At 69.9% G+C, this 40672-nt stretch carries 39 protein-coding genes and 1 pseudogene (1 of these 40 cut by a window edge); 15 read left to right on the top strand and 25 right to left on the bottom strand.

Annotated elements, in window-relative coordinates; all coding sequences use genetic code 11:
* Positions 1–231 carry the 3' end of a GntR family transcriptional regulator gene (locus tag ASG30_RS20870; protein ID WP_235579860.1) on the top strand. Its footprint begins 516 nt before the window's first position, so only the last 231 of its 747 coding nucleotides appear in the window; its start codon lies off the left edge, out of view; it ends in the stop codon at positions 229–231.
* Positions 228–1373 (top strand): mandelate racemase/muconate lactonizing enzyme family protein, encoded by a 1146-nt coding sequence (locus tag ASG30_RS20875; protein WP_055901647.1) that lies wholly within the window; start codon positions 228–230, stop codon positions 1371–1373. The genes ASG30_RS20870 and ASG30_RS20875 overlap by 4 nt, the downstream gene beginning before the upstream one ends.
* A 27-nt stretch (positions 1374–1400) precedes the next feature.
* Here the strand turns inward: ASG30_RS20875 and ASG30_RS22725 are convergent, their stop codons facing one another.
* Positions 1401–1550, bottom strand: coding sequence for a hypothetical protein (locus tag ASG30_RS22725; RefSeq protein ID WP_156385643.1), 150 nt, complete (start codon positions 1548–1550; stop codon positions 1401–1403).
* A gap of 229 nt (positions 1551–1779) precedes the next feature.
* Between ASG30_RS22725 and ASG30_RS20880 the strand changes: the two genes are divergently transcribed.
* From ASG30_RS20880 to ASG30_RS20900, 5 genes are all read left to right on the top strand, one after another.
* Positions 1780–2166, top strand: a complete 387-nt coding sequence (locus tag ASG30_RS20880; RefSeq protein WP_055901651.1) for a hypothetical protein — start codon at positions 1780–1782, stop codon at positions 2164–2166.
* An 82-nt stretch (positions 2167–2248) separates the two neighbouring features.
* Positions 2249–4873 (top strand): ATP-binding protein, encoded by a 2625-nt coding sequence (locus ASG30_RS20885; RefSeq protein ID WP_055901654.1) that lies wholly within the window; start codon positions 2249–2251, stop codon positions 4871–4873.
* Between the two features lie 78 nt (positions 4874–4951).
* Entirely contained in the window at positions 4952–5728 is a 777-nt protein-coding gene (locus ASG30_RS20890) for a response regulator (protein WP_055901658.1), read from the top strand.
* 50 nt (positions 5729–5778) lie between these two features.
* Entirely contained in the window at positions 5779–6084 is a 306-nt protein-coding gene (locus ASG30_RS20895) for an acylphosphatase (protein WP_055901661.1), read from the top strand.
* A gap of 53 nt (positions 6085–6137) precedes the next feature.
* Positions 6138–6464 carry a GYD domain-containing protein gene (locus tag ASG30_RS20900; RefSeq protein WP_055901664.1) on the top strand — a complete coding sequence of 109 codons (327 nt, stop codon included), beginning with the start codon at positions 6138–6140 and terminating at the stop codon, positions 6462–6464.
* A 60-nt stretch (positions 6465–6524) separates the two neighbouring features.
* Here ASG30_RS20900 and ASG30_RS22285 read toward each other — a convergent pair.
* From ASG30_RS22285 to ASG30_RS20935, 9 genes and pseudogenes are all read right to left on the bottom strand, one after another.
* Positions 6525–6710: pseudogene (locus tag ASG30_RS22285) on the bottom strand (IS5-like element ISCARN85 family transposase); the annotation flags it as partial.
* A 70-nt stretch (positions 6711–6780) separates the two neighbouring features.
* Complete coding sequence (locus ASG30_RS22830; protein WP_162243758.1) at positions 6781–7221, bottom strand: hypothetical protein; 441 nt, start codon at positions 7219–7221, stop codon at positions 6781–6783.
* Between the two features lie 10 nt (positions 7222–7231).
* The gene (locus ASG30_RS20905; RefSeq protein WP_055901667.1) at positions 7232–11851 is read right to left on the bottom strand and encodes an RHS repeat-associated core domain-containing protein; all 4620 of its coding nucleotides are present in this window, start codon (positions 11849–11851) and stop codon (positions 7232–7234) included.
* 65 nt (positions 11852–11916) lie between these two features.
* Positions 11917–12720 carry an alpha/beta fold hydrolase gene (locus tag ASG30_RS20910; RefSeq protein ID WP_055901668.1) on the bottom strand — a complete coding sequence of 268 codons (804 nt, stop codon included), beginning with the start codon at positions 12718–12720 and terminating at the stop codon, positions 11917–11919.
* A 2-nt stretch (positions 12721–12722) separates the two neighbouring features.
* Positions 12723–13529 carry an alpha/beta hydrolase family protein gene (locus ASG30_RS20915; protein WP_055901671.1) on the bottom strand — a complete coding sequence of 269 codons (807 nt, stop codon included), beginning with the start codon at positions 13527–13529 and terminating at the stop codon, positions 12723–12725.
* Complete coding sequence (locus tag ASG30_RS20920; RefSeq protein WP_055901673.1) at positions 13513–14664, bottom strand: DUF3182 family protein; 1152 nt, start codon at positions 14662–14664, stop codon at positions 13513–13515. Before ASG30_RS20920 ends, ASG30_RS20915 begins: the two co-directional genes overlap by 17 nt.
* Positions 14665–14774: 110 nt before the next feature.
* Entirely contained in the window at positions 14775–15593 is an 819-nt protein-coding gene (locus ASG30_RS20925; protein WP_055901676.1) for a crotonase/enoyl-CoA hydratase family protein, read from the bottom strand.
* A gap of 22 nt (positions 15594–15615) precedes the next feature.
* Positions 15616–17412 (bottom strand): feruloyl-CoA synthase, encoded by a 1797-nt coding sequence (locus tag ASG30_RS20930; RefSeq protein WP_055901678.1) that lies wholly within the window; start codon positions 17410–17412, stop codon positions 15616–15618.
* Positions 17413–17482: 70 nt separating this feature from the next.
* Positions 17483–17929 carry a hypothetical protein gene (locus ASG30_RS20935; RefSeq protein ID WP_055901684.1) on the bottom strand — a complete coding sequence of 149 codons (447 nt, stop codon included), beginning with the start codon at positions 17927–17929 and terminating at the stop codon, positions 17483–17485.
* A gap of 100 nt (positions 17930–18029) precedes the next feature.
* Between ASG30_RS20935 and ASG30_RS20940 the strand changes: the two genes are divergently transcribed.
* A complete protein-coding gene (locus ASG30_RS20940) occupies positions 18030–18230 on the top strand; it encodes a hypothetical protein (protein WP_055901686.1) in 201 nt (66 codons plus the stop codon).
* Between the two features lie 92 nt (positions 18231–18322).
* Complete coding sequence (locus ASG30_RS20945; RefSeq protein ID WP_055901688.1) at positions 18323–18874, top strand: hypothetical protein; 552 nt, start codon at positions 18323–18325, stop codon at positions 18872–18874.
* Between the two features lie 24 nt (positions 18875–18898).
* On the opposite strand, the gene ASG30_RS20950 is transcribed toward ASG30_RS20945, so the two are convergent.
* The 11 genes from ASG30_RS20950 to ASG30_RS21000 all read right to left on the bottom strand — a co-directional run bounded on the left by ASG30_RS20950 (position 18899) and on the right by ASG30_RS21000 (position 30411).
* The gene (locus ASG30_RS20950) at positions 18899–19162 is read right to left on the bottom strand and encodes a hypothetical protein (RefSeq protein ID WP_055901696.1); all 264 of its coding nucleotides are present in this window, start codon (positions 19160–19162) and stop codon (positions 18899–18901) included.
* An 89-nt stretch (positions 19163–19251) separates the two neighbouring features.
* Positions 19252–20649 (bottom strand): dihydrolipoyl dehydrogenase, encoded by a 1398-nt coding sequence (gene lpdA, locus ASG30_RS20955; protein WP_055901699.1) that lies wholly within the window; start codon positions 20647–20649, stop codon positions 19252–19254.
* A 7-nt stretch (positions 20650–20656) separates the two neighbouring features.
* Positions 20657–22108, bottom strand: coding sequence for a dihydrolipoamide acetyltransferase family protein (locus tag ASG30_RS20960; protein ID WP_055901702.1), 1452 nt, complete (start codon positions 22106–22108; stop codon positions 20657–20659).
* Between the two features lie 3 nt (positions 22109–22111).
* Positions 22112–23173: an alpha-ketoacid dehydrogenase subunit beta gene (locus ASG30_RS20965; RefSeq protein WP_235579861.1), complete on the bottom strand. Its 1062-nt coding sequence runs from the start codon at positions 23171–23173 to the stop codon at positions 22112–22114.
* Between the two features lie 2 nt (positions 23174–23175).
* Positions 23176–24411: a 3-methyl-2-oxobutanoate dehydrogenase (2-methylpropanoyl-transferring) subunit alpha gene (locus ASG30_RS20970; protein ID WP_055901705.1), complete on the bottom strand. Its 1236-nt coding sequence runs from the start codon at positions 24409–24411 to the stop codon at positions 23176–23178.
* Between the two features lie 285 nt (positions 24412–24696).
* The gene (locus ASG30_RS20975; RefSeq protein WP_055901706.1) at positions 24697–25263 is read right to left on the bottom strand and encodes a restriction endonuclease; all 567 of its coding nucleotides are present in this window, start codon (positions 25261–25263) and stop codon (positions 24697–24699) included.
* 16 nt (positions 25264–25279) lie between these two features.
* The gene (locus tag ASG30_RS20980) at positions 25280–25756 is read right to left on the bottom strand and encodes an FKBP-type peptidyl-prolyl cis-trans isomerase (RefSeq protein WP_055901715.1); all 477 of its coding nucleotides are present in this window, start codon (positions 25754–25756) and stop codon (positions 25280–25282) included.
* Between the two features lie 109 nt (positions 25757–25865).
* Complete coding sequence (locus ASG30_RS20985) at positions 25866–27320, bottom strand: NHL repeat-containing protein (protein ID WP_156385644.1); 1455 nt, start codon at positions 27318–27320, stop codon at positions 25866–25868.
* Between the two features lie 350 nt (positions 27321–27670).
* Complete coding sequence (locus ASG30_RS20990; RefSeq protein WP_055901719.1) at positions 27671–28660, bottom strand: Bug family tripartite tricarboxylate transporter substrate binding protein; 990 nt, start codon at positions 28658–28660, stop codon at positions 27671–27673.
* The gene (locus tag ASG30_RS20995; RefSeq protein WP_055901722.1) at positions 28657–29631 is read right to left on the bottom strand and encodes a TauD/TfdA dioxygenase family protein; all 975 of its coding nucleotides are present in this window, start codon (positions 29629–29631) and stop codon (positions 28657–28659) included. The genes ASG30_RS20990 and ASG30_RS20995 overlap by 4 nt, the downstream gene beginning before the upstream one ends.
* An 18-nt stretch (positions 29632–29649) precedes the next feature.
* The gene (locus ASG30_RS21000; RefSeq protein WP_055901725.1) at positions 29650–30411 is read right to left on the bottom strand and encodes a class II aldolase/adducin family protein; all 762 of its coding nucleotides are present in this window, start codon (positions 30409–30411) and stop codon (positions 29650–29652) included.
* Between the two features lie 90 nt (positions 30412–30501).
* Here ASG30_RS21000 and ASG30_RS21005 point away from each other — a divergent pair, with 90 nt between their 5' ends.
* The 3 genes from ASG30_RS21005 to ASG30_RS21015 all read left to right on the top strand — a co-directional run bounded on the left by ASG30_RS21005 (position 30502) and on the right by ASG30_RS21015 (position 34025).
* Complete coding sequence (locus ASG30_RS21005) at positions 30502–31017, top strand: MarR family winged helix-turn-helix transcriptional regulator (protein WP_055901727.1); 516 nt, start codon at positions 30502–30504, stop codon at positions 31015–31017.
* Positions 31018–31104: 87 nt separating this feature from the next.
* The gene (gene glgC / locus ASG30_RS21010; protein ID WP_082522239.1) at positions 31105–32433 is read left to right on the top strand and encodes a glucose-1-phosphate adenylyltransferase; all 1329 of its coding nucleotides are present in this window, start codon (positions 31105–31107) and stop codon (positions 32431–32433) included.
* A 62-nt stretch (positions 32434–32495) separates the two neighbouring features.
* A complete protein-coding gene (locus ASG30_RS21015) occupies positions 32496–34025 on the top strand; it encodes a class I adenylate-forming enzyme family protein (protein WP_055901729.1) in 1530 nt (509 codons plus the stop codon).
* A gap of 96 nt (positions 34026–34121) precedes the next feature.
* On the opposite strand, the gene ASG30_RS21020 is transcribed toward ASG30_RS21015, so the two are convergent.
* On the bottom strand, positions 34122–35567 hold the full coding sequence (locus ASG30_RS21020) for a cytochrome P450 (RefSeq protein ID WP_055901731.1): 1446 nt from the start codon (positions 35565–35567) through the stop codon (positions 34122–34124).
* A 432-nt stretch (positions 35568–35999) separates the two neighbouring features.
* On the opposite strand from ASG30_RS21020, the gene ASG30_RS21025 reads away from it, so the two are divergent.
* Together ASG30_RS21025 and ASG30_RS21030 are read left to right on the top strand one after the other, a co-directional pair.
* The gene (locus tag ASG30_RS21025; RefSeq protein WP_055901735.1) at positions 36000–36518 is read left to right on the top strand and encodes a MarR family winged helix-turn-helix transcriptional regulator; all 519 of its coding nucleotides are present in this window, start codon (positions 36000–36002) and stop codon (positions 36516–36518) included.
* A 94-nt stretch (positions 36519–36612) separates the two neighbouring features.
* Positions 36613–37218, top strand: a complete 606-nt coding sequence (locus ASG30_RS21030) for an ATP-dependent Clp protease proteolytic subunit (protein WP_055901740.1) — start codon at positions 36613–36615, stop codon at positions 37216–37218.
* 22 nt (positions 37219–37240) lie between these two features.
* On the opposite strand, the gene ASG30_RS21035 is transcribed toward ASG30_RS21030, so the two are convergent.
* On the bottom strand, positions 37241–37687 hold the full coding sequence (locus tag ASG30_RS21035; protein ID WP_055901742.1) for a YciI family protein: 447 nt from the start codon (positions 37685–37687) through the stop codon (positions 37241–37243).
* Positions 37688–37835: 148 nt separating this feature from the next.
* Positions 37836–38276 (bottom strand): hypothetical protein, encoded by a 441-nt coding sequence (locus ASG30_RS21040; RefSeq protein ID WP_055901745.1) that lies wholly within the window; start codon positions 38274–38276, stop codon positions 37836–37838.
* Positions 38277–38744: 468 nt separating this feature from the next.
* Here ASG30_RS21040 and ASG30_RS21045 point away from each other — a divergent pair, with 468 nt between their 5' ends.
* Positions 38745–40157, top strand: coding sequence for a glycosyl hydrolase family 8 (locus tag ASG30_RS21045; protein ID WP_055901748.1), 1413 nt, complete (start codon positions 38745–38747; stop codon positions 40155–40157).
* Between the two features lie 164 nt (positions 40158–40321).
* On the opposite strand, the gene ASG30_RS23070 is transcribed toward ASG30_RS21045, so the two are convergent.
* Positions 40322–40672: hypothetical protein (locus ASG30_RS23070; protein ID WP_235579862.1), on the bottom strand; the 351-nt coding region annotated here is incomplete at its 5' end.

The raw sequence follows: 40672 nt of genomic DNA on the forward strand, positions 1-40672 counted from the left end.
GTGATCCCCATCCTGACGTCCATGCCCGGCGTGGACATCCACATCGCGCACCAGGTCCTCACCATCGCCACCGCCGACCTGGTGGTGGCCCACCACCTGGAGCTGCAGGTCAACGCGCCGGTGGCCGAGGTGCGGCGCATCTTCAAGGACCGCGAAGGCGTGGTCATCTACCTGGCCGACGTCACCTACCGCGGCGACGCCATCCGCCTCGAAATGGACCTCAAGCCGTGAACCTCCGACCGCTGCCCAGCCTTCCCGTCCGCCCGGTGCGGGTCCAGGCCTTCGTGCTGCGCGCCCCGATCGCCACGCCGGTGCAGACCTCCTTCGGGACCATGCACGACCGGCCCGCCCTCTTCGTGCGCGTCGAGGACGAGGACGGCGCCTTCGGCTGGGGCGAGGTGTGGTGCAACTTCCCCTCCTGCGGCGCGGAACACCGCGCCCGCCTGGTGGAGACGGTGCTCGCACCGCTGCTGACGGCGCGCGCCTGGCCGGATCCGGCCGAGGCCTTCGAATCGCTCTCGCGCGCCACGGCGGTGCTGGCCCTCCAGTCGGGCGAGCCGGGGCCGATCGCGCAGGCGATCGCGGGCCTGGACCTCGCGCTCTGGGACCTGTGCGCCCGCCGCGCCGGGCAGCCGCTCTGGCAGCTCCTGGGCGGTGAAGGCGACGAGGTCGCGGTCTATGCCAGCGGCATCAACCCGACGAACCCCGAGCGCATCGTCGCCGAGCGCCACGACGACGGCTACCGCGCCTTCAAGCTCAAGATCGGCTTCGGCCGCGAGCGAGACCTGGCCAACCTGGCCACGCTGCGCCGCCAGTGGCCCGGGCTGCCGCTGATGACCGATGCCAACCAGGCCTGGACCCTGGCCGAGACGCTGGACATGCTGCCGGCGCTGGAAGGCTTCGGCCTGGGCTGGCTGGAGGAGCCGTTGCGCGCCGACCGCCCCTGGAGCGAATGGCAGCAGCTCGCGGCCGCGGGCACGGTGCCGCTGGCCGGCGGCGAGAACGTCTCGGGCCACGAGGCCTTCGACGCCGCGATAGCCAGCGGCGCGCTGCGCGTGCTGCAGCCGGACATCGCCAAGTGGGGCGGCATCTCGGGCTGCTGGCCGGTGGTGCAGCGTGGGCTGGCGTCGGGGCTGCGCTACTGCCCGCACTACCTGGGCGGCGGCATCGGCCTGCTGGCCTCGGCCCACCTGCTGGCGGCGGTGCAGGCGCCCGCGGGCATGCTGGAGGTCGACGCCAATCCCAATCCGCTGCGCACGCTGCTGGCGCCGGTGTTCACCCGGCCGCAGGAAGGCCGCTGCCGGCTGGGCACCGCCCCGGGCCTGGGCATCGTGCCCGACCTGGATGCCGTGCGCCGCGAAATCCGCGCGTAGCGACCCGCGGCCCCGGCTCCGCCCGCCTCAGGCCGACACCCGGTTGTACCGCTCGATCTGGCAGGCGTAGGAAGCCTCGCCTTGCGTGGCGCAGGGCGACGCGGTGGACGGCGGCTGCATGAAGCCGGTGCAGCCGGCGAGCGCGAGCAGCAGGACGAGAGCCGATGCCTTGGCCATGTTCGCTCCTTCTTCTGGGTGGGAAGCCCACCGCGAATGTACGCCGCGGCCTGCGGCCGGGCTGGGCCAGCTCGGCGTGGCGCGCGATACGTTCGAAATACAAATCGGTGGATCGCTGAAGTCGAACGAATACGGGCGGCGGCCAGAGTACGGGCTCCCAAACAGGGACCGGCGAAGCGAGGAGCGAGCCCGCCGGCCCCGACTGTCCACCCCGCTCCCGGAGAAGACCATGAACCGCATCGCATCCGCCCTCGCCTTCGCCAGCAGCGCCGCCGCCGCTGCGCTGGCTGCCTTCGCCATGTCCGGCAGCGCCTATGCCGAGACGCCCACGATCGACACCACCAAGTTCACCAGCATGCGCAGCCGTGCCGAAGTGCGCAGCGAAGCCCTGGCCGACCGTGCCCGCCTGTCGAGCGCCGGCTCGGAATGGCTGACCCAGCAGAGCGGGCCGCTGCCGCGCAGCGGCATGACCCGGGCGCAGGCGCGTGCCGAGTACATCGCCGACAGGGATGAGGTGCTGGCCCGCAATTCGGAAATCGGCGATACGTCGCGCTTCGCCTCGGCGAAGGGTCGCGCCACAATGCCCACGATGCTGGCCGGGCAGCCGGCGCGTTGACGTGCGACGGGGCGTGCAGCAGCGCCTCCCTAGCCACGGCCTCCGCGCGGCGCAGCCTGCGCGGACGCCCCGGAGGGCCGACATGAACACGCGAGTGCCGAACCTCGAAGCCTGCCCCGTACGCCCCCCCGAGGCCCAGGCCGAGGCGTTGCGGCGCGCGGCCGTCGCGGTCGCCCATCCCAACCATGCCGAGCTGTTCGCCGTGCTGGCGCGCGAGCTGGCGGCCCTGCTGGAGGTCGCCCTCGTGCTGGTGGCGGTCTACTCCGAGGATTCGCGCAGCAAGATGCGCACGCTGGCGGTCAGCCTGGATGGCCGGGCCCGACCGAACTTCGGCTTCCACCTGGAGGACCTGGGCTTCTCGCCCGAGCCCGGCCCTTCCTACCAGTTCCTGCCGACCGGCGCCCGCCCACGGCTGGGGCGCGGCAGCCTCTTCGCGCGGGCCCGCATGGACTCGCTGGCGGCCTTCCCGCTGACCGACAGCGGCGGCGAGCCGCTCGGCCTGCTGCTGGCCATGAACCGCCGCCCGATGGACCACTGCCTGGCCAGCCACGTGGAGACCATGCTCGGGCTGTTCGGCACCCGCGCCTGCGCCGAGATCGAGCGGCAGCGCACCGAGGAGACGTTGCGCGCGGTCGCCCTGGCCGTCTCCGCCGCGGGCAGCGACACCGTGTTCGACGAACTGGTGCGCCTCCTGGCCACCATCCTGCACGTGGACGTGGCCGTGGTGGCGCGGCACGAGCCTTCCGAGCCCGAGGGCATGCGCATCCTGGCCCTGTACTGCGACGGCCACGTGATGCGCGACATGAGCTATTCGCTGGTCGGCACGCCCTGCGCCACGGTGCTGGGCCAGCACTTCCGCGCCTACCCCAAGGGCCTGCAAGCCCTTTTTCCCGGCGATCGCGAGCTGCGCGAGCTCGGCTGCCAGGGCTACGCCGGCCATCCGCTCACGGCCCTGGACGGCACGCCCATCGGCATCGTCTCGGTGGCCTCGCGCCGGCCGCTCACGCAGGTGGGCCGCCTGCGGGCCACGCTCGAGATCTTCGCCGTGCGCTGCGCCGCCGAAGTGGAGCGGCTGCGCGCCAGCGAATCGCAGAAGCTGGCCATGGAGGACCTGCGCCAGCGCGAACGCGAACTGCAGCGCAGCGAGGAGCAGTACCGCACCATCTTCAATGCGTCCGTCGACCCGATGGCGCTGCGCGACGCGCGCTTTCGCGTCGTCGACGTCAACGCCACCTACGAGGCCATGACGGGCTATTCGCGGGCCGAGGTGATCGGCCTGGACCGCGTGCTGGCCAATCCCGAGCATGCCGGCGCGGCCATCCGCGCGATGCACGAGCAGGCCCTGGTGGGCGCCACCGTGCGGCTGGAGACGCAGCTGCTGCGGCGCGACGGCCACCGCTACGACCTGGAACTGCGCGGCGTGCCCATCACGCACCGCGGCCAGCCGCACGTGCTGTACATCGGGCGCGACGTCACCGAGCGCGCCGCGGCCGAGCGGCGCCGCTCCGAACTCGAACGCCAGCTGCGCCAGGCCCAGAAGATGGAGGCCATCGGCCAGCTCACCGGCGGCCTGGCGCACGACTTCAACAACATCCTGACCACGGTGCTCGGCTACATCGGCATGGCGCAGGAGCGTCCCAGCATCGCGGCCGACCCGCCGCTGGCAAGGCAGCTGGAGCAGGCCCGGCTGGCGGCCGAGCGGGCGCGCGAACACGTGGCGCAGCTGCTGTCGTTCTCCAGCCCGCGGCGCGGCGAGCGCAAGCTGCTCGCGCCGCCGCAACTGGCGGCCCAGGTGCTGCAACTGCTGCGACCCAACCTGCCCACGTCGATCGCGGTCGACTGGCAGCCTCCGCCCGACACGGCGCCATTGCCGCCGGTGGTGGCCGACCCGGTGCAGTTCGAGCAGGCGCTGCTCAACCTGTGCCTGAACGCGCGCGATGCCATCGGCGAGCAGGGCACGATCCGCCTGCGCACCGGCCATGCGCCGGCCGCCGGCCACTGCGCCTCCTGCAGCGCGCGGCTGGACACCGACCGCTGGGTGTACTTCGAGGTGGCGGACGACGGCCTGGGCATGAGCCGGGAGGTGACCGAGCGCATGTTCGAGCCCTTCTTCACCACCAAGGACGTGGGCCGCGGCACCGGCATGGGCCTGGCGATGGTGCACGGCATCGTGCACGACCACGGCGGCCACCTGCAGGTCCGGTCCGCGCCAGGTCGAGGCACCACGTTCCGGGTGCTGCTGCCCGCCGGCGAACAGCAGTGCGAAACGGAGCAGGCCGCGTCTTCGGCGTCGCCCGCGAGCAGCGCCCCCTTGCGGGGCCGCGTGCTGCTGGTCGAGGACGAGCCCATCGTCAGCGCCTTCATGAGCGAGCTGATGGGCGGCTGGGGCCTGGACGTCGTGCACGAGTGCGACCCGCTCGCGGCCGCGCGGCGGCTGATCGCGCACGGCGAGCCCTTCTCGCTGCTGCTCACCGACCAGACCATGCCCGGCATGACAGGGCTGGCCCTCGCCCGCCATGCGACGCGCGAGCGGCCCGGCCTGCCGGTGCTGCTGTACACGGGCAATGCCTCCGATGTCAGCGAGGAGGAACTTTCGGCCTGCGGCGTGGCCAGCCTGCTGCGCAAGCCGATCGACGCGGCCGTGCTGCGGCCGCTGCTGGGCGAGCTGCTCGGCGCTGCGCAAGTCGTTGAAACACAAGCCCTCTGAGTGTTGGCGCCCGCACACGGTGTAACGACCGTGTAAGGCATGAGCGTTCGCGGGCCGCCCTGTGCAGAATCCGGCCGAATGAACGACGTGCGCACGCGGCTGCTCGTGGTGGACGACGATCCGTCCATCCGGGCCATGCTGCGCGAGTACCTCGAGGGCCACGGCTTCGCGGTGGCCGAGGCGGGCAACGGCGCTCAGATGCGCGAGCACATGCAAGCCGCCGTGCCGCATGCGGTGCTGCTCGACGTCGCACTGCCGGGCGAGGACGGCCTGGTGCTGGCCCGCTTCCTGCGCGAACACTACGACCTCGGTCTCATCATGGTCACCGCCTCGGCCGAGGTGGTGGACCGCGTGGTCGGCCTGGAGCTGGGCGCCGACGACTACGTGACCAAGCCGTTCGACCTGCGCGAGTTGCTGGCGCGGCTCAAGAGCGTGCTGCGGCGCGTGCAGGCCCGGCAGCCGCCGAAGGCGACCGCCGAGGTGCACGGCCAGCAACAGCAGCAGCCGCAGTCGCCGTCGCAGCAGCAGTCCGAGGTCGCTCGCCTGCAGCGCTTCGGCCGCTGCGAGGTCGACCTGGAAGCGCACCGCATGTTCGACGTCGACGGTGCCGAGGTGACCCTCACGCCGATGGAATACCAGCTGCTCGCGGCCTTCCTGGCCAATCCCAACCGCGTGCTCACGCGCGACCAGCTGCTGCTGCGCACGCGCAACCGCGAATGGGAGCCGTTCGACCGCTCCATCGACATCCGCATCGGCCGCCTGCGCCGCAAGGTCGAGCCCGATCCGGACGGCGACCCGCGCTGCATCCGCACCGTGCGCAACGCGGGCTACATGTACGTGCCCAACGGCAAGTAGCGCGCGCACGCGGCAGGCCTGGGCTGAGCGAGTCGATCACCCACCAGCCCATGGACCAACGCGACGAAACGGCTCTCCAGACCCGGTTGGTGCGCGTGCGCGGCCGGGTGCAGGGCGTGGGCTACCGGTATGCCTGCGTGCAGCAGGCCCGCGCGCTGGGCATCACGGGCTGGGTGCGCAACAGGGCCGACGATTCGGTCGAGGCGATGCTGCAGGGCAACCCGATCCAGCTGGCCAGCATGTGCCAGTGGATGGAGCACGACGTGCCCGCGGCGCGGGTCGAGCGCATCGACGTCGACGAGGTGCGGCCGCCGCCCCCGCGCCTGGACCGCTTCGAGCAGCGGCCCAGCGAGTGAACCGGCCAGCCGATTGATTTTCCGACGCGTCGTCGGTTCGAAGGAGAAGGTAAATGCCGCTCTACCTCACCCGGTTCAACTACACGCCCGCCACCTGGGCCAGGCTCATCCGGAACCCGGAGGACCGCCGCAATGCGGCCAGGGAGTACGTCGAATCGGTCGGCGGCAAGCTGCACGGCTTCTGGTACGCCTTCGGCGAGCACGACGGCTACAACCTGTGGGAGGCGCCGGACAACGTGTCGATGGCTTCCACCGTGCTTGCGATCAACGCGGGCGGCGCGATGAACTCCATTCAGACCACGGTGCTGATGACCGTCGAGGAGACGATGGCGGCCATGCAGAAGGCCAACCAGATCAAGTACCGGCCGCCGGGGCAGTAGGTTCTGCCTCTCGGGCTGCTCAGATCTGAACGGTTGTCATTCCGGTCCTTGCTGCTTAGGGGGGATCGGTCCTGTGCCCAAGGCCAACTGGCGGGTCTCATCACCTTCGTAGTCTCGATCCATGATCAGATGGAGGGGACGGCTGGTGGGCCCCGGGCTCTGAATTAAACGCCTGCCTTCGTGTGCGTCGTGAGCCTGTCCTGGCGACAGGCAAAAAGTTGCGGCCGTCCGAGCGTCCGCGGCAACTGGTCGGGCGTGATCTCCATGCGCCAAGCGTCTCACACGGCTATGCTTGGCTCGCTAGTGTTAACACGCCCTAGTTGGGGAGGCGCCAAAAGTGGATGGGGCTGGTGGGCGTGCCAATTGCGAAGAGCCCTCCATCGCCGCAGCGATACGATGTGAAGCCACTTGGGTTGAAGCGATCCTTCGTCAGATCGCCGGGCCACCAAGTGCTGACACGCCCCACGGGGACGTCTTCCACGCGAAGTTCGGCCTTGGAGCACACTCGGGCAATTTCGTCCACTTCACGCGGGCCAGCTCTGAATTGCATCCAGACCGCGTTTGTGTCTAAGTTCGTTTCGAGCTTAATCGCTCTCACATCATTGGGGAGAGACTCGGAAACCCAGCCCTTGGTGATAACTCCATCTGCACGGAGCGAAGCGCCGTCAGCATATTCGCGCTGCACCATGTCCGTGCGGCTGCATCCGATCACCACCCCCGCAGCAACGAACAGGATCCACTTCCATCTGATCCACATGGTCAATCTTTCAATAAGTGCTAGGCAGCCCGTAGGGTCTAAAAGGTGCGCACATCAGCTCACAAGAGCCCTTGGGATTCGATGTGCCCTGATCGCGCCCGTACTCGTTCGCGATCTGATCGGACGCGTTGTCTGAAGCTGGGTATCGCTTGACGTTCTGGTCCCACCATTCGCGCGTCTCGCTGATCGTGCAAGCCATCGCGCTTCCGCCAGGGCCACGCTGCGATGCCTGACAATTTGCCTTGCAATGGAAGTACTTATCTGCGCCCTTCCACCAAGCGTCGCGCATGTCGCTGTAGTTCCGGTAAAAGTCTAGCGCTGCTCCGGCGGCTTGGGCTGATCCAGGTGCGTAGTTGTGAGCGGCGGCGTTTCCTCGACTGCCCATCAAGCCATATGGATCGATGAAGCTGAGAGGGTCGCCGTTTACATAGGCAAAGCGATTTGGGCCGTCTTGCAAGCCGGTCGGGTCGGCTTGCGTGAATCGCCCGTCGCGAGCGTTGTACCAGCGCAAGATGTTGTTCGAAAGCCCTGCCTCGGCGTCCTCCGCCTGCCCAGGGAACCTCAAGCTGAAATCAATCGGCTCCGTCGCCTTCAACTGCGCCGGCTCACCTGGCGACGGGCTGCGCGCCACCAGCGGCCCCGTCGTCTTGTTGTCCCCGAATGCGCTGTAAGGCCACTGCCATACCGGCCGCCTCTCTTCATCCGTCACCAGTCTGGGCGTGCCCAAGTGATCGGTATGAACCGCATACAGCTTCCCATTGCGGTAGAAGCCTACCGGGATCGCCGACCCGTCCTCCAGCGGCAGCCAGATGTATTCCGTCCGACCTTTTCCCCGGGCCGAGCCGGTGTCGTACTCGCCAAGCAAAGCCCAGGGTGGCAACTCTCCGTCCCCGAATATGTAGGCCGTCCCTACGCTCGCTTCGACCTGCGCCGTCGTGAACAGCCATCCGAACCGCCGCTTCAGCCAGGCCACGAACCCGTCCCCCAGCGTCTCGGCACTCGGAATGCCGGGCTCGCCGCCGGGTTCACTCCTGAACACGCGCTGGCCTGCGCCGTTGTGCAGGTAGCGCACCGTCACCGCTTCATAGTTGTGCCCGCTGCGGACCCTGGAGAGACGGTTCGCCGCGTCGTACTCGTACTGCCGCAGGCCGTCGTCCGTAAGCGAGCCATTGGCGTCCAGGGCGTAGGTCACCGTGGCACCGGCGGTGGAAACCGACCGGCCGTAGCGGGTCAGCTCGGTCGTTTGCGTCAGGCCCAGCAAGCGATTGCTGGCTGGATCGTCCGAGAGCACCTGCCGCGTCGTCCGCGTGAAGCCGTTCCCGTCGAATTCGCCTTCGAGGTCGATGACGCTGGTGACGCTCTTCTCCGCCGTCAGCCGGTTGCCGTTCGGGTCGTGGGTGTAGCGGGTGCTGGCCCCCGCTCGCTCGAAACGGATCACGCGGTCGCGGCTGTCGTAGCCCACGAGCCATGACAACGTGGTGGGGGTGAATCTTGCGTTGGCATCGCGCACCCACAGCGTCTGCGAGATACCGGTCATCCGCCCAGCCGCGTCGTGAACGTACTCCGCGAACTCGTTGCGGGTCATGCGGCCGTCCGTGTCGAAGAATCGCGAGGCTTCGTCGCCGCTGTGCCAGGACCATGACATCGGCTGGCCCAGTGCCGTGTGTAGCAGCTGCCAGACGAAGGGCTGCGCCTGTTGGCCAGGAGCCTGCACGGCGATCCCGATGATCCGGCCATGGATGCGTTGGTACTGCACCTGCAGCCCGCTCGGATAGCCAACGCTGGTCAGTTTTCCCTGACCGTGGTTGTAGGTGACGGAGAAGCGGCTGGGACTGTCGGGGTTGTCGTTGACCGACTGAGCCTTCGACGTGACACGTCCGTGGCCGTCGCGCTCGAACGCCGTGGAACCCGACCTGTCCTCCATACGCACAACGTCTCCAGCGGCGTTGTACTGCAGGAGGACGGTCTCCCCGTCCGCGCGGCGGATCTCCCGCGGACGCCCCATCTGGTCACGTTCGATGGTCGTGGCCTGGCCCTTGGCATCTTCGGTCCCGATCACGTCGCCGACGGCATTGCGCCGGTGCTGGACCGTACCGATGTCCGGACTGGTTTCGCTGATAACGTCGCCAAAGGCGTTGTAGTGGAATCGCGTGGCGGCGCCTTTCGGGTCGGTGAGTTGCGTCATCTGATCCAGCGCGTTCCAGGCGTGGCCGGTAGCCGCGTTGTCGGCAAAGGTCGTGGACATCACGCGGCGCAATCCGTCGAGCGCCCGGCGTGTGGTGTGGTTCAGGGGGTCGGTGATGCTGATCGGCTCGCCGTTCCCATCGTAGGCCAGGGCAGTCCTCTGCCCGAGAGCGCCCTGCAACTCGGCGACCCGGCCCAGGGCGTTGATCACGCGCCCTGTCACAAGGGCGAGCTGTCCGCTGCCGCCCCGGACCTCCTCCCGCACGCGATGTCCAGCGGCGTCCAGCGTGTAATGAATGCTGGCGCCGCGGCTGTCGTACGCGTGGACCAGTCGCCCTGCAAGGTCGTAGTCGTACTGGATTCGATAGCCGCTCGGTTGTTCGACGCTGGCCACTTGGCCCGCAAAGTTGTAGACGTAGAGAGTGGTTTCGCCTCCCTCGCTCTCGCTGGTGAGGCGGTGTCGCGCGTTCCACGCATAGGAACGAAGAGCGCGTGCGGGGCTGCTCTGCGTCAGGACGTTTCCCGCCGCATCGAAGCTGTAGCGGGTCTCCTGCCCCGCCGGGTCGATCACGCTGATCCGGTTGCCTTGCGCATCGTGGCCGTACCGCCAGAGGCCGCCACGCGGATCGGTCATCGTCTCGGCGAGACCCTGCGCGTTGTACGTCCACCGCCATGCCCTTTGCTGGCCGGACTGTGCGTCGAGGACCGTCTCGGCCAGGGTGTTTCCGAGGCCATCGTAGCTGTACTCGGTGGTCCGGCCCGGCTCGATCACGCGAATGGGCAGGCGGAGCGTGGGGTGCCACTCGAGTTGCAACTGGCGTTGCTCGGGCCTGCCTTGAGCCTGCGTGACGGAGGTGAGCAGCTTTCGCGTGTCGTAGGCGAAGACCGTGGCGACACCCAGGTGGTCGCGACTTTCCAGGACCAGGCCGCTGCTGCCGTCCACGATCCTGTCGGCCGCATCGCCGACACAATCGGCACACGGCAGGCTCTGGCCGGAGAACACCTGCCTGGCTCCGGCCGCACCGTACCTCTGCACACGCGCCGTGCCCAGCGGGTCGGTGATGCGGACGGAGCCGTCGGCGGCGAATTCCAGCTGGTGCCGCTTCGTGCCGCCAGCATGTTCCGACAGCACGGCTCGGCCCTGCGCGTCGTAGCTCCAGCGCGCGTCGCTGCCCCCGCCGGCGGCATGGGTGAGCGCCAGCGGGTAGCTGGCGTTCTCATAGTGATAGACGCGAAAGGTCGAGTCCGGGTAGGAGGCCGATGCCAGCTTGCCGAGGTAGTTGTAGAAGTAGTCGATGTATGTGCCCTCGGGCGTCGTCACGCCGGTCAAGCGGTTGTCCGTGTCGTAGTCGAACAGGAGCCGGCGTCCGAACGGATCCGTCACGCTGCGCAGCAAGCCTTGCTCATGCTGGGCCATGAAGGTCTGGCCGCCGCGCCGCACGATGCGCATGAGCCGGCCTTCGGCGTCGTAGTACTCCGCGCTTCCATCCGGCACGAGGTACTGCCAGGTCGAACCCGAAGGGTCGCTGGCCAGCCTGATCAACTGTCCGCGGGCAGCGGAATCCCCTCGCCACTCGCCGGGCCCCGCACCGGTGAAGGCATGGGCCCTGCCAGTCGGGCGAAGGGCGACCGCGCGATCATCCCGAGTCAGCACCCGCATCCCGTAGCTGTGCGTCCAGCCCGGCAGCGCGGAGTTGTAGTAGCGCACGAGCCGCAGGCCGGAAGGCGTCGAGTAGTCGAGCTCCTCCTGGTACTTGTTGCCCGTGCCCGCGAAGACTGGATTCCCGACAGCTTCAGCGCGGGTGCAGGAGCGCTGGCTTCCGATGGTGTCCGGCAGCATCTGCGGTGGCACTTCGGCGTGCGAGTCGTCGCCGGGTGGTCCGGCATTGGGGGTGAGGCCGCCGCCGACCGGGGTGCCCGGGGGCGTGGTGGAGGGGAGCACCCCGCGGTCCGCAATGCACCTGGAGAAGCCGCCTGAACCTGTGACGCAGCCGAGCGGCGGATTGTTCGGCGTCTCGGGCACCACGCACAACATGGTGATGAAGCGGTGCGGCGGACTCTGAAAGCGACCGGGGCCGATGCAGCCTGTACCCGGGCCGCAGTTGATGGAGTAGCGCCAGTTCTGCCCCGCGGTGCACTCCTCCACGAGGTAAGGGATGCGCGCCCTGGCGGGGTCCTCGATGTTGGCCGCGTCCACCGCTGCTTGTGCCGCACCACACCAGCTTCCCGCGCGCTTCGGAGGGCGGTCCCCGGGCGGGAGGCCCGGGTCGAAATAGAGGTCCCAGTAGTAGTAGAAATAGCCGAGCACCTGATTCGGCTCGGGGCAAGCCGTCAGGCTGGTGTCGTGGTACTCGACAACCTCGCCTGGTGCAACCTGAGCAGATGCCCTGCCGGACCCTACGCCGGCAAGGACCGCCAGCACCATAAGGACGCACAGTTTCTCCATCACGCCTCCAAGTCATCGGGAGGAGCGATTGGGAAGGGCAATGAACGAGAGCTGGAGGCAGAAAGTCAGTCGGGTCGCTCACCCCCGTCCAGGAACTTCGCGATCCCGGCGTTGACCACCGCCGGGTGGGTCACCGGCCCCATGTGGCCCAGCTTGGGCAGTTGCACGTGCTGCGCGCGCGCAAGCAGCTGCTGGAGCCGCCGGGCCACGCTGAGCGACGACAGCGGCGAGCGCTCGCCGGTCATCAGCAGCACCGGCCGGTCGAGCCCGCGCACGTCCTCTGGCGTCACCGGGTCCGTCATCAGGGCGTGGGCCCAGCGCCGCACGTTGCGGCAGGACTCGGCCATGGGCTTGCGCCGCTCCGGCGCGATGCGGGCCCAGCTGCCCTCGCCCATCCAGAAGTCGATGAAGGCCTGTCCGGCGGCGTCGGCATCGCCATGGTCCAGGGCCGCCGCGGCAGCCTGCACCGCCCCGCGGATGCCCTCGACATCGGCCGGCGTTTCGCGCTCGACCAGCGCGAAAAGGGTGGGCTCGTACAGCGCCACGCGGCCGATGCGCTCCCGGTGCCTCAGCGCGGCCTTGAGCGCCACGGCGCCGCCGTAGGAGTGGCCGACCAGGTGCACCGGCGCGGCGCCCTCCAGGAGCAGGGGCTCGACCAGGTCCACCTCGTCGTCGAGGCGGATCACCCGGTCGGAAGGCCACTCGGCGGTGCGGCCCGAACCCCAGCTGTCGACGGCGACGACATGGAATCGGTCGGAAAGCTGCTCCATCAACTCGCGCCACTGCCCGGAGTGGCTGGCATTGGAATGCACGCACAGCACCGTCGGGCCCTGCCCCGCCTCGCGCACGAACGGACGCGGCGTGGCCATGCTCAATCCGCCTCGCCCAGCGCCTGGTGCGACGGCGTGGCCAGCGGCTCCTGCGCCGGCGGTGCGGTGCTGCCGGTGCGGGCGCTGAGCACCATCTCGCCGATCCAGTGCACCAGCAGGGCCGTGTAGGCCTGCTGGCATTGCTTGCCGCTCAGGGCGTGGTCGGCGCCCTTGATCACGCGGTAGGTGAGCGAGCGGGCGCGCGTGAAGGCGGCGGTGTAGTTCTGCAGGGTCTGGTGCGGCACCACCGGATCGTGCTCGGACTCCACCACCAGCGCATCGCCCTCGAAGGCCGCGCAGGCGCCCAGCGCGCGGTTCTCCTGCGGCTTGACCACGCTGCGCCGGTAGGCCGCGAGGTCCTCGCGATTGAGCTGGCGCTTGGGCACGTGCCAGTCCTCGTCGCGGTAGAGCGCCGGCACGCGCAGTGCCAGCCAGCGCACCGGCCGCATCGCGCTCACCAGTGCCGCGAGGTAGCCGCCATAGCTGCTGCCCACGATCGCGATCGCGCCCGGGTCCACCACCGGATGGCCGACCAGCACGTCGTAGGCGGCCAGCACGTCCTGCAGGTTCTGCTCGCGGCTCACCGTGCCGTGCTCGGCCTGGTGGCGCACGTGGCCGCGCAGGTCGAAGGTGAGGCACACGCAGCCCAGCGCGGCGATCTCGTGGGCGCGCTCGATGTACTGGTCCTGGCTGCCGTCCCAGCCATGCACCAGCATGACGCCGGGGACCATGGTGTCGGGCGCGACCAGCGTGCCGGCCAGGTGCTTGCCGTCGACCGCGATGTCGATCTCGTTAGCTCGGGTGGACATCGCTTTCGACCACGGTGTACTTGGTCAGCGGCCCGACGTCGGGGTCGGGGCCGCGGAAATGGACGATGGCGCCGGCCGGCGGCTCGGGGCTGTCGCCGAAGACCTCGACGCCGATGGCGCGCACGCGCTGGCGCTGCGGCTCGTCGCGCAGGAGGGCCAGCGCGGCCAGCTCCGGGCCGGTGGCGCCGCCTACGCGCCAGGACTGCTCGAGCACGCCCGAGCGCCAGCCGCCCTGCGCGTCGCGGCCGAGCGCGACGTCGTAGTTGCGGCGCGAGGCGAAGAAGCCGGCGTAACAGGCGTGGACCGCCTCGTCGTAGCGACGCGCCTGGCCGATCGCGCGATCGAGTTCCGGCGCCGGGCGCAGGCCCTGCAGTGCATCGAAGCCGCCGCGCACCACGGTCAGGTCGGACCCACCGAAGACCTCGGCGCCGGAGTTGCTGCGCGTGAGGCGCTGCACGCCCCAGTAGCTCGCGACCAGGTCGTCCACCTGCACCTGTCCCACGCTGAAGGTGCGCACCTCCTCGAGGTGCTCCTCCAGCACCAGACCGTGCTCGGCGATCTCGTCGGCGTCCAGGCGGTCCAGCGTCTCCTGCAGCGCCGCCCCGTCGCGCGCGACCGACTGGCCGGTGCCGCCCTTGGCCCGCACCGGCTTGATGCGCACCGGACCCTTGCGCAGCAGGCGCAGGCCGGCGTGGTGGGCGTCCTCGCGGCTGAACGCGGAGTGGCCGTCCAGCACGGCGTCGCCGAGCCGGCGAGCGAACGCCGGGTTCCAGCCGGGCGGGTGCGCGGCCTCGTCCCCGATCAGCGGATGGCTGATGGCCTTGGTGGCGACGAAGGCCTGCGGCACGACGCCGCCGAACAGGTCGCCGGGCCCGCGGATGCCCAGCCGCGCGGCCTGTACGCCGGTGAGCGTGTCGCTGGGCACGAAGTACAGCGGGCCCGCGTAGGGCCGGCCGGGCTGGTACTCGCCGGCGACGTCGCAGCGCTTGAGCCGCGCCAGCGCGCGGGCGAAGCCTTCGAGGGTGATGCGGTCGTGCGTCGACCCCGGCGGGACGCCTTCGGGGGTGACGGTCACGACGGTGCCGCGGGTTGCCGCTGGGGCGGGCTGCTCGTCGCTGTTGCTGGCGGGGGCCACGGAACTCCTTCGCGGTTCGCGGCCCAGCCGGACGGCATGCCGCCCGAACCATTCTGGCGGCCGGCGGCGGGCGGGGTGTCGGACGAAGCCGAAAGATGCGGGGGCGGGGGTTACGGCTGGGCCAGGTCGCGGAACACCGGCGCGCGCCCTTCCAGCCCGGCGCGCACCGCCTCCCGCTGGTTGGCGCTGCCGATCAGCGCCTGCTGCTCGCGCGATTCGGTCAGCAGCACGGCCTCGGCCCGCACCACGGACGCGGCATTGAGCAGCCGCTTGGCCGCGCGCTGGGCGTCGGGGCTGCTGGCCGCGACCTGCCTGGCGGTGGCGCGCGCCTGCGCCAGCGGGTCGTCGCACACCCGCGTGGCCAGGCCCAGCTGCACGGCCTCGGCGCCTTCGACGATGCGGCCGGTGAAGGTGAGTTCGCGCGCGACGTCGGCGCGCAGCAGTTCGGCCATGAACACGCAGCCGGCCATGTCGGGCACCAGGCCCCAGCGCACCTCCATCACCGACATGCGCGTGTCCGCCCGCACGTAGCGAACGTCCGCGCCCAGCGCGATCTGCAGGCCGCCACCGAAGGCCACGCCGTGCACGGCCGCGATCACCGGCACCGGCAGCTCGCGCCAGCCCCAGGCCACCTGCTGCCAGGCGTTGGCGACGCCGTGGGTGCGCGCCATCAGGTCGTTGAAGCCCCGCTCGCCGCGGGCGATGCCCTCGAAGCTGCCCTTGTCCAGCCCGGCGCAGAAGGCGCGGCCTTCGCCGTGCAGCACCACGGCGCGCACGGACGCATCGCCCTGCAGGCGCGCGATGGCGTCCCGGATCGCCTGGAACATCGCCGGGTCCAGCGAGTTCATCTTGTCCGGGCGGGCCAGCACCACTTCGGCGACCCCGTCGGCGCCCACTTCCACGCGCACGCGCGCATCCTGCTGCTGCATTCCGTTCTCCTGGTGCGCGGCTTCAGTCCGCGACGATCACGCCCTCGCCGCCCGCGTACAGCCGCTCGACCCCTGCGGCGCGGCGCTGCAGCACCGCCCGCTGGTTGATGTAGCCCTTGTCGGTGATCTCGCCGGCGTCGGCGCTGGGCGGCTCCGCCAGGACCAGCGCCCGCGCGGGGCACTGCGACGAGCCGCCGCCCTCGTCGCGCAGCTTGCGCAGCGCCGCGGCGATGCGCGAGGCGAGCTCCTGCGGCGGCAGGCCCGCGGCCGCGGGCGAAGGAAAGACCAGCACGCCGATCTCGCGCCGGTCGTGGCCGGTGACCACCACGTCCTGCGCCAGGGGCGCGAGAGCCGAGACCACCTTCACGCGCAGCGTGCCCACCGACACCCAGGTGCCGGTGGTGAGCTTGAAGTCCTCGGCCACGCGGCCGTTGAAGACCACGCCTTGCTCGGGATGCGCTTCGTCCGCCAGGAAGCCGGCGTCGCCGATGCAGTAATAGCCTTCGGCATCGAAGGCCTGGGCCGTGAGGTGCGGTGCGTTCCGGTAGCCGGGGAAGATGCTGACGCCGCGCACGCGAAGCTCCAGCTTCTCGCCATTGGGGACGAACTTCAGCTCCAGTCCCGGCAGCACGCCGCCGATGACGCCGGCGCGCTCCAGCCGCCAGTGCGCGCTGGTGATGGCGGGCGAGGTCTCGGTCGATCCCCACGAGGTGGTGAGCCAGACGCCGTCGCCGCGAACTTTGCGCGCCAGCGCCTGCAGCCGCTCCCAGGTGGCCTGCGGCAGCGCGGCGCCCGCATAGAAGATCACGCGCAGGCGGGCGAACACCTTGCGGGCCAGCTCCGGGTCGGCCTCCAGCAGCGGCAGCGCCACGTCGAAGCCGCGTGGCACGTTGAACCAGATGGTGGGCTGCACCTCGGCCAGGTTGGCCAGCGTCTTCTCGATCAGCCCGGGCGCGGGCCGTCCCTCGTCGATGACCAGCGTGCCGCCGTTGCGCAGCACCATGTGCAGATTGTGGTTGGCGCCGAAGGTGTGGCTCCAGGGCAGCCAGTCGACCAGCACCGGCTTCTCCCGGTCGAGGAAACGCCAGGCCTGCGCGATCATCTGCTGGTTGGCGCACAGCATGCGGTGCGTGTTGACCACCACCTTGGGCTGGCCGGTGGAGCCGGACGTCAGCAGGTACTTGGCGTGCATGTCGGGCGTGATCGCCTCGTAGGCCTGGCGCACACCCGGGCCTTCCTTCTTCTCCGGCAGCGCGCTGAAGAGCAACGCACCCGGCTGCGTCTCGGCGCCGCGTCCGAACACCACCGGGCACTTCAGGCCGCTGGACGCCACGGCCGCGCCGTACACCGCCGCGTCGGAGGCATAGACCAGCGCCGGGGCCAGCGCGTCCAGGATGCCGTGGACCTTGCCGTAGTCCTTGGTCAGCCGGCAGTACGCGCTGGAGACCGTGCACACGGGGATGCCCACGTGCATCGCCGCCAGCGTGAGGAGCAGGTGCTCGAGCGAGTTGTCCGAGAGCACGACCACCGGCGCGCCGGGGGGCAGCTGCAGGTCCAGCAGGGCCTGCGCGATGCGGCCAACCCGCTCGCGCGTGGTCCGCCAGTCCAGGCGCTCCCAGGTGCCGTCGGGCCGGCGCTCGGCGAAGGCCGGTGCGTCGGGTGTCCGCGCGGCCCAGTGCTCCAGCCATTCGCCGATGCAACGTGCGTAGGGCCCGAGCGCCTCGGGTGAGCGCAGCACGAAGCCGCCGTCTTCCAGCGGCACGCGAACCGCGCGCGGCGGCGCCATGAGTGACGGGTCGTCGAGCCAGTCCAGCGGCATGTGGTCCTTCTTCCGGATACAGCGAGCAGGCACTGTACCGGCGGCACCTGCCGCGGCGGGCTAGGGAAACTCAGGCTTCGACGCGAAGGCCCGGTTCGGCGCGCAGCTCGGGTTCGCCGCGTAGGTGCGGCGCGCCGCGCTCGCGCGCAGGACGCGCTGGCGGCATCGACGCATCGAGCGGCTCGGCGCTCACCGAGAGCGGCTCCAGCGTCTCGGCGTCCAGCTCGAGGCGGATCACCTTGACCACCGGGCCCGCGGGCAGCTCGCGCGGGATGCGGCTGCGGTCGACGTACACGTTGCCCAGGCCCGCGCCATCCTTGCCGCGGAACACGGGCAGCCACTCAACGATGGAGCGGGGCTTGAGGCGGAACTTCAGGCCCGGCGCGGCACGCACCAGGGTCGCGACGGCCACGTGCGGATCCATGTCGGTCCAGCCATCGTCATTGGGTGTGACCTGGACCACCTGGCCGTCCAGCACCGCGCGGATCAGCTCGGCATTGGGGATGTCTGTGTTCAAGATTCACTCTCACGATCGGGAAACAGTGCATTGTGGGCAATCTGCGCAAAGGGGGCCCGCTGAGCTTGCGCGCCACTATCCTGCGCAGGTGGAAATCCGGGTGGAACTCGATCCCGCCGGCCAGGCCGATCCGGCCGTGGTGTGGTTCGGCAACCGCCGGCTGGCGGTGCACGCCGTGCTCGACCGCTGGTGGGGGCCGGGCATGCGCTGGTGGAAGGTGGCGACCGACGACGGCGCCTACATCCTGCGGCGGTCGGAAGACGACCGCCAGTGGGAACTTGCGGCCGTGCCGCGCGGCTGAGCCCGGGCGACGCGGCAACCACGTCCATCGACTCATCCACCCCGGAACGGCCGAGCTGGGCCATGATGCGGGCATGAGACGGAGGACTTCGGATGAGCATGCCCAAGGTTGAGCTGCGCTGCCCGTTCTGCCACGCGGTGCTGGCCCCGCACGTGACCGCCTGCCACAGGTGCCACGCGCAGCGGCAGACGCGCGCGGCCATGATGACGCCCCGCCAGTTCCGCCTCTTCGTCGCATGCTGGCTGGCGCTGGCCCTGCCGCTGCTGGCGGCGGCCTGCTACGTGGGCTTCGCGCCCTGGGCCCCCAGCGGCCAGCCGCCCGCCTATGCGCTGGCGCTCATCGGCGCCAAGCCCTCGGCGGACGAGCTGGTGCGCTGCCGGGTGGAGGTGGTGCAGCCGGACGGCCGCAGCAGCGTCAAGCTGGTGGAGGGTGCGTGCCGCGATGCGTCTGCGGCCACGCCGGCAGTCGCTTCGACGGATGCCGGTGCCGCGACCTCGATGACGCAGCGCCGCATGGCCACGGCCCTGCACAGCGCGCTGTCGCTGGGGGTGGGTCTGCTGGCCGGCTTCGGCCTGCTGCCGCTGCTGCGGCGCGCCTTCCTGCGCAAGGCCGCGCCCCGGTGGGTGCGGCGCGCCGCGGCCTGAGGTCGGGGAGCGCGGTCCCGGGGATCAGCGGCCGTGGCGATGGCCGTGGCGGTGGCCGCCGCCACCGAAGCGCCCGAAGATGCTGATCGACGGATAGATCGCCGGCCCGTAGTACACGGGCGGCGGCGCCACGTAGACGGGCGCCGGCGCCACCACCTGCGGGCTGGCATACACCACCGGCGCACTGGGATAGGAGGAATAGGTCGGGTAGGCGGGATAGACCGCGCACCCGCCCAGCAGCGCTGCCCCGGCAAGCGCCGCGACCCCTGCAATGCGTCTGGTGTTCATGCCGCCATCCTCTTCCTTGGGCGCCAGCACATGATGGCGGGCGAGCAAACAGTGCGACCGGATGTAACCCCGAGGCGCACCGGGCGACCTCAAATGTGCAGCGCGTGCCCCAGCGCCCGCAGCGCCGTCTCCTGCACCGCCTCGCCCAGCGTCGGGTGCGCGTGGATGATGCCGGCCACGTCTTCCAGCCGCGCGCCCATCTCGATCGCGTAGCAGAACGCCGCCGACAGCTCGGACACGCCCTGCCCCACCGCCTGCCAGCCGAGAACCTGGTGCGTGTCGCGCCGGGCCACGACGCGCACGAAGCCCTCGCTGCCCTCCACGCTCAGCGCCCGGCCGTTGGCAGCGAAGGGGAACGCGGCCACCTGCACCTCCAGGCCGCGCGCTTCGGCCTCGTCGGGCGAGAGCCCGGCGACCACCAGTTCGGGATCGGTGAAGCACACGGCCGGGATGGCCATGGGCGCGAAGCGGCGCCGGTGGCCGGCGATGATCTCCGCCACCATCTCGCCCTGCGCCATCGCCCGGTGCGCCAGCATCGGCTCGCCGGCCACGTCGCCGATCGCCCAGACGTTGCGCATCGAGGTGCGGCACTGGTCGTCGACCTTCACCGCGCGCCCGGCCATGTCCAGCTGCAGCGACTCGAGGCCGAAGCCCGCGGTGCGCGGCAGGCGCCCCACGGCCACCAGCACCTTGTCGGCCGGCAGCACGAATTCGTCGGCCTGGTTGCTGCGCACGCGCAGGCCGTTGCCGGCTTCCGCCAGGCCCTCGGCCTTGCAGTTCAGGTGCAGCGTGATGCCCTGCCGACGCAGAGATGCCATGACCGGCTGCGTGAGCTCCTCGTCCCAGCCGGGCAGGATGCGGCCGGCCGCCTCCACCACCGCGACGTCGGCGCCCAGCTTGCGCCACGCCATGCCCATCTCCAGCCCGATGTAGCCGGCACCGACCACCACCAGGTGGCGAGGGATCTCGGTGAGGGCCAGCGCCTCGGTCGAGGTCATCACCGGCCCGCCGGTCGGCAGGCTGGGCAGTTCGACTGCCACCGAGCCGGTGGCCAGCAGGAGGTGCTCGCAGGCGATGCGCACCGGCTCGCCCTCGTGCGTGGCCACGTCCACCGTCTTGCCGTCCACCACCGTGGCCCAGCCCTTGACGACCTGCACGCCGGCCTTGCGCAGCAGCGCGCCGACGCCGCCGGTGAGCTTGCCGACGATGCCGTCCTTCCAGCGCTGCGCCTGCGCCAGGTCCAGCGACGGCTCCTGCACGCGGATGCCCAGCGGGTTGGCCGCGGTGAACCGGTGGGCGCGTTCGAACTCGCCCGCCAGGTGGATCAGCGCCTTGGACGGGATGCAGCCCACGTTCAGGCAGGTGCCGCCCAGGCGGTCGCCCTCGACCAGCACGGTGGGGATGCCCAGCTGTCCCGCGCGGATGGCCGCGACGTAGCCGCCGGGCCCGCCGCCGATCACCAGCAGCGTCTTGTTCAGGGTCTTCATCGGTGGGTCACTCCACGAACAGCAGCGCCGGCGCTTCCAGCAGCGCGCGGATGGCCTGGATGAACTTCGCGGCGTCCATGCCGTCGACCACGCGGTGGTCGAACGAGGACGACAGGTTCATCAGCTGGCGCTTGACGATGGCATCGCCCTGGAACACCGGGCGCGCCACCATGCGGTTGACGCCGATGATGGCCACCTCCGGATGGTTGATCACCGGCGTGGTGACGATGCCGCCCAGCGGGCCCAGGCTGCTGATGGTGATGGTGGAGCCCTGCAGCTCGTCGCGCGCGGCCTTGCCGGTGCGCGCGGCCTCGGCCAGCCGCGCGATCTCCTTCGCGAAGGTCCACAGGTCCATCGCCTCGGCATGGCGCAGCACCGGCACCATCAGGCCGGAGTCGGTCTGCGTGGCGATGCCCAGGTGCACCGGCTCGTGGCGCGTGACGATGCCCGCGTCGTCGTCGAAGCGGGCGTTCATCTGCGGGAACTCCTCCAGCGCCAGCACCACCGCGCGGGCGATGAAGGGCAGCACCGTGAGCTTGCCGCGCGCGGCGCCGTGCCGCTCGTTGATGCGCGTGCGCAGGGTCTCCAGTTCGGTGACGTCGATCTCCTCGACGTAGCTGAAATGCGGGATGCGGCGCTTGGCCTCCTGCATCTTCTGCGCGATCTTGCGGCGCAGGCCGATCATGGGGATCTGCTGCTCGCCGTGCTTCTGGCGCAGGCGCGTTCCCCCCGTCGCCTGCGGCTGGCCGCGCGAGGCCAGGTAGACGTCCAGGTCCGAATGCTCGATGCGGCCGGCCGGGCCGCTGCCATGGACGAACTGCAGCTCGATGCCCAGTTCCCAGGCGCGGCGGCGCACGGCGGGGGAAGCGATGGGGCGCTCGCCGGGGGCTCGCATCGGCGCCGGCGTCCCCACCGGCGGCCTTGCCCCCGTCTTCGCTCCCTCCCCTCCTGGGGGAGGGCTGGGGTGAAGGCGCCCCGGCGTCGAGCCAGCCGCCGCACCCGGTCCACCGCCCTGCGCCCCCACCCCTGCCCTCCCCCGGAGGGGGACGGAGTCGGAGGAGCCTGCTCCCCGCGCGGGGAGGGGTTCAGAGGGCGACGCGTTCTCGCGCGTGATGTCGTCCTTGAGGTCGGGCGGCACGCCGGCCGTGCTGCTGGCCTGGCCTTGAACCGCCGCCGCGGCCTTCGCAGGCGCCGCGCCCGGCTTCACGTTGCCTTCGCCGGCCACTTCGATGCGAACCAGCTCCGAGCCGACGGCCATCAGCTGACCCGGCTGCCCGCCCAGCTCCAGCACCTTCCCCGCCACGGGCGACGGGATCTCCACCGTCGCCTTGTCGGTCATCACGTCGGCGACGATCTGGTCTTCCTTGACCTCGTCGCCGGCCTGGATGCGCCACTCGACGAGTTCCACTTCCGCGATGCCTTCGCCGATGTCGGGCATCTTGATGGCGTAGATCCCCATGGCTCAGCCCTCCAGCACGCGCTTGTAGGCCGCCGCGACGCGGTCCGGGCCCGGGAAGTACGCCCATTCCTGGGCGTGCGGATAGGGTGTGTCCCAGCCGGCCACGCGCTCGATGGGCGCCTCCAGGTGGTAGAAGCAGTGCTCCTGCACCGTGGCCGACAGCTCGGCGCCGAAGCCGCTGGTGCGCGTCGCCTCGTGCACGATGACGCAGCGGCCGGTCTTCTTCACCGACGCGATCACCGTCTCCAGGTCCATCGGCCAGATCGAGCGCAGGTCGATGATCTCGGCGTCCACGCCGCTCTCGCGCGCGGCCGCCTCGCACACCCAGACCATGGTGCCGTAGGTGATCACCGTCAGCTGCGAGCCGGGCCGGAAGACCGTGGCCGAGTCCAGCGGCACGCGGTAGTAGCCCTCGGGCACGTTGCCCATCTCGTGCTTGCTCCAGGGCACGACCGGCCGGTCGTGGTGGCCGTCGAAGGGCCCGTTGTACAGGCGCTTGGGCTCCAGGAAGATCACCGGGTCGTCGTTCTCGATGGCCGAGATCAGCAGGCCCTTGGCGTCGTACGGGTTGCTGGGCATCACGGTGCGCAGGCCGCACACGTGGGTGAACAGCGCCTCCGGGCTCTGGCTGTGGGTCTGGCCGCCGTAGATGCCGCCGCCGCAGGGCATGCGGATGGTGATCGGGCAGGTGAAGTCGCCCGCCGAGCGGAAGCGCAGGCGCGCCGCCTCCGACACGATCTGGTCGCTGGCCGGGTAGAAGTAGTCGGCGAACTGGATCTCGGCCACCGGCCGCAGGCCGTAGGCGCCCATGCCCACCGCGGTGCCGACGATGCCGCCTTCGCTGATAGGCGAGTCGAAGCAGCGGTGCTTGCCGTACTTGGCCTGCAGGCCTTCGGTGACGCGGAACACGCCCCCGAAGTAGCCCACGTCCTGGCCGAACACGACCACGTTGTCGTCGCGTCCCATCATCACGTCCATGGCCGATCGCAGGGCCTGGATCATCGTCATCGGCTTGATCGCGCCGGCGTCGGCGGTGAGCAGTTCGTCCCTCGTCTTGGTCAGCATGCTCACACCCCCAGTTGCTGGCGTTGCGCCCGCAGGTGCGCGGGCATCTCGGCGTACACGTCCTCGAACATGGTCGCGGCGCTGGGGATGTGTCCGTCCAGCAGCGTGCCGTGCGTCTCGGCTTCCTTCTGCGCGGCCGCCACCTCGGCTTCGAGTTCGAGCCGCACCTGCTCGTGCTCCTGCTCGCTCCAGGCGCCCAGGGCGATCAGGTGCTGCTTGAGCCGCTCGATCGGATCGCCCAGCGGGAACCGCTCCCAGTCGTCCACGGGCCGGTACTTGGAGGGGTCGTCCGACGTGGAGTGCGGGCCGCCGCGGTAGGTGACCCACTCGATCAGCGTCGGGCCCAGGTTGGCGCGGGCGCGCTCGGCGGCCCATTTCGAGGCCGCGTACACGGCCAGGAAGTCGTTGCCGTCCACCCGCAGCGACGCGATGCCGCAGCCCACGCCGCGCGCGGCGAAGGTGCTCGACTCACCCCCGGCGATGGCCTGGAAGGTGGAGATGGCCCACTGGTTGTTGACCACGTTGAGGATCACCGGCGCGCGGTACACGTGGGCGAAGGTCAGCGCGGTGTGGAAGTCGGCCTCGGCCGTGGCGCCGTCCCCGATCCAGGCCGACGCGATGCGCGTGTCGCCCTTGATCGCCGAGGCCATGGCCCAGCCCACCGCCTGGATGAACTGCGTGGCGAGGTTGCCCGAGATCGAGAAGAACCCGGCGCGCTTGTACGAGTACATCACCGGCAGCTGGCGGCCCTTCATCAGGTCGCGCTCGTTGCTCATGAGCTGGCACATGAGCTCCACCATGGAGATGTCGTCCCGGCTGAGCAGCAGGCCCTGCTGGCGGTAGGTGGGAAAGCACATGTCGCCGGGCTCGATGGCGGCCGCGTGGGCGCAGGCGATCGCCTCCTCGCCCAGGCTCTGCATGTAGAACGAGATCTTGCGCTGGCGCTGCACGATCAGCATGCGGCTGTCGAAGATGCGCGTCTTCATCATCGAGCGCAGGCCCTTGCGAAGCTGCGCGGTCGAGATCTCCGGCGCCCAGGGGCCGACCGCGCGGCCCTCGCGGTCGAGCACGCGGATCAGGCCGTACGCCAGGTCCTGGGTGTCGAAGTGGGTGGTATCCACCGGCGGCCTGCGGACGGCGCCGGCCTCCGAGACGTGGAGGTAGGAAAAGTCGGTGGCACAGCCAGGACGCCCCGAGGGCTCCGGCACGTGCAGCCGCAACGGCTGTTGCTGGGTCATGCAATCGCTCCGCGCGCGGGTAGCGCGCCAAACTGGTTTTGCAAACGGCGGAACACGACCGGCGGGTGGGCCGGTGTCCTCCTCCTGCTTGCCTCGCGCGGGTTGCGCGCGGGCCGGCGCAGTTTAAGGCGGAAACAGGGGTGGGCGGCGCGGGGCGCAAGTTGCCGCATTGCAAGTTGCCGTTGCCGTCATTCCCGCGAAGGCGGGAATCCAGCGCAGCGCGCCCCCAACCACCGAGAAAGCCGGAAGCTCTGGTTCCCCGCCTCCGCGGGGATGACGAACACTCTAGCCCCGCAGCAGCCGCACCAGCGTGTCGCCCTGGATGACCTCGATCTGCCGCGCCTTGGCCAGCCGCATGGCCTGCGGGCTCAGCTCGCCGAGCGCGACGTAGACGCCCCGCGAGACCTCCTGCGCGCGCATCGCCTTGTCGAGCGACTGCAGCGCGTCCTCTCCATGCCGGGCCGCCTTCCAGCGCCGGGCGGACACCAGCGAGTTCACCTGGCCGTTGCGCTCCAGCGCGAGGTCCGCGCCGCCCGCGCCCGGGCGCACCTGCCAGCCCTGCCGCGCGAAGCCGGCGCGCAGCGCCTGCTCGAACTCGGGCCAGCCCATCTTCGCGGCCGAGTCCAGGATCGCCTTGGATTCGCTGGCGCTGGGCGCGCGCAGCTGCCGCCAGAACGCGATGGCGGCGATCACGAAGAAGGGAAAGGCGCCCAGGGTGCCGACCAGGCGGTACTCCGGCGGCAGCAGCGCCTGCACCGCCAACACCCACGCCGAGGCGATCGCCAGGCTGATCCACCAGGGCGATCGCAGCAGCACCGCGAACAGCGAGTTCTCCGCCATGCGGAATTTCATGCGCTTCTCCGCCCGATCAATGGTGGTGGCCGTGCTCGCCGTGCACGTGGCGGTGCTCGATCTCCTCGGCCGAGGCGGCGCGCACGCCGGTGACCCTGAGCATGAACTTGAGCGCCTTGCCCGCCAGCGGATGGTTGCCGTCCAGGTGAACGGTGTCGCCCTTGATCTTCATCACGTGGAAGACGTGCGGCTGGCCCGAGTCGGTCATGCCTTCGAGCTGGCCGCCGACCTTCACGCCGGGCGGGAACTCGCTCTTGGGGATGGTGCGCACCAGCGCCTCGTCGCGCACGCCGAAGGCGTCTTCCGGCTGCAGCTGCAGGGTGACCGCATGGCCGACCTCCTGGCCGTCCAGGGCCTCCTCGATCTTGGGCAGGGTGTTGTCGTAGCCGCCATGCAGGTAGGCCAGCGGTTCCTTGCTCTGCTCGAGCAGGCGGCCCTGCAGGTCGGAGACTTTGTAGGTGAGGGTAACGACGGTGTCTTTGGCGATTCGCATGGGGGCGATTGTGCCAAGGGCTCCGTTCCGTCAATCCGGCGGAGGCGGGAATCCAGGGAGGCCATGAAAAAAGGCGTCCGGAGGACGCCTTTCAGAACTGCTGCGACGTTTACTGCCCGTCGAACACGAGGATCCGGTTGTTGTCCTTGTCAGTGACATACAGCTTGCCGTTGTGGAACAGCAGCCCCCCGGGGCTGAAGAAAACTCTCTCAGAGGGACCATCGGAGTCGCCATCCTGGTCCGGATTGTTCGCAAGCATGTTGTCGAAATCGATCTGTCCCAGCACCCTGTTGGCTGGGACACCATCGGCGTTGGGGAATGAGTCCCAGATCAGGACGCGGTGATTGCCCGTATCAGCCACGGCTAGGCGAGTTCCATCCGAGGCGACATGTGTCGGCGCGTTCAGCGTCCCCGCTCCCGGGCTTGAATTGCCCCTATTCGGGAGGGAGGCGGTGAAGTTTGATTGGCCAAGCACTCGGTGCGCCGATTCGCCTTCTCTTGCCACGGGGTCGACCACGCTCGGGAAAGTGTTCCAGATCAACACGCGATGGTTGCCCGTGTCAGCAACGACCACCTGGGTGCCGTTTGTCCAGACACCTGTTGGCTGATTCATGGACGCCGAACTTGGCGTTGGATCCAGGACGCAATCAGGGTGCGTCTGGCCGAGCGATACGTCGTAGGCTGGCGATGTCCCGACTGACAGTGGGAAGAAGTTGTAGATCGTCACACGACTGTTTCCTCTGTCGGCGACGAGGACCTTCCCTGCATCAGGGGTGATGGCGACGCTGCTGGGCTGGTTTAGCGTGCGCCCGTTGCAACCTTGCAGGGTCCCATCGAACGAATGTTGCCCCAGAAGCCCGACCGGCATCTGAGTAGTCGACGTCGGAACGGAAGCGTAGAGGGAAATACGATTCGCAAACGGTTCTGCAACCGCCATCCGTCCGTCTCCGATGGCAACGTGCGCTGCCTCGGGATGGGAGCCCTGCTCGATCCTGGCGCCCCCGGATGAAAAGCTCGGCTGTCCCAGACGGAGTTGCGCCAGAGAACCCGGCCCCGCAGCAGACGAAAAAACGAGCACGCGGTTGTGCCCCGTGTCGGGCACGTAGATCCTCCCCGACTCTGAAATCGCAACGGCGCCGCGTGGACCGAGCAGATTCCTCTGAGTCGGGGGACCGCTCGAGCCCGAGGCGAAATTGGGTTGTCCGAGAACATTCACGGCCGGCTCGAAATTCTGGAACCCCGGCAATTGCACCGCGGTAATGGTCAACGTGATCTCATCGGTGTCGGACAGCGCCGTCGGGGTGCTCGCATCCTCTGTGCGGATTTGCAGAATGACGGTCTGCGCGCTGTCTGGCGCGGTGAACACCATGCCGTCGAGCGCCACGTTGATATCCGCGATGGTGCCGGAGACCGTCACTTCGCCCGTGCCGTTGTCCCCGATCGTGGCACGGCCTCCCGAGGACAGCATCATCGTGCCAGCGCTCAACGTGAGAACAGTGGTGAGCGTGGCGCTGTCAGGGTCGGTGACCGAGACGAGGTTGCTGTTGGCGCTGTTGAACGTCAACGAGGCGCCCGCCGCCACAGTCGCTTCAACACTTGCGAGCGTGTTTTCTGGCGGCAAGGGAGCGGGAGCGGGAGCGGGTGCGGGACCGGGAGCAGGCGCGGGTGCCGGCCCCGGTGCGGGTGCAGGGGCCGGCGAAGGCGCGCCCGGGTCCCCTCCCCCTCCTCCACCACCCCCACACGCAGCCAATGTCGCGGCCATCAGTGCCGCGATCGCGTTCAGTTTCAAAGTCCTCATGTCATTCCTCCGGGTTGATGACCCGGAGGATTGGAAAGAGGCTCAGAGAAGCGTCACAGGATGAGAGTCACTCCGACGACTTGAATCGAAGGCCGATCGGGCGAAAAGCAACGCCCTCAACTCGCCTTCAACCCCGCCGCCCGCACCAAATCCCCCAACCGCTTCTCATCCCGCGCGATCAGCTCGTTTAGCGCCTGCACGCTCATCGGGTTCGCATCCACGCCCACCTTCTGCAGCGCCGCGCGCCCTTCGGCCGAATCCAGCGCCTTGTTGATCTCCGCATTCAGCCGCTGCACCACCGGCATCGGCGTGGCCCGCGGCGCGGCCACGGTCTGCCAGGCCTGCAGGTCGATCTGCGGGAACGTCTCGGCGACCGTCGCGACCTGGGGCAGCGCCTGCGTTCGCCGCGCCGCGGCCACGGCGATCGCGTTGATCTTCCCGGCCTGGATCTGCGGCATCGCCGCCACCGCGTCGAGGAACATGAAGTCGATGCGGCCCGTCATCAGGTCCTGCAGCGCCGTCATGCTGCCCTGGTAGGCCACGTGCGTGGCCTGCACCTTCTCCTGCGCCTTGATCATCTCCACGATCAGGTGGTGCATGGTGCCGTTGCCCGGCGAGCCGAAGTTCAGCTTGCCGGGGGTGTTGCGGATCTCGGTGACCAGCTCGCCCAGGTTGGCCACCTTGAGATCGGGCCGCGTCACCAGGTACAGGCTGACGGCGCCGATCATCGCCACGCCGATGAAGTCGGCCGGCGTGGCGGGTGGCGCGGCGTACATGGCCGGTGAGATGGCCAGCGTGGTGCTGGTGGCCACCATCAGCTGGTAGCCGTCCGGGGGCGACTTGGCGACCACGCTCGCGCCCAGCAGCGTGCCGGCGCCGGGGCGGTTCTCCACCACCAGCGGCTGACCCAGCGCGGTTCGCACGCGCTCGGCCACCAGGCGGCCCAGCGTGTCGGTGAGTGCGCCGGGCGGGAAGGGCACCAAGAGCTTGATCGGGCGGTCCGGGTAGCCGCCCTGCGCCAGCGACGACAGGGGCAGCGCCAGCGCGCCACCGGCTGCCGCGGCCTGCGCCAGCAGGCGTCGGCGGGTGAGGAAGGAGCCGTTCATGCGCCCTCCTTGGCCAGGTTGCGCTCGAACTCGCGGATCGGCCGCTTGCCGGGGGGCGCCACCTTCACGCCGTGGCCGTCGGGCAGCGGCGCGACGCCTTCTTCCGGCGTGTAGGGACCGCTCACGCCCACCACCGCATCGCCGGTGATCGTCACGCGGTTCATGGTGCGGCGCTGCGGGTAGTAGTCGTGCGGCGCGTAGTGCTGCGTCGATCGGTTGTCCCACATCACCACCGTGTGCGGCTGCCACTTCACGCGCAGCTGGAACTCGGGGATGGCGGCGCGGCCGTACAGGTAGTTCAGCACCATCTGGCTCTCGTCGTCCTTGAGCCCCTTGATCTTCGTGGTGAACTGCGCGTTGCAGTTGAGGATGCGCCGGCCCGTCACCGGGTGGATGCGCACCAGCGGATGCGAGGGATTCGGGAACTCCTGCTCCAGCTCGCGCAGGCGGCGCTGGTGCGCCTCGGAGCTGCTGAACAGGTGCCGCCACGGCTTGAAGTCGTGGACCGCCTCCAGCCCATGGATGTACTGCTTCATGCGCTCCGACAGCCCCGTGTAGGCAGCCGTCATGCTGGCGAACAGCGTGTCGCCGCCGTACTCGGGCACGACCTTGGCGCGCAGGATGGTGGCGGCCGGCGGCGCGGCGCGGAAGGTCTCGTCCGAGTGCCACTGGTCGGTGAGCGCCGGCGGGTTGTCGGCCGAGTAGTCCAGCACGATCACCTCGCGCTGGTCGTCCAGGTTGGGGCTGAAGGGGTGGATGGACAGCTCGCCGAACATGCGGCCGAAAGCCATCTGCTCCTCCAGCGTGATGTCCTGGTCGCGCAGGACGATCACCTCGTGCTTCACGAAGGCCGCGTTGAGCGCCTCGAACTGCTCGCGCGCCAGCGGCTTGCGCAGGTCCAGGCCGCGGATCTCCGCGCCGATGTTGCCGCCGAGGCGGACGACTTCGAAACCGTGTTCGTTCAGGGGCATGTCGTTTCCTTCCGGGATTCAGAGCGCGTCGCGCGAGATGCCCGCGCGGCGCAGCATGGCGTCGAACATCAGCTGCGAGACGCCGCCGCCCTTGGTGCTGTCGTTCATGTTCAGCCGGCTGGCCGGCACCTTCTCCAGTACCCGCACCGGGATCTGCCGGTTGGGGCCGGCGCCGGCGTCGCTGGCCAGCTGGATCTCGCAGGCGCGCTGCAGCGTCCACAGGCGCTGGAAGCACTGGGCCACGCTGCCGCCCACCGCCAGCAGGCCGTGGTTGCGCAGGACCAGGTGGTTGCGGCTTCCGAGCGACTCCACCAGCCGCGGCCGCTCGTCCAGGCTGGTGGTGACGCCCTCGTACTCGTGGTAGCCGACGTCGCCGTACAGCATGGCCGAATAGAAGTTGTCGTGCCGCAGCCCGCTCTCCTTGCAGGCGACGGCGCAGCCGGCCGTGCTGTGGATGTGCATGACGCAGTGCGCGTCGGGCCGGGCCTGGTGGACGGCGCCATGGATCACGAAGCCGGCGCGGTTGACCTGCCGGCCGCTGGCGCCGATGTCGTTGCCCTCGATGTCGATCTTCACCAGGTTGGCGGCCGACACCTCGCTGTAGTGCAGGCCGAAGGGGTTGATGAGGTAGTGCGCCGTGCCGGCCGGCGAAGGCACGCGCAGCGTGATGTGGTTGAAGATGGCCTCGGTCCAGCCCAGGTGGTCGAACAGCCGGTAGCAGGCCGCGAGTTCGCGGCGCGCATCGGCCTCCGTGGGGAGGTCGTGGTCGGGAGGGCTCATGGTGCGGTCTCGCGTGGGTGCGTCGCGGCCATTGTTGGAGCGATGGACATAATGGTTGAAAGCAAACGCTCCTCGGGATTTCCCTAGACCATGGCCCCCCGCCTCGCCCGTCCGCAGGGCCTGCCCGACATGCTCCTGTACCGCATCAACCGCATCCGCGCGGTGGGGGGCGGCATGGTGCTGAGGTACTGCGAGGGCCAGTTCGGCGTGACGCGGCGCGAGTGGGTGATGCTGGCGCTCCTGAGCGCGGGCGGGCCGATCTCCTCGTCCGAGCTGGCCCACCGCGCCGACCTGGACAAGTCGGCCACCTCCAAGGCCGTGACCGGCCTGCTGCGCAAGGACCTGGTGGTGCGCAGCTCGCGCGCCGGCGACCGCCGCTTCGCGCAGCTGGAGCTCACGCCCGCCGGGCAGGCGCTGTACGACCGCATCCGGCCGGTGGTCGAAGGCATCAACCGCGAACTGATGGCCGGGCTGCAGCCGCACGAGGTGGCGCAGCTGGACGAGATGCTCGAGCGCGTGCAGCGGCGGGCCGATGAGCTGTGGCGCGACTCGACCGACCTGCCGCGGGTCGACCGCCGCAGCGGCGGCACGCGGGTGGCGCGTTAGGGCAGTTGCGCCTAAGACAGTCGAAGGCGTCCTACAGGCGCCGGGGGTGCACTGGCGGAAAGTCCGCCTGAGCAAGGACCACCCCCCATGGCCAAAGAAGACCTCGCCTTCGAACACCTCATCCCTCCCACCGCGCTGAACCACGACGCGCGCACCGCCGAACGCCTGAGCCTGGCGCGGCAGCTTCCCAAACAGACCGTCGCGCTGGTGCTGGCCGGCGGCCGCGGCTCGCGCCTGCGAGAGCTGACCGACCGCCGAGCCAAGCCGGCGGTGTACTTCGGCGGCAAGTTCCGCATCGTCGACTTCGCGCTGTCCAACTGCGTCAACTCGGGCATCCGCCGCATCGGCGTGCTCACGCAGTACAAGTCGCACTCGCTGCTGCGCCACCTGCAGCGCGGCTGGAACTTCCTGCGCGGCGACGCCAACGAGTTCATCGACCTGCTGCCGGCCCAGCAGCGCATCAACGAGGCCGACTGGTACCGCGGCACGGCCGATGCGATCTACCAGAACATCGACATCCTGAAGTCCTACGGCCCCGAATACATCCTGGTGCTGGCCGGCGACCACATCTACAAGCAGGACTATTCGCTGATGCTGCTGGACCACGTGGAATCGGGCAGCAAGTGCACCGTGGGCTGCATCGAGGTGCCGCGCATGGAGGCCACCGCGCTGGGCGTGATGCACATCGACGAGCGGCGGCGCATCACCGCCTTCCTGGAAAAGCCGGCCGACCCGCCCGCCATGCCCGGCAAGCCCGACCGCGCGCTGGGCAGCATGGGCATCTACGTCTTCGACGCCGAGTACCTCTACCGGCTGCTGGAGGAGGACGGCCAGGACCCGGATTCGCAGCGCGACTTCGGCAAGAACGTGATCCCGCGCCTGGTGGCACGGGGCCATGCGCTGGCCCATCCGCTCAACCTGTCGAGCGTGCCGGCCACCACGCGGCAGAACCCGTACTGGCGCGACGTCGGGACGGTGGATGCGTTCTGGGAGGCCAACCTCGACCTGGCCTCCAACATGCCGGAGCTGAACATCTACGACCGCGACTGGCCGATCTGGACCCACCAGGAGCAGATGCCGCCGGCCAAGTTCGTGCCCGACGAGAACGGCCGCCACGGCGAGATCGCCAACGTGATGGCCTCGGGCGGCTGCATCGTCTCGGGCTCGGACCTCACGCATGCGGTCCTGTTCTCCAGCGTGCGCGTGCACTCGTGCTGCAAGATCCGCGAGGCGGTGATCATGCCGGCCTGCGAGATCGGCCGCGGCGCACGGCTGACGCGGGTGGTGATCGACCGCGGCTGCCGCATCCCCGACGGCATGGTGATCGGGGAGGACGCCGAAGCCGACGCCCAGCGCTTCCACCGCACCGAGCGGGGCGTGGTGCTGGTCACGCCGGAGATGCTCGAGCGGCTGTGACAGCGGGGACGCGGCGGGCGACGCGGCGGGAGGCAGAATCGCTGCATCCACGCCGCCGTCCCATGAGCACGCCGACCGCCACGCCCCTGCCCCCGTTCCGCGCCCTGGGCGATCTCGTCCGCGAACACGCCGCCGCGCGGCCCTGGCATGCCGCCTTCGTCCAGGGCGACCGCCGGCTGACCTGGGGCGAGCTCGACGAATTGGTCGACCGCGTCGCGGCGGCGCTGCAGCGCGACGGCGTGCTGCCGCGCCAGAGCATCGCCATCAGCGGGTCCAACAGCCTGGAGTACGCAACCCTGTTCCTGGGCGGTCTGCGCGCCGGCGTCGCCGTCGCGCCGCTGCCCACGGGCGCCACGCGCGAGCAACTGGCCGGCATGGTGGCCGACTGCGGCGCCCGGCTTCTGTTCGCCGACGCCACCGTGCCGCCGCTGGACCTGCCGACGCCGCGCATCGCGATGGACGGCAGCCCCGGCCACCGGCCGCTGCAGGACTGGCTGGCACCGGCCGGCGCCCGGCCGCAGCCGGTGACGGTGCAGCCGGACTGGCCGTTCAACATCATCTATTCGTCCGGCACCACCGGCACGCCCAAGGGCATCGTGCAGCCGCACGGCATGCGCTGGGCCCACATGGGACGGGCGGAAGCGGGCGGCTACGGCCCGCAGTCGGTGGCGCTGCTGGCGACCTCGCTGTGCTCCAACACCACGCTGGTGTGCGGATTCCCGGCGCTGTCGCGCGGCGGCACCGTGGTGCTGACCGAAGGCCGCTTCGATCCGCTGGCCTACCTGGAGATCGCCGAGCGCGAGCGGGCCACGCACACCATGCTGGTGCCGGTGCAGTACCAGCGGCTGATGGCGCATCCGGACTTCGACCGCTTCGACCTCTCGTCCTTCGCCATGAAGTTCTGCACCAGCGCGCCCTTTTCGGCCGCGCTCAAGGCCGACATCCTCCGGCGCTGGCCCGGCGGGCTGACCGAGTACTACGGCATGACCGAGGGCGGCGGCACCTGCATGCTGGCGGCGCACGAGTTCCCCGACAAGCTGCACACGGTCGGCAAGCCGGCCGAGGGCCACGACATCCGCCTCGTCGACGAGGACGGTGTCGAGGTGGCGCCGGGCGAGATGGGCGAGGTCGTGGGCCGCTCGGGCGCGATGATGACCGGCTACCACGGCCAGCCGCTCAAGACGCGCGAGGCCGAGTGGTACGACGCCGCCGGCAACCGCTTCATCCGCACGGGCGACGTGGGCCGCTTCGACGAGGACGGCTTCCTGGTGCTGATGGACCGGCGCAAGGACATGGTGATCAGCGGCGGCTTCAACATCTACCCGAGCGACCTGGAGGCGGTGCTGCGCGAGCACCCGGCCGTGGCCGACGTGGCCGTGATCGGCATCCCGTCCCCCGAGTGGGGCGAGTCGCCCGCCGCGTGGGTGGTGCCCGCGCCCGATGCGCCCGAACCGGAACTGCTGCGGCAGTGGGCCAACGCGAAGCTGGGCAAGACCCAGCGGCTGGCGGGAGTGCGCTACATCGACGAGCTGCCGCGCAGTGACATCGGGAAGGTGCTCAAGCGGCAGCTGCGGGAGCGGTGGGCGGCGTAGATTTCGTCATTCCCGCGAAGGCGGGAATCCAGAGCTCCCGCCTTCATCCCCACCCGCGCGCTGCGCTGGGTCCCCGCCTGCGCGGGGACGACGGCATCACTTGCGCAGTCTCAAGCGCATCCTCAAACCCACCGGCGCCATCACGATCGAGATCGCCTCGCGCGGCTCGCCCCCGCCTTCCGGCGCGACCTCCTCGATCTCGAAGTTCGCCAACAGCATCGCCGCCACCAGCTTGATCTCCGCCAGCGCCAGATAGCGCCCCGGGCACATGCGAGGCCCTGCCCCGAAAGGCATGGTGTGCCGCCGCGCCGAAGCCATGGCATGGGCCGAGGCCCCCTCGGCGCGCCAGCGCAGCGGATCGAACACCTGCGGCTGCGCGAAGGTCTTCTCCTCCAGCCCGGCGGGCCGCATCAGGCAGATCACGAACTCGCCCTTGCGCACCGCCACGTTCTCCACGGTCGTGTCGGCCAGCGACTGGTTCATGATGAAGGGGGCCACGGGCTTGAGCCGCATGGTCTCGCTGGCACAGGCCTCCAGCAGGTCGAGCCGGCCCAGCTGGTCGAGCGACTGCACGCCGGCCGCGCCACCCAGAACCCGGTCGACCTCCTCCCGCGCCACCGCCGTCGCGGCCGGATGGCGGTGCAGGTGCCACAGCATCCAGGCCAGCGTGTTGGCCGTGGTGTCCTCGCCGGCCAGCAGCATGGTGAGCACGTTGCCCGCCACGTCCTCGTCGCTCACGCCGCTGCCCTCGCGGTCACGCGCGGCCACCAGCGCCTGGATCAGGTTCTCGGGCTTCTCGCGCAGCCCGGGCCGCGCCTGCAGCGCCGCGCGGGTCTTGGCGATGAAGCCCTGAACGGCGCTGCGCAGCGCCACCAGGTGCGGCTCCAGCTCGCGGTCGCGCAGCCGGCGGAGCCAGGCCGGCGGGTCCACCGGCGAGAGCAGGCGCTTGAACAGCGAGGGCATGACCACGTTCAGGTGGCGCTGGATCGTGTCGCCGTCGCCGCTCTCCAGCGTGTTCAGGTCCTCGCCGAAGGCCAGCCCGGTGGTGACGTCCACCGTGTAGCGCATCAGGTCCGCCTGCAGGTCGATCACCTCGTTCCCGCGAGCGGCCTTCTCCCAGCGGCGGCGCAGGCGCTCGGTCACGTCCACCAGCGCCGGGAAGAACTGCCGGATGTGCGCCGGGTCCAGCCCGGCCAGCACCATCGGCCGCTGCCGCCGCCAGGTGTCGCCGCTGGCGGTGAACAGGCCCAGGAAGCCCACCTCGGCCGAGACCTTCTCGATGCGCTCGGTGCGCCGGAACAGGTCGGGCCGCTGGCGCAGCACGTGGCCGATGGAGTCGGGCGCCGTCACCACCATGAAGCGCCGGTCGCGGATGCGGAAGGTGTACGGCGCGCCGTACTGCCGCGCCCAGTCCTCCATCTGCAGGTGGAAGCGCTCGCGCTGGATCTGCAGCGCATTGCCCACCAGCGGCCAGGGCCTCGGGCCGGGCAGGGCCTCCATCGCGCGCGTGGCGGTCGTCTCGGTGCTGGTCGTGCTGTCCATGGCGGGCCCTCTTGTTCTCGAAAAGCGACCAGCGTCGCAGTGCGGCGGCGGCTCGGCTCCCGGGTATTCCCTAGATGGCCTGGAAAGTTCCCCTCGCCGCGCCTGGGGCCACTGCGGGGATTCCCGCTCACGCCGCAGGCGTCGCGTTCCTAGACTCCACCTGGGATCGAGAGGTCCTTTGGGAAGATGAGAGCACTCATCTGTTGCGCCCCCGGCTTGTCGGGGGCGTTTTTTTTGCCCCGCCCGTACACGGCGGCCACAAGCACGCAGCTGATCACGGGAAATCCCGACGTGGCGCCAAAGCATTTGTCCAAATACACTGCCCTGGCGTATTCCTGATCCCTTCATGTGCTTGGGGCCCCGTCACCGCGGGGCCCCTTTTTCATGGGGCCGGCGCCTCGCGCACGGGCTGCCGCTGAATATCATCCCGGCATGCCCTCCTCCCGCCGGTCGCCCAAGGCTGCGCCGCCCCCGCCCCCCCAGCTCACCGAGTCCGCCACGCGCGTGCTGCGGCGCTTCCGAATCGTCGTCAACAGCGTGAAGTCGCACTTCCGCTCGGTGGAGAAGAAGGCCGGCATCTCGGGCGCGCAGGCCTGGGCGCTGAGCGTGGTGCGCGACCGGCCGGGCATCGGCGTGGGCGGGCTGGCCCGGGCCATGGACATCCACCAGTCCACCGCCAGCAACCTGCTGCGGCCCCTCTTGGAGCAGGGCCTGGTGGTGGCCGACCGCGCGCCGGCCGACAAGCGCGCAGTCCACCTGCAGCTCTCCGCCGCAGGCGTGCGCGTGCTCCGCAAGACACCGGGGCCGTTCGCCGGCGTGCTGCCGCAGGCGCTGATGGAACTGGATGAGCGCACCCTGGCCCGGCTGGACCGCGACCTCGGCCGCCTGATCGAGGTGCTGGGCGCGGACGGCAAGGCCGGCAGCATCCCGTTGTGGGAATCCACGCGCTGAGCCCGCCGCCGGCAGGGGCTCGGCGGTGCGCGCGAGCACGACCGTGACGGCCGGTGCATCATTCGGCCCTGGCATCCCGCAAATCAGCAGAACCATGGAAACACCCCACGAACACGACGAACCCTCCGCGGCGCCTTCGACCGCGGAGCCGCGCAACGCCTTCCTCGAAGAGAAGGCCTTCAAGTCCCGCACCGTGCTGCTGTTCGGCGAAGTCAGCGACCGCTCGGCGGCCGACATCGCCCGCCGCCTGATCGCGCTGGACTCGGAATCGGACAAGCCCATCGACATGCTGGTGAGCTCGCCCGGCGGCCACCTGGAGTCGGGCGACGCCATCCACGACATCATCCGTTTCATCGGTGCGCCGGTGAACATGATCGGCACCGGCTGGGTGGGCAGCGCCGCCACCCACCTCTACCTGGCGGTGCCGCGCGAGCGGCGCTTCTGCCTGCCCAACACGCGCTTCCTGATCCACCAGCCCAGCGGCGGCGCCGGCGGCCCGGCCAGCGACATCGCGATCCACGCGCGCGAGATCATCAAGGCGCGCGAGCGCATCGCCCAGACCATCGCGCGCGAAACCGGCAAGCCGCTGGACAGCGTGCTGGCCGACATCGAGCGCGACCGCTGGCTCTCGGCCGAGGAAGCGATCGAGTACGGCCTGGTCGGCCGCATCATCCAGAGCAAGTCGGAACTGCGCCGCTGACGCGGTGCCGGGGCTGCGGCCTCTAGCGGCCGCCGCCCTTGGCCGACTGCGCGGCCATCTGCTCGCGCAGCCGGTCCTCCTGCTCGCGCAGCTCGGGCGTGAAGGTCTCGCCCAGGTCCTCGGACTCGAAGATGGGCCGGATCTCGATGTCCGAGTCGCCCGGCATCGGGTTGGGGCAGCGCCTGACCCAGTCGATCGCCTCCTGCAGCGAGGCGCACTTCCAGATCCAGAACCCGGCCACCAGGTCGGCGGGATCGCCCGCGAACGGGCCGTCGACCACGTCGCGCCGGGTGCCCGAGAAGCGCACGCGCGCCCCCTTCGAACTGGGATGCAGGCCTTCGCCCTGCTGCATGACGCCGGCCTTCACCAGCTCCTCGTTGAAGCGGCCCATCTCGGCCATCAGCTCGGTGCTGGGCATTTCCGCGGCTTCGCTCTGGCGGGTCGCCTTGACCAGGACCATGAATCGCATGTCGTTCTCCTTCGGTGGGGTGAAGTTCAGGGATGCTCTCCCTGCACGACGATCCTGGCCAGGCGGTTTCGACACCGCCCATTGAAAAAGCCGGGCATGGCCCGGCTCTTCCTGCTCTCGCGCCGGAGTGCGGCGCGGTCCGCTAGCGTCAGGACGCCTTCTTGGTGCCGCGGGCGTCGGCCTGCGCGCGCTTGATGTCGGCGTCGGCCTTGGCCTTGGCGGCCTTGGCGTCCTTGTCACAGGCCTTCTTCTCGTCGCCCTTCATGGGCTTGCACTTCTCGCGGGCGGCCTTGTAGTCGGCATCGGCCTGCTTCTTCATGGCCTTGGTGTCCGTGCCCGCGGCGGCGGTCGCACCGCTGGAGCCGCTGCCCGAGCCCGCAGCCGTGGTGCCCGAGCTGCCGCTGCCCGACGTGCCCGCGCTGGTGCCGCCGGCGGCGGAGGACTTGCTGGTGCCGCCCGCGCCAGCCCCGGTGGTGGCGGAGCTGCCGGCGCCCCCGGAGGCGCTGGTGCCGCCGGTGCTGCCCGCGGTCTGGGCGATGGCCACGCCCATGCTGAGGGCGGCCGCCAGGGCGATGAGGGTCTTGTTCATGCGAGGTATCTCCTGTTGGTGGATGGGCCGATATGACCGGCCTATCAGTCAACGCGGTCGACGGTTCGCGGAATGTAGGACGACGGCGAAAGTTTCGTTGGCGCCTGAAGAGCCGATTTGTCATCCGCGAGGCGATGCGCGGTTCCATGGCTCAGCATCAGCAAACGTAAGTTCTGTGCGAGGCACGGCCGTTCGGTCGCTGCGTGAACAGTTCACGCCGGTGCGCCTTGCGGCCCACGCATGAGTTGAGCAGTTGCCTCATGCAGGCACTCCGGCCGAGCTTGCAGGTGGTAGCTCGGCCGTGACCTCCCGGGCGACCGCGCGCACTCCTGAAGCATTTTGGCGCGACTGGTTACGCCTGTAGGAATACGGCCCATACGCGTGTCGGACGTGTCCTACTACATTCCCGCCTCCTGCTGAGGCTGGGTGTCCCGCCTCGGTGTCCTCCACCCACAGCTTGGTAGTCACATGAAGAGGCGCATATTCATCCAGGGCGGCTCGGCCGCGATCGCGACGGCACTGGCGGGCTGCGGCGGGGGCGGAGGGGGTGGCGCCGCCACCGACATCGCGGGCAGCGGCACCGGCGTGGTCGCCGGCCGCGACACGCTGTTCGGCGAAGGCGCGGCCCCGGTGCCGGGGCCTGCTCCCGCGCCCGCGCCCGCCCCGGCGCCCGCGCCGCAGGCACCGGCCGGTCCCGACCGCTACCCCTTCGGCTCGCGCCTCGTGCCGTACGCCGCCGGCATCCTGCCCAACAACGTCTCCAACGCCGTGATGGACACCACCATCCGCCGCTGCTACGACAGCTGGAAGGCCATCTCGATCGCCGAGGTGCCCACCGTACCCGGCGGCAAGGCGGTGCGTTTCGGCACCTCCACCAGCTACCTCACCGTGTCCGAGGGCATGGGCTACGGCATGCTGATCGTGGTGGTGATGGCGGGCCACGACCCGCAGGCGCGCGAGATCTTCGACGGCCTGCTCACCACGGTGCGGGCCCGCCCGGCCTACAGCATCCCCGGCACGCCCGGCCGCTACCTGATGGACTGGCGCCTGACGATCAACGGCTCGTCCACCGACGCGGCGGGTGGCGGCTGGAACGCGATGGACGGCGACCTGGACATCGCGATGGCGCTGCTGATGGCCGATCGCCAGTGGGGTTCGGACACGGGGGCGTGGAACTACAAGCAGGAGGCGATCCACACCATCAACGCCATGAAGTCCTGGAACATGAAGCCGGACGGCACGACCAAGGGGCTGGCCACGGCCGACGTCAGCCGCACGTCCGACTACATGATCAACCACTTCCGCGCCTTCGCCCGCGCGACCGGCGACAGCTGGTGGAGCACCACGGTGATCGACCGCTGCTGGTGGCTGATCGACCGCATGCAGGCGGTGTACTCGCCGGGCGTCGGCCTGATGCCCGACTTCATCGTGCAGACCAGCAGCGCGAACCCCGTGCCCTCGCCGGGCGGCATGGGCGACTTCGTGATGACGGAGATGCACTACTACGCCAACGCGCAGCGCAATCCCTGGCGCTGGGGCACCGACTACGTGTTCTCGGGCGACGTGCGCTGGAAGAACGTGCTGGACAAGATGATGGCCTTCTTCAAGGCCGACACGGGCGGCGATCCGGCGCGCACGGCGACGGGGTATGCGATGAATGGCGGACTGCCTTCTCCGCTGTTCCGTCCCTATCCCAACTGGACACCCAAGGGCATGATCGGGCCGCAGCTGTGCGGGGCGATGGTGGATCCCGCGCACCAGGCGTATCTGAATTCGCTGTGGTCCTTCAATGCGAACAACTTCAGCACGCTGTACTACGACGCGGAGCTGCAGTTGATTCCGATGATGGTGGCGTCGGGGAACTGGTGGCAGCCGCTTTGAGGGCGTCGTCGTAGTTGCTTCGCGGGCCGCGCGCCCTCGCGGCAGGCGGTGCCTGGCCCGGGCTCATGGTGGGCCGGTTGCTCGCCTTGCTCGCAACTCGCAGGGCATTCCGCGGCCCGGCCTGCGCGGCAGAACTCACTGCGCGCTGCTTTGCAGCGCTCCGTTCAGACAGCTGCCGCGAGCATGAGGTTCATGTCGAACTCGCCTTCGGCTCGCAACGGCCGGGCCGCGGAAAGCCCGGCTCGGCCCACAAATCGCCCGGGCCAGGCACCGCCTGCCGCGTGGAAGCAGGGTGTGGGCGGGCAGGAAGCCCTCGGCGCCTCGCCGCCGCCAATCGCTTTTTTTTTGCCACCGTCATCCCCGCGAAGGCGGGGATCCAGGGCTTCGGGCAGTCCGCCGGAAAGGCGGACGCACTTGTATCTTTCGGGTCCGGCTTCCTTTTTTTGGCAAGGCTCGTGCAGCCTGATACGCACTAGGGTCCCGAACCCGTAATCCAGCAGATTGCGCACGAGCCA

Source organism: Ramlibacter sp. Leaf400 (assembly GCF_001424545.1).
In the GTDB taxonomy this organism is placed as follows: Bacteria; Pseudomonadota; Gammaproteobacteria; order Burkholderiales; family Burkholderiaceae_C; genus Ramlibacter.

Excerpts from the sequence above, each read along its gene's own strand:
- ASG30_RS21020 (WP_055901731.1), bottom strand. The coding sequence starts at position 35,567 with ATGGACAGCACGACCAGCACCGAGACGACCGCCACGCGCGCGATGGAG.
- ASG30_RS21040 (WP_055901745.1), bottom strand. The coding sequence starts at position 38,276 with ATGAACAAGACCCTCATCGCCCTGGCGGCCGCCCTCAGCATGGGCGTG.
- ASG30_RS20890 (WP_055901658.1), top strand. The coding sequence starts at position 4,952 with ATGAACGACGTGCGCACGCGGCTGCTCGTGGTGGACGACGATCCGTCC.
- ASG30_RS21035 (WP_055901742.1), bottom strand. The coding sequence starts at position 37,687 with ATGCGATTCATGGTCCTGGTCAAGGCGACCCGCCAGAGCGAAGCCGCG.
- ASG30_RS21005 (WP_055901727.1), top strand. The coding sequence starts at position 30,502 with ATGGCCCCCCGCCTCGCCCGTCCGCAGGGCCTGCCCGACATGCTCCTG.
- ASG30_RS22725 (WP_156385643.1), bottom strand. The coding sequence starts at position 1,550 with ATGGCCAAGGCATCGGCTCTCGTCCTGCTGCTCGCGCTCGCCGGCTGC.
- ASG30_RS21000 (WP_055901725.1), bottom strand. The coding sequence starts at position 30,411 with ATGAGCCCTCCCGACCACGACCTCCCCACGGAGGCCGATGCGCGCCGC.
- ASG30_RS20885 (WP_055901654.1), top strand. The coding sequence starts at position 2,249 with ATGAACACGCGAGTGCCGAACCTCGAAGCCTGCCCCGTACGCCCCCCC.
- ASG30_RS20950 (WP_055901696.1), bottom strand. The coding sequence starts at position 19,162 with ATGAACACCAGACGCATTGCAGGGGTCGCGGCGCTTGCCGGGGCAGCG.
- ASG30_RS20880 (WP_055901651.1), top strand. The coding sequence starts at position 1,780 with ATGAACCGCATCGCATCCGCCCTCGCCTTCGCCAGCAGCGCCGCCGCC.
- glgC (WP_082522239.1), top strand. The coding sequence starts at position 31,105 with ATGGCCAAAGAAGACCTCGCCTTCGAACACCTCATCCCTCCCACCGCG.
- ASG30_RS20995 (WP_055901722.1), bottom strand. The coding sequence starts at position 29,631 with ATGCCCCTGAACGAACACGGTTTCGAAGTCGTCCGCCTCGGCGGCAAC.
- ASG30_RS21015 (WP_055901729.1), top strand. The coding sequence starts at position 32,496 with ATGAGCACGCCGACCGCCACGCCCCTGCCCCCGTTCCGCGCCCTGGGC.
- ASG30_RS20990 (WP_055901719.1), bottom strand. The coding sequence starts at position 28,660 with ATGAACGGCTCCTTCCTCACCCGCCGACGCCTGCTGGCGCAGGCCGCG.
- ASG30_RS20965 (WP_235579861.1), bottom strand. The coding sequence starts at position 23,173 with ATGCTGACCAAGACGAGGGACGAACTGCTCACCGCCGACGCCGGCGCG.
- ASG30_RS20915 (WP_055901671.1), bottom strand. The coding sequence starts at position 13,529 with ATGTCCACCCGAGCTAACGAGATCGACATCGCGGTCGACGGCAAGCAC.
- ASG30_RS20970 (WP_055901705.1), bottom strand. The coding sequence starts at position 24,411 with ATGACCCAGCAACAGCCGTTGCGGCTGCACGTGCCGGAGCCCTCGGGG.
- ASG30_RS20960 (WP_055901702.1), bottom strand. The coding sequence starts at position 22,108 with ATGGGGATCTACGCCATCAAGATGCCCGACATCGGCGAAGGCATCGCG.
- ASG30_RS20945 (WP_055901688.1), top strand. The coding sequence starts at position 18,323 with ATGAGCATGCCCAAGGTTGAGCTGCGCTGCCCGTTCTGCCACGCGGTG.
- ASG30_RS22830 (WP_162243758.1), bottom strand. The coding sequence starts at position 7,221 with ATGTGGATCAGATGGAAGTGGATCCTGTTCGTTGCTGCGGGGGTGGTG.
- lpdA (WP_055901699.1), bottom strand. The coding sequence starts at position 20,649 with ATGAAGACCCTGAACAAGACGCTGCTGGTGATCGGCGGCGGGCCCGGC.
- ASG30_RS20980 (WP_055901715.1), bottom strand. The coding sequence starts at position 25,756 with ATGCGAATCGCCAAAGACACCGTCGTTACCCTCACCTACAAAGTCTCC.
- ASG30_RS20910 (WP_055901668.1), bottom strand. The coding sequence starts at position 12,720 with ATGGCCACGCCGCGTCCGTTCGTGCGCGAGGCGGGGCAGGGCCCGACG.
- ASG30_RS21030 (WP_055901740.1), top strand. The coding sequence starts at position 36,613 with ATGGAAACACCCCACGAACACGACGAACCCTCCGCGGCGCCTTCGACC.
- ASG30_RS21045 (WP_055901748.1), top strand. The coding sequence starts at position 38,745 with ATGAAGAGGCGCATATTCATCCAGGGCGGCTCGGCCGCGATCGCGACG.
- ASG30_RS21025 (WP_055901735.1), top strand. The coding sequence starts at position 36,000 with ATGCCCTCCTCCCGCCGGTCGCCCAAGGCTGCGCCGCCCCCGCCCCCC.
- ASG30_RS20930 (WP_055901678.1), bottom strand. The coding sequence starts at position 17,412 with ATGCCGCTGGACTGGCTCGACGACCCGTCACTCATGGCGCCGCCGCGC.
- ASG30_RS20975 (WP_055901706.1), bottom strand. The coding sequence starts at position 25,263 with ATGAAATTCCGCATGGCGGAGAACTCGCTGTTCGCGGTGCTGCTGCGA.
- ASG30_RS20925 (WP_055901676.1), bottom strand. The coding sequence starts at position 15,593 with ATGCAGCAGCAGGATGCGCGCGTGCGCGTGGAAGTGGGCGCCGACGGG.
- ASG30_RS20900 (WP_055901664.1), top strand. The coding sequence starts at position 6,138 with ATGCCGCTCTACCTCACCCGGTTCAACTACACGCCCGCCACCTGGGCC.
- ASG30_RS20895 (WP_055901661.1), top strand. The coding sequence starts at position 5,779 with ATGGACCAACGCGACGAAACGGCTCTCCAGACCCGGTTGGTGCGCGTG.
- ASG30_RS20905 (WP_055901667.1), bottom strand. The coding sequence starts at position 11,851 with ATGGAGAAACTGTGCGTCCTTATGGTGCTGGCGGTCCTTGCCGGCGTA.